Source organism: Sphingomonas sp. 2378, from assembly GCF_038084995.1.
Lineage (GTDB): Bacteria > Pseudomonadota > Alphaproteobacteria > Sphingomonadales > Sphingomonadaceae > Sphingomonas.
On record NZ_JAXCMJ010000016.1, the window covers coordinates 1 to 57,049 of the forward strand.

49 protein-coding genes and 1 tRNA gene (1 of these 50 cut by a window edge) are annotated in these 57,049 nt (G+C 66.0%); 28 read left to right on the top strand and 22 right to left on the bottom strand.

All coding sequences use genetic code 11. The annotated features are described in order from the left end of the window. A partial coding sequence (locus tag SM191_RS09875; protein ID WP_341506049.1) for a hypothetical protein occupies nt 1-545 on the top strand: 545 nt, incomplete at its 5' end. A gap of 127 nt (nt 546-672) precedes the next feature. Here the strand turns inward: SM191_RS09875 and SM191_RS09880 are convergent. The 4 genes from SM191_RS09880 to SM191_RS09895 all read right to left on the bottom strand — a co-directional run bounded on the left by SM191_RS09880 (nt 673) and on the right by SM191_RS09895 (nt 5,156). Then, nucleotides 673-1,428: a restriction endonuclease gene (locus SM191_RS09880; RefSeq protein ID WP_341506050.1), complete on the bottom strand. Its 756-nt coding sequence runs from the start codon at nt 1,426-1,428 to the stop codon at nt 673-675. 388 nt (nt 1,429-1,816) lie between these two features. After that, nucleotides 1,817-2,674 (bottom strand): plasmid partitioning protein RepB C-terminal domain-containing protein, encoded by an 858-nt coding sequence (locus tag SM191_RS09885; protein ID WP_341506051.1) that lies wholly within the window; start codon nt 2,672-2,674, stop codon nt 1,817-1,819. A 35-nt stretch (nt 2,675-2,709) separates the two neighbouring features. Next, complete coding sequence (locus SM191_RS09890) at nt 2,710-3,588, bottom strand: plasmid partitioning protein RepB C-terminal domain-containing protein (protein ID WP_341506052.1); 879 nt, start codon at nt 3,586-3,588, stop codon at nt 2,710-2,712. Further along, nucleotides 3,585-5,156 carry a recombinase family protein gene (locus SM191_RS09895; RefSeq protein WP_341506053.1) on the bottom strand — a complete coding sequence of 524 codons (1,572 nt, stop codon included), beginning with the start codon at nt 5,154-5,156 and terminating at the stop codon, nt 3,585-3,587. The genes SM191_RS09890 and SM191_RS09895 overlap by 4 nt, the downstream gene beginning before the upstream one ends. A 67-nt stretch (nt 5,157-5,223) precedes the next feature. Between SM191_RS09895 and SM191_RS09900 the strand changes: the two genes are divergently transcribed. Further along, complete coding sequence (locus tag SM191_RS09900) at nt 5,224-5,610, top strand: hypothetical protein (protein WP_341506054.1); 387 nt, start codon at nt 5,224-5,226, stop codon at nt 5,608-5,610. On the opposite strand, the gene SM191_RS09905 is transcribed toward SM191_RS09900, so the two are convergent. After that, nucleotides 5,597-5,944 (bottom strand): hypothetical protein, encoded by a 348-nt coding sequence (locus SM191_RS09905; RefSeq protein WP_341506055.1) that lies wholly within the window; start codon nt 5,942-5,944, stop codon nt 5,597-5,599. The two genes, SM191_RS09900 and SM191_RS09905, sit on opposite strands and share 14 nt — an antisense overlap. Before the next feature lie 459 nt (nt 5,945-6,403). On the opposite strand from SM191_RS09905, the gene SM191_RS09910 reads away from it, so the two are divergent. From SM191_RS09910 to SM191_RS09925, 4 genes are all read left to right on the top strand, one after another. Next, complete coding sequence (locus SM191_RS09910) at nt 6,404-7,210, top strand: glycoside hydrolase (RefSeq protein WP_307002786.1); 807 nt, start codon at nt 6,404-6,406, stop codon at nt 7,208-7,210. Next, nucleotides 7,210-8,787, top strand: a complete 1,578-nt coding sequence (locus SM191_RS09915; RefSeq protein ID WP_341506056.1) for a glycoside hydrolase family 27 protein — start codon at nt 7,210-7,212, stop codon at nt 8,785-8,787. Before SM191_RS09910 ends, SM191_RS09915 begins: the two co-directional genes overlap by 1 nt. A gap of 147 nt (nt 8,788-8,934) precedes the next feature. Then, nucleotides 8,935-10,770, top strand: a complete 1,836-nt coding sequence (locus SM191_RS09920; protein WP_341506057.1) for a cation:proton antiporter — start codon at nt 8,935-8,937, stop codon at nt 10,768-10,770. Next, entirely contained in the window at nt 10,767-11,414 is a 648-nt protein-coding gene (locus tag SM191_RS09925) for an OmpA family protein (protein WP_341506058.1), read from the top strand. Before SM191_RS09920 ends, SM191_RS09925 begins: the two co-directional genes overlap by 4 nt. Nucleotides 11,415-11,586: 172 nt before the next feature. On the opposite strand, the gene SM191_RS09930 is transcribed toward SM191_RS09925, so the two are convergent. Beyond that, nucleotides 11,587-11,967: a hypothetical protein gene (locus SM191_RS09930; protein WP_341506059.1), complete on the bottom strand. Its 381-nt coding sequence runs from the start codon at nt 11,965-11,967 to the stop codon at nt 11,587-11,589. 38 nt (nt 11,968-12,005) lie between these two features. Continuing rightward, nucleotides 12,006-12,644 (bottom strand): TetR/AcrR family transcriptional regulator, encoded by a 639-nt coding sequence (locus tag SM191_RS09935; protein ID WP_341506060.1) that lies wholly within the window; start codon nt 12,642-12,644, stop codon nt 12,006-12,008. Between the two features lie 102 nt (nt 12,645-12,746). Between SM191_RS09935 and SM191_RS09940 the strand changes: the two genes are divergently transcribed. From SM191_RS09940 to SM191_RS09955, 4 genes are read left to right on the top strand one after another with little or no spacing between them, the layout of a single operon-like run. Continuing rightward, the gene (locus SM191_RS09940; RefSeq protein WP_341506061.1) at nt 12,747-13,940 is read left to right on the top strand and encodes an efflux RND transporter periplasmic adaptor subunit; all 1,194 of its coding nucleotides are present in this window, start codon (nt 12,747-12,749) and stop codon (nt 13,938-13,940) included. A gap of 6 nt (nt 13,941-13,946) precedes the next feature. Further along, entirely contained in the window at nt 13,947-17,132 is a 3,186-nt protein-coding gene (locus tag SM191_RS09945) for an efflux RND transporter permease subunit (RefSeq protein ID WP_341506062.1), read from the top strand. 3 nt (nt 17,133-17,135) lie between these two features. Further along, the gene (locus SM191_RS09950; RefSeq protein WP_341506063.1) at nt 17,136-18,650 is read left to right on the top strand and encodes an efflux transporter outer membrane subunit; all 1,515 of its coding nucleotides are present in this window, start codon (nt 17,136-17,138) and stop codon (nt 18,648-18,650) included. A gap of 5 nt (nt 18,651-18,655) precedes the next feature. After that, nucleotides 18,656-19,291, top strand: coding sequence for a TetR/AcrR family transcriptional regulator (locus tag SM191_RS09955; protein WP_341506064.1), 636 nt, complete (start codon nt 18,656-18,658; stop codon nt 19,289-19,291). 107 nt (nt 19,292-19,398) lie between these two features. Here the strand turns inward: SM191_RS09955 and SM191_RS09960 are convergent, their stop codons facing one another. Next, nucleotides 19,399-19,611 (bottom strand): hypothetical protein, encoded by a 213-nt coding sequence (locus SM191_RS09960; protein WP_341506065.1) that lies wholly within the window; start codon nt 19,609-19,611, stop codon nt 19,399-19,401. A gap of 104 nt (nt 19,612-19,715) precedes the next feature. Then, nucleotides 19,716-22,547: a TonB-dependent receptor gene (locus SM191_RS09965; protein WP_341506066.1), complete on the bottom strand. Its 2,832-nt coding sequence runs from the start codon at nt 22,545-22,547 to the stop codon at nt 19,716-19,718. A 136-nt stretch (nt 22,548-22,683) separates the two neighbouring features. On the opposite strand from SM191_RS09965, the gene SM191_RS09970 reads away from it, so the two are divergent. The 3 genes from SM191_RS09970 to SM191_RS09980 all read left to right on the top strand — a co-directional run bounded on the left by SM191_RS09970 (nt 22,684) and on the right by SM191_RS09980 (nt 26,392). Further along, nucleotides 22,684-24,252, top strand: coding sequence for a tryptophan halogenase family protein (locus SM191_RS09970; RefSeq protein ID WP_341506067.1), 1,569 nt, complete (start codon nt 22,684-22,686; stop codon nt 24,250-24,252). After that, the gene (locus tag SM191_RS09975; protein ID WP_341506068.1) at nt 24,249-24,959 is read left to right on the top strand and encodes a SapC family protein; all 711 of its coding nucleotides are present in this window, start codon (nt 24,249-24,251) and stop codon (nt 24,957-24,959) included. The genes SM191_RS09970 and SM191_RS09975 overlap by 4 nt, the downstream gene beginning before the upstream one ends. A gap of 77 nt (nt 24,960-25,036) precedes the next feature. Beyond that, on the top strand, nt 25,037-26,392 hold the full coding sequence (locus SM191_RS09980) for a chloride channel protein (protein WP_341506069.1): 1,356 nt from the start codon (nt 25,037-25,039) through the stop codon (nt 26,390-26,392). A 41-nt stretch (nt 26,393-26,433) separates the two neighbouring features. On the opposite strand, the gene SM191_RS09985 is transcribed toward SM191_RS09980, so the two are convergent. The 3 genes from SM191_RS09985 to SM191_RS09995 all read right to left on the bottom strand — a co-directional run bounded on the left by SM191_RS09985 (nt 26,434) and on the right by SM191_RS09995 (nt 29,125). After that, nucleotides 26,434-26,832, bottom strand: a complete 399-nt coding sequence (locus tag SM191_RS09985; protein ID WP_341506070.1) for a reverse transcriptase-like protein — start codon at nt 26,830-26,832, stop codon at nt 26,434-26,436. Continuing rightward, on the bottom strand, nt 26,829-28,448 hold the full coding sequence (locus SM191_RS09990) for an NAD(P)/FAD-dependent oxidoreductase (RefSeq protein ID WP_341506071.1): 1,620 nt from the start codon (nt 28,446-28,448) through the stop codon (nt 26,829-26,831). Before SM191_RS09990 ends, SM191_RS09985 begins: the two co-directional genes overlap by 4 nt. 206 nt (nt 28,449-28,654) lie before the next feature. Continuing rightward, nucleotides 28,655-29,125: a GNAT family N-acetyltransferase gene (locus tag SM191_RS09995; RefSeq protein WP_341506072.1), complete on the bottom strand. Its 471-nt coding sequence runs from the start codon at nt 29,123-29,125 to the stop codon at nt 28,655-28,657. A 483-nt stretch (nt 29,126-29,608) separates the two neighbouring features. On the opposite strand from SM191_RS09995, the gene SM191_RS10000 reads away from it, so the two are divergent. The 9 genes from SM191_RS10000 to rarD all read left to right on the top strand — a co-directional run bounded on the left by SM191_RS10000 (nt 29,609) and on the right by rarD (nt 41,176). Then, complete coding sequence (locus SM191_RS10000) at nt 29,609-32,011, top strand: TonB-dependent receptor (protein ID WP_341506073.1); 2,403 nt, start codon at nt 29,609-29,611, stop codon at nt 32,009-32,011. Nucleotides 32,012-32,029: 18 nt separating this feature from the next. After that, the gene (locus tag SM191_RS10005; RefSeq protein ID WP_341506074.1) at nt 32,030-32,713 is read left to right on the top strand and encodes a Fe2+-dependent dioxygenase; all 684 of its coding nucleotides are present in this window, start codon (nt 32,030-32,032) and stop codon (nt 32,711-32,713) included. A gap of 113 nt (nt 32,714-32,826) precedes the next feature. Next, entirely contained in the window at nt 32,827-33,681 is an 855-nt protein-coding gene (locus SM191_RS10010; protein ID WP_341506075.1) for an endonuclease/exonuclease/phosphatase family protein, read from the top strand. Nucleotides 33,682-33,905: 224 nt separating this feature from the next. Beyond that, a complete protein-coding gene (locus SM191_RS10015) occupies nt 33,906-35,879 on the top strand; it encodes a sialate O-acetylesterase (protein ID WP_341506076.1) in 1,974 nt (657 codons plus the stop codon). 208 nt (nt 35,880-36,087) lie between these two features. Next, nucleotides 36,088-37,383: a 3-methyl-2-oxobutanoate dehydrogenase (2-methylpropanoyl-transferring) subunit alpha gene (locus tag SM191_RS10020; protein ID WP_341506077.1), complete on the top strand. Its 1,296-nt coding sequence runs from the start codon at nt 36,088-36,090 to the stop codon at nt 37,381-37,383. 178 nt (nt 37,384-37,561) lie between these two features. Beyond that, a complete protein-coding gene (locus SM191_RS10025) occupies nt 37,562-38,569 on the top strand; it encodes an alpha-ketoacid dehydrogenase subunit beta (protein ID WP_341506102.1) in 1,008 nt (335 codons plus the stop codon). 1 nt (nt 38,570) lies between these two features. Continuing rightward, complete coding sequence (locus SM191_RS10030) at nt 38,571-39,869, top strand: dihydrolipoamide acetyltransferase family protein (RefSeq protein ID WP_341506078.1); 1,299 nt, start codon at nt 38,571-38,573, stop codon at nt 39,867-39,869. Between the two features lie 137 nt (nt 39,870-40,006). Next, nucleotides 40,007-40,237 carry a hypothetical protein gene (locus tag SM191_RS10035; protein ID WP_341506079.1) on the top strand — a complete coding sequence of 77 codons (231 nt, stop codon included), beginning with the start codon at nt 40,007-40,009 and terminating at the stop codon, nt 40,235-40,237. Nucleotides 40,238-40,282: 45 nt separating this feature from the next. Further along, nucleotides 40,283-41,176: an EamA family transporter RarD gene (gene rarD / locus SM191_RS10040; RefSeq protein ID WP_341506080.1), complete on the top strand. Its 894-nt coding sequence runs from the start codon at nt 40,283-40,285 to the stop codon at nt 41,174-41,176. A gap of 148 nt (nt 41,177-41,324) precedes the next feature. Here the strand turns inward: rarD and SM191_RS10045 are convergent, their stop codons facing one another. From SM191_RS10045 to SM191_RS10055, 3 genes are all read right to left on the bottom strand, one after another. Next, nucleotides 41,325-42,104, bottom strand: a complete 780-nt coding sequence (locus SM191_RS10045) for an SDR family NAD(P)-dependent oxidoreductase (RefSeq protein ID WP_341506081.1) — start codon at nt 42,102-42,104, stop codon at nt 41,325-41,327. Nucleotides 42,105-42,130: 26 nt separating this feature from the next. Further along, nucleotides 42,131-43,558, bottom strand: a complete 1,428-nt coding sequence (locus SM191_RS10050; RefSeq protein ID WP_341506082.1) for a glucoamylase family protein — start codon at nt 43,556-43,558, stop codon at nt 42,131-42,133. Between the two features lie 68 nt (nt 43,559-43,626). Then, nucleotides 43,627-46,566 carry a TonB-dependent receptor gene (locus SM191_RS10055; RefSeq protein ID WP_341506083.1) on the bottom strand — a complete coding sequence of 980 codons (2,940 nt, stop codon included), beginning with the start codon at nt 46,564-46,566 and terminating at the stop codon, nt 43,627-43,629. Between the two features lie 362 nt (nt 46,567-46,928). Here SM191_RS10055 and SM191_RS10060 point away from each other — a divergent pair, with 362 nt between their 5' ends. Beyond that, nucleotides 46,929-47,696: an enoyl-CoA hydratase/isomerase family protein gene (locus tag SM191_RS10060; RefSeq protein WP_341506084.1), complete on the top strand. Its 768-nt coding sequence runs from the start codon at nt 46,929-46,931 to the stop codon at nt 47,694-47,696. 97 nt (nt 47,697-47,793) lie between these two features. Here the strand turns inward: SM191_RS10060 and SM191_RS10065 are convergent, their stop codons facing one another. The 3 genes from SM191_RS10065 to SM191_RS10075 all read right to left on the bottom strand — a co-directional run bounded on the left by SM191_RS10065 (nt 47,794) and on the right by SM191_RS10075 (nt 50,018). Continuing rightward, on the bottom strand, nt 47,794-48,015 hold the full coding sequence (locus tag SM191_RS10065; RefSeq protein WP_341506085.1) for a DUF1289 domain-containing protein: 222 nt from the start codon (nt 48,013-48,015) through the stop codon (nt 47,794-47,796). Nucleotides 48,016-48,022: 7 nt separating this feature from the next. Next, nucleotides 48,023-49,426, bottom strand: a complete 1,404-nt coding sequence (locus tag SM191_RS10070) for a DEAD/DEAH box helicase (RefSeq protein ID WP_341506086.1) — start codon at nt 49,424-49,426, stop codon at nt 48,023-48,025. A gap of 145 nt (nt 49,427-49,571) precedes the next feature. Continuing rightward, nucleotides 49,572-50,018: a hypothetical protein gene (locus tag SM191_RS10075; protein ID WP_267434376.1), complete on the bottom strand. Its 447-nt coding sequence runs from the start codon at nt 50,016-50,018 to the stop codon at nt 49,572-49,574. Between the two features lie 67 nt (nt 50,019-50,085). Between SM191_RS10075 and SM191_RS10080 the strand changes: the two genes are divergently transcribed. The 3 genes from SM191_RS10080 to SM191_RS10090 all read left to right on the top strand — a co-directional run bounded on the left by SM191_RS10080 (nt 50,086) and on the right by SM191_RS10090 (nt 52,903). Further along, the gene (locus SM191_RS10080; RefSeq protein ID WP_341506087.1) at nt 50,086-51,510 is read left to right on the top strand and encodes an FAD-binding oxidoreductase; all 1,425 of its coding nucleotides are present in this window, start codon (nt 50,086-50,088) and stop codon (nt 51,508-51,510) included. A 75-nt stretch (nt 51,511-51,585) separates the two neighbouring features. Beyond that, the gene (locus SM191_RS10085; RefSeq protein WP_267434378.1) at nt 51,586-52,359 is read left to right on the top strand and encodes a SapC family protein; all 774 of its coding nucleotides are present in this window, start codon (nt 51,586-51,588) and stop codon (nt 52,357-52,359) included. Nucleotides 52,360-52,363: 4 nt separating this feature from the next. Beyond that, nucleotides 52,364-52,903 carry a cytochrome b gene (locus SM191_RS10090; protein WP_341506088.1) on the top strand — a complete coding sequence of 180 codons (540 nt, stop codon included), beginning with the start codon at nt 52,364-52,366 and terminating at the stop codon, nt 52,901-52,903. Nucleotides 52,904-52,972: 69 nt separating this feature from the next. On the opposite strand, the gene SM191_RS10095 is transcribed toward SM191_RS10090, so the two are convergent. Continuing rightward, complete coding sequence (locus SM191_RS10095) at nt 52,973-53,452, bottom strand: GFA family protein (RefSeq protein WP_341506089.1); 480 nt, start codon at nt 53,450-53,452, stop codon at nt 52,973-52,975. Nucleotides 53,453-53,692: 240 nt separating this feature from the next. Continuing rightward, complete coding sequence (locus SM191_RS10100; RefSeq protein WP_341506090.1) at nt 53,693-54,547, bottom strand: N-formylglutamate amidohydrolase; 855 nt, start codon at nt 54,545-54,547, stop codon at nt 53,693-53,695. A gap of 100 nt (nt 54,548-54,647) precedes the next feature. Here SM191_RS10100 and cpdR point away from each other — a divergent pair, with 100 nt between their 5' ends. Then, nucleotides 54,648-55,025, top strand: a complete 378-nt coding sequence (cpdR, locus tag SM191_RS10105) for a cell cycle two-component system response regulator CpdR (RefSeq protein ID WP_341506091.1) — start codon at nt 54,648-54,650, stop codon at nt 55,023-55,025. 44 nt (nt 55,026-55,069) lie between these two features. Then, a tRNA-Val gene (locus SM191_RS10110) sits at nt 55,070-55,144 on the top strand. 193 nt (nt 55,145-55,337) lie between these two features. On the opposite strand, the gene SM191_RS10115 is transcribed toward SM191_RS10110, so the two are convergent. After that, nucleotides 55,338-56,648 (bottom strand): hypothetical protein, encoded by a 1,311-nt coding sequence (locus SM191_RS10115; protein WP_341506092.1) that lies wholly within the window; start codon nt 56,646-56,648, stop codon nt 55,338-55,340. A 298-nt stretch (nt 56,649-56,946) separates the two neighbouring features. Beyond that, nucleotides 56,947-57,049: the 3' end of a type II toxin-antitoxin system HipA family toxin gene (locus tag SM191_RS10120; RefSeq protein ID WP_341506093.1), read on the bottom strand. 1,142 nt of this gene lie beyond the right edge of the window; 103 of the gene's 1,245 nt are visible here — the last part of the coding sequence; its start codon lies off the right edge, out of view; the stop codon is at nt 56,947-56,949.

Sequence of the window (57,049 nt, forward strand, 5' to 3'; positions counted from 1 at the left end):
CGGGCGGGGTTAACCCCGCCCGTTGCTTCACCTGCGCTTATGCGCGAAAACCACGGTCGGTCTCTGGTTGCCGCTGGATGAAAGACCGGGGTCACGTCAGGAGCAACCGGGACGTGGTCCGATCTCTCAAGAGAGGGCCGGACGGGCAGCTTCTCCTTTTCGATAGCCTGCAACCGTTCACGCTCTTCCCGGACTCGGCGAAAGTCCGGCGTGTGATCGTCAAGAACGCACGCGGTCACGCCTATCACGAAATCGGCGAGCCGCTGCTTGCCGATCCGGATCATGTCGCTTTCGTTCCACTGGAGCGACTGGACGCCGCGCAGCGAGATGCCTTCGAAACGGCCGGCACCGGCGGCGACTTCGCGGTCTGGCCGGAGGTTGGCAGCCGTATGACCGTCCAGTTGCTCGACGAAGAGGCGATGGTTGGCGGATGGGTCACGGTGGAGCCTGGCCGCTACCGCTACTCCATCGATTGGTCCGACGCCGTGACGGTGAAGACGGTTATATGGGAATATCTCGCGACCGAGACACGCTGGGAGCGATAGTCCCATCGCGTGCGTTCCAGTTCGTTACCGTGCTTCAAGTTCAGAAACTTCGATTTGTCAAGCTCGGGAGATCAGTTCGCCGCCCTACCTAAATCCTATCGCGACAGTTAGTCACCTGCCTATCGATTTAAGCGGTGGAAAGGGATCTCCGGTTTACGGTCCGAACTTCGCCATGTCCCATCACGAGATGAAGTTCGGCGGATTGCGCACCTTTGTCGTCCATCTCGACTGAGGCCAGCCAAAACCACGGCAGTCGACAAGCGCACTGATGACCTACGTCTGCATCGTCGTCGTCAGGGATCCTCAATATTTCTCGGCATTCTCTGCATTCGACGTGGAAGACCCCGCAAAAATCGCATTTCCCAACACTGTGAATGAAGGCGCGCCTAATCTCCTTTCCGCTGGAATCCATAAGCCTCAGTGAGATCTCTGGATAGCCATCCCAGAAAATACGTCCTTTGCTGCATTTGGGACGTAAGCAACTAGGCCAAGTTCTGGGATCGAAGTTTTCGAGGTGATCGAGCGGCAACAAGCGTATGCTCACCGATGTTTGCGCTCGCTTTTCAGCCGCTGCTGTATGCCCACGAGGACAAACGAGATACCCGTGGGTAGCTCCTACGTCTTCCATCATGCCGCGAAAGGCTTCCACATCCTTCACGTCGATCTTGCGCTTACGCCGCTTCGCATCGACGATAACGCGTCTTGTATTATCCGTATCGTGTCTGGTTTCGATAAGCACGTCGATCTGCCGCTTTATCCCGGTGATTGATCCCCGGATTGAGGCATTGGGGGTGACGCAAAGATCGGTCGAAAGCTCGTCGGCCATCAAACGTGCCACCATGCGCTCATATAGCTTCCAGTCTTCCCACCCATTGCTCGACATGACAGCTCCCGATGCATTTTTTCACCGTAGTCAAAGATGACGAATCGGACGATGCCTCAATAGGTCTGAACATGGCGTGTGGAGCCTCGGTCCGGAAATTCGGTCCTCGCCACGAGAAGCTTTCGCACGGTCGAGGCCGATGACGCCCGGAAATTGGGTGACGAAGCGGGAGGAAGGCGTAGCTGCCGATCGACTGCCGCCATTCTTTCCCAGCGTAGCCACCAGATCGACAACCGACATGGAGCTAGCGGTATGGAAGAGAGGTTTAGAGGGCTATGGCGTAGACATAGTGCTCATCCGGGTCTGGCGGGGCCCGCCGCCGTTTTCCCGATATTGCCCGCTATGGCTACGCGAAGGCGGCCGATTACCGCCATTTCACGTACCTGTCCTAAACCGCCGTCCCTTGCTCCAGCGATGTGGCAGCCACGATGCTCCGAAGCTCGACCAGCATGTCGCCGTGCCGCTTTTCGAGGTACGCAACCACGCTGTCGTTTGCCATCAAACGGCCGACATATCGCGACGCAAGAACGAGATGGAGCACGTCGTCGCCGAACGTCCGCTCCACCGCCTTGAAATCCCGGCTAACCACTTCAAGCTCGCGCTCCATCCGCGCCATCTGCTCGGGCGATAGCCCGTTCAGCCGCTTCGGCTTCTCCGGGGCGACGAGATCGCTCTGCTTGGTGCCAGCGAGCAACGCCTTGGCATAACCGGCGGTGAGATTGCCGGCCTGGACCATGAGGTCAGCGGCTTCATACTGGCGCAGAGGCTTCATCTTGCGCAATGCGTCGAAGATTGCCTTGCTGACGGTCCGATCCTTGAGCAGGTCGATCACGTCCGGAGCGATCCCGTCGAGCATCGTGCGCCGCTTGGTCAGCGATTTTACGTCCATCCCGAGTGCGCGCGCGATCTTCTCGGCGGAAGCACCGCGTTCGAGCGCACGCTCGATCATGTAATGCTCCTGCACCGTCGCGAGGCGGTTCACCCGCTTGTTGTAGGTGAAGCTCTCGTCATCGTCCTCGATGACGCAGCGGACGCTTTCCTCGCCGCGATCACACAGAGCATGATAGCGGAGATGGCCATCCAGCAGCAGATGCTTCCCGTCAGCATTCGCCTTCGAAACCGGGAGCGGTTCGATGACACCGACTTCCGCGATCGACGTCGCTATGCGTGCATAGCGTTTGGAACGGGCGACATTCGGCGCCAGCCGGCGGAGAGGCAGGATGTCGGCCAGCCGGATGACGAGCACCTGCCGTTCGAACCCGATATGAACCTGTTCGGCCATCACGCCTCCTGTACGCCGATGCGCTCCGCGAGGGGCTGCGGGAGCGTGCCGATCGACTCCGCACGCAGCAGGGTCACGAAATGCTCCTCTTCCAAAAGCCGGCGCAGCGCGTTGACGATGAAGATCAGGCGTCCTTGCGCCAGTGCCGCCTTCTTCACGATCAGTTTCTGCCGGTCGATTTCTCGCCGATAGCTGCGCACGAGCGCGGCAGCGGTGGTCTTCGTGGACTTCTGAGGCCGGCTGATCGACTTCACGCCCTTGCCGATCTGATTGCGTTCATCGACGATTCGCCGGATCGCGAGCACCTGATCGCCCGGAAGCGCCTTCGTTTCATAGGCTTCCGTCAATGCGCGCTGCACCTCGGTGTCGTTCGCCCGGGCGATCTCCACGGCAATAGTATGCGGTACGACGCCGCGCTCGACCGCGTCGAGCAGCCGTTCCTCGCCACGTTCGAGCAGGAAGCAGATCGACCAGGCATATTCGGGACTGAAGCCGATCTTGGCCGCGATCTGCGCGTAATCGTAGCCACGTTCACGCATGGCGCCGACCTCGCGGATCAATTCGAGGGGCGAATGGTTGCGACGAGCGAGGTTCTCGATCAGGCTCATGACGTAGCAGTCTTCCCGCGACGCTTCGATGACGACCGCCGGTATCTCCATCTGCCCGAGGGCGATGAAAGCCTCCATGCGACCCTGACCACAAACCAACTCGTAGCGATTCCCGTTTGCCTTTCGCGTAACGGTGATCGGCTTCTTCAGCCCGACCGCCCGGATGCTCTCGACGAGTTCTTCGAAGATGCGACGGTTGCGGATACGGGGATTGAGTACCTCGATCGCGGCGAGCGGGATCGATACGATGTCGGTTGCGACTTCGGTCATGCGGCCCTCGGCATCGGGCTGCGGCGCAGCAGGTGGTAAAGCGGGGCGAGGTCGTCGACCCGATAAGCATCGAGGTGGAGGCCGTTCAATTCGGCCATCTTCAAGGTCTCGCGCGATCCGACATCAATCCAGGGCAGGATGTAGAAGTCCTTTGGGCGCCTGTTATCGGCGTCCAGCCGCGCGACGATCGTAAGGTCCGGCCGCAGACCCGTATCTAGGCGAAGCTTCCAACGAAGCGTGCCAGCCGGCGTTGCGTGGCATCGGACGACCACGATCGACACCGTCAGCTCGCTATGCACGGTCAGCAGGTCGGTCGCGGCGTCGATACCGACCGCGCCGCCCGTAGCCTCGATCCCTTGCGTGACCTCGCTGACGATCTCGGGATGCAGCAGGCGAAGATGACGATTGGTTTCGATGTAACGATAGTCGCGATCCGGCGCGTAGCCGACGAGTTGGTACGCGCGGAGCAGGCTGCCGAAGCGATGGCGATAGCTGGCGGCCGAAGGCATCTCCTCGATCTCGTCGATGACCAACCCTGATAGAAGACCGCGCGACGCCAGCAGATCGGACAGCATCCGCAGCATATCGTCGTCCGAGAATCGCCGCGCTCGCTCCTCCAGAATCCTCGCGGCAGCCTGGAACCAAGACGGATCGACGATGGCTTCGAACGCCCCATCGCCCCTGATCCACATGTCCGGCGGGTTCACCACCCGCTTCTTCTTCAGCTTGAAGGAGACGCGATTGTAGACGTTGTTGCCGACATACTTTTCGTTGCTCAGAATCTGGTGAACGGCGCTTCGCGTCCATGGTCTGCCAAGATCCGTTCTCCGCCCTTCCTCGTTGAGGATCACAGCGATCTCGCGCTCGGAACGACGTTCCTCGACGAATAGGCGGTAGATTCGGCGGACCGTCTCCACTTCATCCGGTGGACCCGGCACCAGCACGACGCGATCGGTCTGGAGGCTCTTCTGCTCGCCGGCTTGAAGCTCGGTCTTTGGCTGCCCCTTCTCGTCGACGAGTTGCCGCCGCAATCCATACCCGGCAGGTCCGCCCTGACGATAGCCCAGCGTGACGAGCCGGCATTGGCCGGCAAAGACCTTCGTCGAGAGGTCGCGGCTGAACTCCCCCGCCATGACGCGGCGCACGCTCTTCATAATTGTCGAGCTGGGACTGCCGTCGTTCTCGAACGGTTCGGCGCAGTAGTGGACGGTGATGCCGGCCTCGCGGCACACGAACTCATAATAGCCGCTCTCGTCGGCGTCCTGAAAACGACCCCAGCGACTGATGTCGTAGACGAGGATCGCCGTGAAATCGGTGCGGCCGTTGCGAACATCGTCGATCAGCGACTTCAGTGACTCGCGACCAGCGATGTTGAGGCCGCTCCGTCCTTCATCGGCATAGGTACGCACGATGTCGAAGCCACGCCGCGCCGCATACTCGTTGATCGCGTCCGCCTGATTTTCAGTCGAATAGCGTTGATGATCGGTGGACATGCGGACGTAGCGCGCGGCCCGCGTCCTGGCCGGGGGCGCACTATCGAGACTTTCAGACCGCTCCGCTGCTGCCACGAGAATGTAGCTCTTCTGTGTTGAATTGGGTCAGCCGTATCCCGTGCAAGAGGGGATGTCTTGGTCCATGAAGGCGCGAACTTTTCAGTCCCACCGTGATGGGGCGCTACATTCGACGCTTGATGCCGCGATGTTCGCCCGCGAGATCGCTGCCGCGCTCGCCGTCGAATTTGGCGACCGGCCGCATAAGGTGAAGGAGGTCGCTCGGATCACAGGCTGCAACGAGCGCACCGTCAAGAACTGGTTTCAGGCGTGCAACGGCCCCAGCGGCGAGTGCCTCATCACATTGATGCGCCATTCCGACCAGGTGCTTCGGCTTGTCCTCCGCCACGCCGACCGCGACGATCTTCTCCGAGAGATCGACGTTTCCGAGGCGAAGGCACGGCTTGCCGAGGCCGTCACCACGTTGGACGGCCTATTAGGCGGTCGCGAAGAGGGACTTAGAGGGGTATAGCGTAGACATAGTGCTCATCCGGGTCTGGCGCAGCCCGCCAAAAACCATTGTTTTGCAGTGGTTTAGTGGCCATTATGGCACCCTGTCCGCCATAATGCCCGCCCTTGATCTCACGTAACGTTGGTTGCAACCGCAAGCCGATCAAGTTCGGATGTAGTGCAGCAGCGTAGTCGCCGAAATGATTGCATCCCGCTACCGTTGCCTGAAGGTCCAGCTTCGGAATAGCTGGCGAGACGACGATGCCAGTGGATAACTCAAATTCTTCCGTAATCGCCAATCCATGTCCAAGGATGACGATCGATTTGCTATCTGCACTCGCTGCTACGCCCACCATTCGGGCTTTGTATCGCAATCATCGCAGAACGGCTAAGCAAGAATGAACTAGCCCCGGCGCGGATGAAGGAAACGCCGGGGCTAGCATTCGCTCACGCTGGCACAGCGCGCGGCGAACCTTCGGTGGTGGCAGTCACTGGGATGCGCCGGTGCGGAAATTGGCCTGGGCGCTGTCGACGGCTGGCATCCCGCCGGAGGATTTCGTGGCAGCGGAGCCTTGGCGGGCTTACTCCTTCGCCTGATCGCGGGCGGGATGATGAGGGCACAGGTTTCAGACTGGACAAGCCGTTCGGCATAGCCCAATCTTCGTATACGAAATACAAAGGTTGGACTTATGGCTGCTGGATGTGGGCGGACCCGAAGAGAACGTGATGAAGGTCTGCGAACCAGGGGGCACGTCCGCATCCCATCGCTCACCTTCGGCCTGCTGGCCGCTTTGGGAGCCAGCGCCTGCGCGCCCATGAGGCCGCCGCCCGCCGCGCTGAAACTCGCTCCATTCTATACCCGGTATCTCGACGCCGGGGGGATTCCAGTCACTGCGTCCAGCCAGGTCTCTCCGGCGGCCATGCGGCGGGCGCGCAAGATCGCCGTCCAGATGCTGGCGCATCGCCCGGACATCCTGCTCGCGCTGAGAAAGAGCGGTGCGCGGATCGCGATCATGGCGGAGACGGAGGGGACGACCGATCTTCCCGAACAGGCCGACTGGAAGAAGCCGGAACGCGACGACCCGGTCCTGACCTTTTGTGAACGCAAACATTATGACGAACGAATCGGGCGGCTGAGCGACCGCGACTATTGGAATGGTCGTGCACGCGGCATGGGCGGGTTGCTGACCAGCGGCGCGGAGGAGAATCTGCTCGGGCGGCCGGGGACCCGATATTTCGGCGAGAACATCTTCGTCCATGAATTTTCGCACGAGATCATGACCGGGATCGAGGTCGCGGACCCCGACCTCTTCGCGCGGATCAAGGCGCGCTATGCCGAGGCGAAGGCCAGGGGCCTTTGGAAGGGCGAATATGGCGAAACCACCGCCGAGGAATATTGGGCGGAGGGCACGCAATTCTGGTTCAACTCCAACAAGCTGGCGGTGGTCGACGGACAGCGCATCCTGTCGGATCAGGATCTGCGTGCCTATGATCCGGCGCTCTATGCGCTGCTGGCCGAGGTCTATGGCGATCGGCATCATCTCGATGCCGATGTCTTCTACGATCACCCGGCGCGCGTGCCGTCCGGGCCTCTGCCCCGCTCCACTGCGGAGGTCTGCTGATGCGCGCCGGACGGACGCCGGGCCGGGCGGTCACTCCCGCGCGTCTGCGCCGCTGGATGGCCCTATGGCTGGTCACGATGCTGGCGCCGCTCGCCTGGCCGGGGCTTGTCGCGGCGGAGGTTCGGCCGGCGGGGACCTGGGTCTTCGACGATGTGGCCGACTATCCGGGCATCACGATGATGCGGGTCGAGCCGAAGGGGCGCGGCATGGTCGGGCGGCTGACCAGCCGCTGGTATGGCGACGTGGAGATGCGTGGCATCGTGCTGCGCGGGGCCACGCTGCACTTCGATACCCGTAACATCAACGATCGCGATCGTCCGACGCGCCACTGGACCGCGACCTTCGACGGCAGGCGGAGTGTCCTGCTGAAGGGCGGTATCTGGCATGGCGATATCGCCCAGCACGGTCGGCGCGGCACCCCGCAGGAGGTGCGTCGCCTGGCCTTTCGGCCCGCCGCCCCGCTGCCGCCGCTGGGGACGCTCGCCCCCGATGGCCTGGCCGCGACGCCGCCCATGGGTTGGTCGAGCTGGAACAGGTTCGCCGACAGGATCGATGACGCCACCATCCGGGCGATGGCCGACGCGCTGGTGACCAGCGGTCTGCGCGATGCGGGCTATGTCTATGTCAATATCGACGATGGCTGGCAGGGGACACGCGGCCCGGACGGGGCGCTGCGGGCCAATGATCGCTTTCCGGACATGAAGGCGCTGGCCGATTATGTTCACGCCAGGGGGCTGAAACTCGGCATCTACAGCGCGCCGGGGCCGCGCACCTGTGCAGGCTATGAGGGCAGTTACGGCCATGTCGCGCAGGACGCCCGGACCTTCGCGGCCTGGGGCGTGGATTATCTGAAATACGACCTGTGTTCGGGCGAATGGTTCTACGACACGGCCGAGCGCGTGAAGCAGGCCTATCACGCAATGGGCCAGGCATTGCGTGCGACCGGGCGGCCCATCCTGTTCTCGCTGTGCGAATATGGACGGTTCGACGTCGCCGACTGGGGCCGGTCGGTCGGCGGGCATGTGTGGCGCACGACCGGTGACATCACCGACGATTACAAGACGATGGCGGATATCGGCTTCGAGCGGAATCCGCGCTTCCCCCATCACGGCCCCGGCGGCTGGAACGATCCCGACATGCTGGAGGTCGGCAATGGCGGGATGACGCGCGACGAATATCGCACCCATATGGCGTTATGGGCGATGCAGGCGGCGCCGCTGATCATGGGCCACGACCTGCGCCGGATGACCGACGATACCCGTCGCCTATTGGCCATGCGCGCGGTGATCGCCATCGACCAGGACCGGCTGGGCGAGCAGGGCCACCGCATCCGCCGCGCCGAGGGGGTCGAGCTATGGCGCAAGCGGCTGTCCGACGGGTCGGTGGCCGTCGCGATCTTCAACCGCACCACCCTGGCGCAACGCGCGCGGCTGCTCCCCGAGGATAGCGGACTGGCCGGTGCGGTCCGGGTGCGCGACCTGTTCGAGGATCGCGAACTGGCAGGGGACGAAGTGGTGCCGACCGTCGCGCCGCACGGCGTCGTCCTGCTGCGGATCGAGCCGGTCGAGGGGCGATGAGTCCCGTTACCTCATCCCGATAAGCCATTGTTCCGTCGGACCGGGAAGTCCATGCCGGGCGGTTTTCACCTCCCCCCGGCCAGCGGCTTTATGCGGCAAAAGCAGCCGTGCGGTTACCTTTGGGGACGCCAGAGGTTAAGCGGCGATATGGAACAAAAAGCTCTCGTCATGGCGCTGATCGGTGTTCTGGGGATCGGCGCGCAGTGGATCGCGTGGCGGACGGGGTGGCCGGCCATCGCGCTGATGCTGGCCGCCGGCGTCATCGCCGGGCCGATCACCGGCGTGATCATTCCCGAACATACGTTCGGCGATCTGCTCGAACCCATGATATCCGTCGCCGTCGCGCTGATCCTGTTCGAGGGCGGGCTCAGCCTCAACTTCCGCGAGTTGCGCAAGACCGAAGGCGCGGTGACGCGGCTGATGATGATCGGCATCCCGCTGGGCTGGGTGCTGGGCTCGCTCGCCTGCTATTATGTCGCCGGGCTGGTCTGGCCGGTGGCGATCCTGTTCGCCGGTATCCTGGTGGTGACCGGCCCGACCGTGGTCATACCCCTGTTGCGCCAGAGCAATATCGCCGCGCGGCCCCGCGCGATCCTGAAATGGGAGGCGATCGTCAACGATCCCTTCGGGGCGCTGTGCGCGGTCATCACCTATGAATATCTGCGCCGCGTCGACCAGGGAGGGACGCTGCTGTCCGTCGTCGTCGCGCTGCTCGGGGCGGCGGTGGTGTCGGGGCTGATCGGCTATGGCATGGCGCGCGCGATCGCCTGGGCCTTTCCGCGCGGCCATGTGCCGGAATATCTGAAGGCGCCGGTGCTGCTCGTCGCGGTCATCGGTACCTTCGTCCTGTCGAACCTGATCCAGCAGGAAACGGGGCTGCTCGCGGTCACCGTGATGGGCGTGGCGGTCGCCAATATGCGGCTGGATTCGTTGCGCGACATCCATCCCTTCAAGGAGAATGTGACGGTCCTGCTGATCTCGGGCGTGTTCGTCCTGCTCTCGGCGTCGCTGGACCTGAACGTGCTGCGCCTGTTCGAATGGCGCTTTGCCGCGTTCCTCTTCGCGCTGCTGTTCCTGGTCCGCCCGGCGACCGTGCTGATCGCCCTGGCCTTCAGCAAGATTCCCTGGAACGAGCGGCTGCTGGTCGCCTGGATCGCGCCGCGCGGCGTCGTCGCGGTCGCGGTGTCGGGGCTGTTCGCATTGCGCCTCGACCAGCTGGGCTATGGCAACGGCAATATCCTGGTCACCCTGTCCTTCGCCGTGGTGGTCGCGACGATCATCGCCCATGGTTTCAGCATCCGCTATGTCGCGCGCTGGCTGAAGGTCACCGGGGCGACCCAGAAGGGCCTGTTGATCGTCGGCAGCACGCCGTGGAGCATCTCGCTGGCCCAGCAGATCCAGTCGCTGGGGCTGCCGGTGACGATCGCCGATACCAGCTGGCAGAGGCTGTCCGGCCCGCGCCAGGCGGGGATCGGGACCTATCATGGCGAAATCCTGGCCGAGACGACCGAGGAGCGGCTGGACCTGACCCAGTTCCAGGTGCTGGTCGCGACGACCGACAACGAGGCGTATAATGCGCTGGTCTGCAACGAGTTCGCGCATGATATCGGCCGCGACTCCGTCTATCAGCTCGGCGGTAGCGGCGACGACGAGGATCATCGCAGCCTGCCCGAAGCCTTGCGCGGCCGGGCCATGTTCACCACCGGCCACGGGGTGGAGGATATCCTGCAACGCGAGGCGGCGGGATGGACGTTCCGCAAGACGCGGATCAGCGAGCAGTTCAACTTCGACCATGCCCGCTCGGCACTGCCCGACGAGGCCGACATGCTGTTCGTGCTGCGCAAGGACGGTCGCATCCGCTTCTTCACCCATGCGGCACGACCGACTCCGCAGACCGGCGATATCGTCGTGTCCTACGGGCCCTCGCGCCACGGCGATCCCGACGCTAAACAGTCCAGTCACATCGGAGGGGATGTCGCATGACGATATCGACATGGAGCAACCGGACCGCGCGCGCGATCGCGGCGGGCATGATCGGCCTGGGCATCACCGCCTGCCAGCCGGGCGGCGGCGCGCCCGCCGGTAACGAGGCGGCGGCGGTCGAAGCCGATGAGGCGGTCGAGAATAATGCGGCGATGCCCGGCAACGACCTGGCGGCGGCCGAACCGGAAGAGGCCAAGAAGTCGATCATCCGCCCGGATATCGCACCCTCGCCGACCCCGACGCCGCCCGCCGAACCCGTCGAGATGACCATCCCCTTCCCCGCCAAGGGGGCGCAGATGGACCAGGCGGGCATGGCGCAGCTCGACACGCTGCTGGCCGATCCGGTCCTGGCCCTGGGCGGGCCGATCACGATCTGGGGGCATAGCGACTCGACCGGCTCGGATGCGGCCAACCTGCTCGCTTCCCGCCACCGCGCAGAGGCGGCGCGGGATTATCTGGTCAAAAAGGGCGTCGCCGCCGACCGGATCACCGTCGTGGCGCTGGGCGAATCCCGCCCCGTGGCGCCCAACCGCAAGCTCGACGGCTCGGACGATCCGGAAGGCCGCGACAAGAACCGGCGCGTGGAGATCAAGGTGGACCTGCCCAAGACAGCGCCAGTCGGGGAGGCGAACGAGGTGCCCTGATGCCACCCAAATCGGACATCGGCCGCCGAAATTCGGTGTCCCATTTCTCCGAAGCGTGAAAAGGCGTGAACAGCGACGGCGTCGGCTGGCCCCGCTTCCGGTCACGTGAGCCATCAACCCCGACCGCATGGTCGTCGGGGCGGCAGCAAGACCGCCGCCGCCCCGACATCCCTCACTTCTTGCTGCGCGCGCGCTTGGGCGTGGCGGCGGCTTCGAGGTCTTCTTCCTCATCGGCCTGTTCTTCGCCCGCTTCGGTCAGCGCCTGGCCGAGGGCCTTGAGCTTGTCCTGCGACTTGTCCGCCCGGTCGGCGATCTTCGTCGTCGCGGTGCCCAGGCGGTGGAGAAGGTCGTGGATGCGGTCGGCGTCGGGCTCGTCCTTTTCCAGCTGCTTGCGGAGCGAGGCGAGGTCGCGAAGAATGCCCTTCGCACCCGGCGTGTCGACTTCCGCCAGCGCGGCTTCCCAGTCCTCTACCATATCGGCGCCCTTGGCGGCCTTGGTATTCTCGATGCCGCGGTTGATCGCGTTCATCGTTCCGGCGAATTTGACAGCCATCGCATGATCCTTTCCAGACCGGCTCGTGCCGGCGTCCATCAACGAGGCATGTCGCGAAAAGAACCCCGTCGATCCAAGGATATTCCGCTATTTGTCCCTTCGATCAGGCAGTCGATCAAAAGGTCGCTGGCCGGCTTCACCGCCTCTTGATGGAGCGTCCGCGCACAGACCGAGCCGAGGGAGATGACCATGAAGGCCTGGGCGAGGGTGCGGTGTTCGCTCTCCACCGTATCGCTGCCCATCAGTCCGGCAAAGGCGCGGCTGATATTCTCGAACGCCTGGGCCCGAACGTCCTGGAAGATCGCATTGATCCGCTCGTTACGCGCCGCCTCCGCCGCGATCTCCAGGAACAGCCGGTCGCCGCATTCGTCCTTGCGGCAAGGCGTCGACACGAGCCAGGCGATGATCCCCGCACGATCCCTGTCGGCCAGCGCCGTGTTGAGCGTGTCCTGGTCCGCGATGCGTTCGCAATCCGCCGCGACGATCGCGGCGATGATGTCCTCCTTCGACGGGAAGTCGCGGTATAGCTGCTGAACGGCGACGCCCGATTCCTTGGCGATCGCGGCAATTCCCGTCGCGTGGAAGCCATTCTCGACGAACAGGCGCCGGGCCACCTCCTTGATATTGTGTCGGCGCATTTCGGCGCGCGACCGGGGCTGGCAGTCGGTATTCAACACGTTACGGCCTCTCTCATTCCATGTTGACGCGCTCGAACGGCGGGTCTAACGGCGCTATTTGTGAGTGATCGCTCTCAAACAATTTTTCAAGCGGGAAATGATATGTCCTCCAATCGGCTTCTCGGTCGTGTGTTGGCATCCGGCGCCTTGCTCGCACTGGCCGCCTGCGGCAGCGGTGGCAAGCAGCAGCAGCAGGCGCCCCAGGGGCCGTCCCCTGTCGGTTATGTGGTGGCGAGCGAACAGCCTGTCACCCTCACGACCGAGTTGCCGGGCAGGACCACCGCCTTCGAAACCTCCGATGTGCGCCCGCAGGTCAACGGCCTGATCACCCAGAGGCTGTTCGTCGAGGGTGACGTGGTCCGTCAGGGGCAGCCGCTATACCGTATCGACCCCGCGCCCTACCAGGCCCAGGTCGCCAGTGCCCGCGCCGCGCTGACCCGTGCGCAGGCGAGCATCGCGTCGAGCGCCGCGCTGGCACGCCGCTATGGCGAGCTGGTCAAGATCAACGCGATCGCCCGCCAGGAATATGAGAACGCGCAGACCAGCGCGGCGCAGGCCCGTGCCGATGTGGCGGCCCAGCAGGCCGCCTTGCGCACCGCGCAGATCGATCTGGGGCGCACCACCATCCGCGCCCCGATCACCGGGCGGATCGGCCGGTCGGTGTTCACGACCGGCGCGCTGGTGTCCGCCTCGCAGACCCAGGCGCTGGCCACCATCCAGCGGCTCGACCCCATCTATGTCGACATCCAAGAGCCGAGCGCCGAGCTGCTGAAGCTTCGGCGGCAGATCATGAGCGGTCAGTTGACCCGCGACGGCAATGCCCGCGTCAAGCTGACGCTGGAGGATGGCAGCGACTATGGTGCCCAGGGCACGCTGCGCTTCGCCGACGTCACCGTCGACCCGACGACCGGATCGCAGGTGATCCGCGCGCTGTTCCCAAATCCCAACGGCCTGTTGCTGCCCGGCATGTTCGTGCGCGCCTCGCTGGTCGAGGGGACTCAGTCCAAGGCGTTCCTGGTGCCGCAGCGCGCGGTCAGCCGCGATGAAAAGGGGCAGGCGACGGTCATGGTGATCGGCACGGGCAACAAGGTCGAGCCGCGCACGCTCCAGACCGGCCGGTCGGTCGGCGACAACTGGATCGTCACCAGCGGCCTGAAGCCCGGGGACAAGATCATCGTCGAGGGCGGCATGATGCTGCGTCCGGGCATGCCGGTGCAGGGCAAGCCGTGGGATCCCAACGCCAAGCCCGCCGGCGCATCGCCGCAAGCGGGCCAGGCACAGGCACAGGCGAAGTAACCAGCCATGTCACGCTATTTCATCGATCGCCCGATCTTCGCCTATGTGCTGGCGGTGCTGGTCGTCATCGCCGGCCTGCTCTCGCTGCGCACGCTGCCAATCGCGCAGTTCCCGGCGATCGCGCCGCCCGCGGTGTCGATCACGGCCACCTATCCGGGCGCCGACGCCCAGACGCTGGAGAACACGACCACCCAGATCATCGAGCAGCAGATGAAGGGGATCGACCACCTTCGCTACTTCTCGTCCTCCTCCTCCTCGGCGGGCAGCGTGACGATCACGCTGACCTTCGAGCAGGGGACCGATCCCGACATCGCGCAGGTGCAGGTCCAGAACAAGCTGCAGGCGGCGACCCCGCTGCTGCCGCAGGAGGTCCAGCGCCAGGGCATCATCGTCGCCAAGGCGACGCAGAATTTCCTGTTGTTCGTCGGTCTCTATTCCGAAAACGGCAAGCATGACGCGGACGATCTGGCCGATATCGTCGCCTCGCGGATTTCCGATCCGCTGTCGCGCGTCACCGGTGTCGGCGATACCCAGATCTTCGGGTCGCAATATGCGATGCGCATCTGGGTCGATCCGATCAAGCTCAACAATTATGCGCTGACCATGGCGGACGTGACCAACGCGGTCACGGCGCAGAACGCGCAGGTTTCGGCGGGCCAGATCGGCGCGCAGCCCGCGCCCAAGGAACAGATGCTCAACGCGACCGTCTCGGTCTCGTCACGCCTGACCTCGCCTGAGCAGTTCGCCCAAATCCGCCTGAAGAGCAACACCGACGGGTCGATCGTCCGGCTGGGCGACGTCGCGCGCGTCGCGATCGGCGCGGAGAACTACGCCTTCTCGGCGCAGTGGAACGGCAAGCCCGCCTCGGGCATCGGCATCAAGCTGGCACCGGGCGCCAACGCGCTCGACACCGTCGTCGCGGTCAAGGAGCGGGTGAACGCGCTGGCGAAGGAGTTCCCCTCCGACGTCAAGGTCATCTTCCCCTACGACACCTCGCCCTTCGTGCGCCTGTCGATCGAGCAGGTGATCGAGACGCTGGTCGAGGCGGTCGTGCTCGTCTTCCTCGTCATGTTCCTCTTCCTCCAGAATTTCCGCGCCACGCTGATCCCGACGATCGCGGTGCCGGTGGTGCTGACGGGGACGTTCGCGGTGCTGGCGGCGTTCGGCTATTCGATCAACACGCTGACCCTGTTCGGCATGGTGCTGGCCATCGGCCTGCTGGTCGACGACGCGATCGTCGTCGTCGAGAATGTCGAGCGGCTGATCACCACCGAGCATCTGTCGCCCAAGGAGGCGGCCCGCAAGTCGATGGACGAGATCACCGGCGCGCTGATCGGCATCGCGGCGGTGCTGTCGGCGGTGTTCCTGCCGATGGCGTTCTTCGGCGGATCGACCGGCGTGATCTATCGCCAGTTCTCGATCACGATCGTCTCGGCGATGGTGTTGTCGGTCGCCGTCGCGCTGATCCTGACGCCCGCGCTCTGTGCCACCATCCTGAAGCCGCACGATCCCAACAAGGGGGAGGGCCATGGTCCGCTGGCGCGCTTCTTCCGCTGGTTCAACGACAAGTTCGACCGTGGTCGTGACCGGTATGAGAAGGGCGCGCGCTCGACGGCCCGGCGCTGGGGGCGTTCGCTGATCGCCTATGCGCTGATCGTCGCAGGCATGGCCTTCCTGTTCATGCGGTTGCCGAGCGGCTTCCTGCCCGACGAGGATCAGGGCGTGATGATCGCGCTGGTCCAGGGCCCGCCGGGGGCGACCACGGCGCGGACCCAGAAGGGCCTCGACCTCGTCCGCGACCATTTCCTGAGCGATGCGGGCAGCGCCATTCGCGGCGTCTACACGATCAACGGGTTCAGCTTTGCGGGGCAGGGCCAGAACAGCGGCATCGCGTTCATTCCGATGAAGGAGTGGAAGGACCGCCCCGGCGCGCAGAACAAGGCGCAGGCGATCATCGGCCGCGCGATGGGCGCGTTCGCCCGCTATAATGACGGCCTGATCTTCGCGGTCATCCCGCCCGCTGTCCAGGAGCTGGGCAATGCCACCGGCTTCGACATGCAGCTCGTCGACGAAAGCGGCATCGGCCATGACAAGCTGCTGGCGGCGCGCAACATGTTGCTCGGCATGGCGTCGCAGAACAAGTCGCTGGTCGGCGTGCGCCCCAACGCGCTCGACGACGCGCCGCAACTCAAGGTCAATGTCGACCAGGACAAGGCGCGTGCGCTGGGCCTGGACCTGTCGACCGTCAACAGCACGATCGCGACGGCCTGGGGCGGATCCTATGTGAACGACTTCATCGACCGGGGCCGCGTGAAGCGCGTCTATATCCAGGCCGATGCCGCCTATCGCATGGCGCCCGAGGATATTGGCGACCTCTATGTGCGCGGCTCCACGGGCACGATGGCGCCGTTCACCGCCTTCTCCAACGTCTCGTGGAAGCAGGGGCCGATGCAGCTCACCCGCTATAACGGCCAGCCTTCGATGGAAATCCTGGGCCAGGCCGCGCCGGGCGTGGCGTCGGGGGCCGCGATGAAGGCGATGGAGGAGATGCAGGCGAAGCTGCCGCCCGGCACCCGGCTCGACTGGACCGGCCTCAGCTATGAGGAGCAATTGTCCGGGGGACAGGCGCCCGCGCTTTATGGCCTGTCGCTGCTGATCGTCTTCCTGTGCCTCGCCGCGCTGTACGAAAGCTGGTCGGTGCCGATCTCGGTCATGCTGGTGGTGCCGCTGGGCGTCGTCGGCGCGCTGCTCGCCGCCCTGCTGACCGGGTTGAACAACGACATCTATCTCCAAGTGGGCCTGATCACCACGATCGGCGTGTCGGCGAAGAACGCGATCCTCATCGTCGAATTCGCCGAAGAAAGGATGCGTGAGGGCTATAATGCCTTCGACGCGGCGATCGAGGCCGCCAAGCTGCGCCTACGGCCCATTCTGATGACCAGCCTGGCCTTTATCTTCGGCGTGTTCCCGCTGGCCATCGCCAATGGCGCGGGCGCGGGTGGTCAGAACGCCATCGGTCGCGCGGTGGTGGGCGGCATGTTCTCGGCGACGATCCTGGCGATCTTCTTCGTGCCGATGTTCTTCGTCGTCGTGATGCGGCTGTTCGACCGCAGCAAGAACCGCAAGGCCGAAGGCGATACGCAGCCGCGCGACGATGGCCACTCCGATACGCCGTCCGTGCAGGGAGTTTGATCCATGATCCGTTCCAAATCTGCCTTGGCCCTGCTGGCGGCGACGACGCTGGCCGGGTGCAATCTCGCCCCCAAATATGTCCGCCCCGTGGGCGCCGTCCCCGCGACTTTGCCCCAGGACGGCATCTATCCGGCGGCGGCGTCCGACGCGCCCGATGTGACCAGGATCGGGTGGCAGCAATTCTTTACCGACGACCGCCTGCGCCGCACCATCGCGCTGGGGCTTGAGAACAACCGCGACCTGCGCATCGCGGCGGCCAATGTGTTGCAGGCACGGGCGCAGTACCGGGTCCAGCGTGCGGATCTGGTTCCTTCGACCACCCTGTCGGGTTCGGGTACCTATACGAACAACATCCAGGGTGCGGCGGGCGCGCTCGGCGGAGCGGCAGGCGGCGGCGCCGGGGCGGGGACGGGTACCGGCACGGGAACCGGTGCTGGCGCCGGAGCCGGTGGCACGGGCCTGGGTGTCGGTGTGGGCTCGTCCGCGTCCAATCTGGAATTCTATTCGGTCAATGCCGGTTTCTCGGCCTTCGAACTGGATCTGTTCGGGCGCGTCCGCAATCTCAACCGCGCCGCGCTGGAACAGTATTTCGCGACCGAGGAAGCCCAGCGTTCGACGCGGATCAGCCTGATCGCCGAGATCGCGACGGCCTGGTTGACCTATGCGTCGGATCAGGACCAGTTGCGCATCTCGCAGGAGTCGCTGAAATCCTTCGCGCAATCGCTGGAGCTGACGCGCGCGCAGTTTCGGATCGGCGTCGCCTCCGAACTCGAGGCGCGGCAGGCCGAGACGACCTATCAGGGCGCGCGCAACGACATCGCGGTGCTGAAGACGCGAGTGGCGCAGGACAGGAACGCGCTCGACCTGCTGGTCGGCGCGCCGGTGCAGGTCGATCTGCTGCCGCAAGGATTGGGCGAAAGCGGTGCGGCCTTGCCGGTGCTGCCCACCGGCCTGTCGTCCGAGATATTGCTGCGCCGCCCCGACGTGTTGCAGGCCGAGCATCAACTGATCGCGCAGAACGCCAATATCGGCGCGGCGCGCGCGGCGATGTTCCCGCGCATCTCGTTGACCGCGACGCTAGGCACGATCAGCACCGCGCTCAGCGGCCTCTTCGCGGGTGGCAGCTTCACCTATACCGGCGCGCCGTCGGTCTCGCTGCCGCTGTTCGACGGGGGACGGCTTCGCGGCAATCTGGACGTCGCGCGCGCGCAGCAACAGGCTGCCGTCTCGACCTATGAAAGGACCGTCCAGACGGCGTTCCGCGAAGTTGCCGACGCGCTGGCGCAACGCGGCACCATCGACGAGCAGATCGCGGCGCAGACGGCCCGGGTGGAGGCGGCCAATGTCGCGCTGAAAATCTCGGATGCGCGGTATCGGACGGGCGTCGAGTCCTTCCTGACGACGCTCGATTCCCAACGCACCGCCTATTCGGCGCAGCAGTTGCTGGTGACCACCCGTCTCAATCGCGAGAGCAATATGGTGGAACTGTACCGTTCGCTGGGCGGCGGGCTGAACTAGCCGATATGGGTGATGTTTTGGTTTCGCCTCCGGGCGGTCGCGATCCCGTCCCACGGTCGCGCGGCCGCCCCAGCGTCGAGCGCGCGGCGGAGATCGGTCATCTGGTCGTCGAAGCCGCGATCATCGCCTTTGTCGAGCAGGGCCTGGACATTTCCATCGACCAGATCGCCCAGTCGGTCGGGGTGAGCAAGCAGGCGGTCTATCGGCGCTGGTCCAGCAAGATATCGTTGCTGATGGACGTGATGGACCGGGTCATGGAGACGGTCCATTTCCGTCTTGCCGACGGCCTGCCCCCACATCCCGTGCTCGCCCTGAAGGAATTGTCCTGGCGTATGTGCAGGCCGGATGGGGGCGTGCGCGAGCGGAGCGTCACCATCCTGATGTCCGAGGCGCTGAGCGACAAGTCGATGCACCAGTGGTTCGCCCTGTGGCGCAGGGCGCATTTCGATTTCTATCGGGCATTCGTCCTGACGGCGGCAAGGTCGGTGGGCCGAGAGGAACAGGCGATGGTCATCGCCCGGATCTTGCTGGATATGGTCGAGGGGGTCAGCCGGGCGACCTATTGGGAAAATCTGTCCGACGCGGAGTGTGCGGCGCTGTTCTCGCAAAAATGGGATCGGATGGCGCCGATGCTGCGCTGACCGGCCATCGCGCCGCGTCAGGCTCGATCGAGGAAAGGCCGCCCCGTCAAGGAAGCGGCCTTTCGCTTTTCGATGTGCATGTCATGGCCCGCGAGATGGCGCGACGATCAGCTCGGATGGGCGGCGCTGACCATGGCGGCTTCATCCTCCTCGGTCGGGATCGACGCATCGAGTCCGTCCGCCGACGATGCGGGATCGCCCTGGGCCAATGCCATCTGCTCATAGGCGATCTCCAGGTCCTGCACCCCCGAGCCGGTCGGCTGGATGGGGAGATCGGCAAAGCTGGCGGGCTCTTCTGTCGCAATGATTTTTTCAGGCACGTCGTTCTCCTTCCTACTGAGGATGAACGCGCGGCCCGCGATTTCGACCCAGGCCGATCGTGCCGCTGGGCGGGGTGGCCGGTCCACCCCGCCCCGGTCACGCATCAGAAGGAGAAACGGACGCCCGCATCATAGCGCGGCCCGAAATTCTGATAGCGCAGCAACTGGTTGTCGAACCGCCCGGTCGCGAAATATTTCGCGTTGAACAGGTTCGTTCCCTCGACGAAGACCTGGGCGAAGGGGGTGAGGTTCACCGCCACGCTGCCGTCGAACTGGCCGTAATCGCGCACGAACACCGGCTCGTTGCCCGGACCGCCCGCCAGCTGCTGAAGGAAGCGTTCGCGCCGGTTATAGGCGATGCGCGCCGACACGCCGAACTTCTCGTAGAACAGGGTGGCGTTCTGCGAATTGCCGATGCCTTCCGCCGCGAAGGACTGGCCGATCTGGCTGACGTCGAATTCGCGGTTGGTCGAGACGAAGGTCGCGTTGGCCTGCACGCCGAAGCCGCTCAGCACGCCGGGCAGCCAGTCGAGGGTATGGACCAGGTTCAGCTCCAACCCCTTGATCTTCAGCGACTGGGCGTTGCGCGGACGGCGCACGCTGAACTTGGCGGTGTTGGGCCCGACGATCAGCCCGCCGACCGGCAGATTGCCCGCATTGGCGATCGTGAACAATTCCTCGCCGAAGGTCTGGACGATGAAGTCGTCCACCGTCTTGTGGAACACCGCCGCCGAGAGGGTGGTGGTGGGCGTGGGATACCATTCCAGCGACAGGTCGAAATTGGTCGCGCGATACGGCTTCAGGTCCGGATTGCCGCCGGTCGCGGTCAGCGTCGCGGGGCGGAGCGTCCCGATATCCAGGCTGGGCGCCAGATCGCCGATCGCGGGGCGGGTCAGCGTCTTGTAGGCGGCGAAACGCGCCTGGAGCTTGGGCGTCAGGTTCAGCTTCGCGTTCAGATTGGGCAGGAAGTTGCTGTAGGACGAACGCTTGTTGACCGACACCGCCGCGCGGTTGTTCGCGAAGACGCCGGTATAGGTGGTCGGATCGCCCGCCACGGGAAGCAGGTCGGTCAGTTGCAACTGCTGCCCGGACGACACCAGCTCGGTATATTCATAGCGCCCGCCGATATTGATGAACCAGGGAAGCCCCGCGACCGTGCCCTCCAGGTCCATATCGGCATAGCTGGCGAAGACCTTTTCCCGAACCCGTGCCGAGGGCTGCTCGGTCACCGCATAGCCGTTGGTCCGCGCGAAGATCGCAGCGGTCGTCCCCACCGGCTGGCCGCGCGCCAGGTCGAGCGCGGTGGTCGCCGCCGGGCTGGTCAGATAGTTGAAATAGGCCTGCGGATCATAGGTCAGGAAGGTGGTCGGCACGCTGCCGCCCTTCTGCCCCAGCGAACCGAGGGTGAAGGGCGAGAGCAGCGACGGATCGGCCAGCGTCGGGTAACCGCAATAGAGGCAGCCGATATTCGGGTCCGACGAGAAGGGCACGTTGCTCTTGTCGCGCGAGGTGCCGGTCAGGCCGAAGCGGAGCGCCGAGACGATGTTCCAGCCCGGTTTCCATTCGGTGTTCCAGCGATATTCCTGGACCTTCTCGGTCACGTCGTTGCCGCTGCGCCCGGCGATATGGGTGCGGCCCAGCGCCGGGTTGGTCAGCACGCCATTGTCATAGCCGGAGGTGGAGGGGATGCCGTTCCCTTCCGCCGCGTTGAACGAATATCGGGTCGGCACGCCAATGACGGTGAAATAGGATTTGCCGCCGCCCGCATTCTTGGCCTGCGAATAGGTGGCGTCGAAGACCATGCGCACCGTATCGGCGGGCCGCCATTCGGCGTTGAACCCGGCCTCATAGGTCGTCGTTTCGCGCACCCCGCCAGATGCGATGAAGTCGGCATTGCCGTTGGTGGTCAGCGAGGTGACGCTGCGGTTCGAATCGATCTGCGCGGCGGTATAGCTGGTCGGCTCGAACCAGCTGCCCAGGCCGCGCGTGGTCGTGTCGCTCTTGAACCGGTTGTAGAGGCCGTCGACGGTGAAGGTCAGCTCGTCGGTCGGCGCATATTGCGCGACCAGCGTCGCGCCCAGGCGGGTGCGATCGTCGCGCGTCTCGTTCACGTCCTGGTTACGCGGCGCATAGACATTGGTGTAGAGCGGCGCGCTGTTCGGCCCGACCGAGGTGCCGGGGATATAGCCGTCGGTGCTGATCGCCCGGATCGAGGCGATACGCTTCTGATAGGAGAGCGAGGCGAGCAGGCCCAGCTTGCCGTCGGCGAAGGTGTCGCTGAGCAGGCCGAACAGCTGCGGCGTAAATTTCTTGCTATTGCCTTCGTACAGGGCCTTGCCGGTGAAGACGCCCTTGAACTCCTTGAGCGCGAGCGGGCGCGGCGTCTGGACGTTGATCGTCGCGCCGATGCCGCCGCCCTGGAGCGGGGCCTGCGAGCTCTTATAGACCTGTGCGCCGCTGATCAACTCGGCGGGGATCAGGTCGAAGGAGAAGGCGCGGTTGTAATTGTCCGACGCGAAGCTGCGACCGTTGAACAACACCGTGTTGAAGGCGGGGCCGAGGCCGCGCACGCTGACCGAGGCGCCTTCGCCATTGCTGCGGTCGATGGCGACGCCGGGGATGCGCTGGAGCGATTCGGCGACGTTGGCGTCGGGGAACTTGCCCAGGTCTTCGGACGAGATCGCATCGAGGATACCGGCGGCGTCGCGCTTGATCGCGGCGGCGGATTCGATGCTACGACGGATGCCGGTGACGACGATGTCGCCCGACGTGCCGTCCGCCTCGCTCTGGCTGGGCAGGGTGGCGGTCTGGTCGGCCGGCGGAGTCTGCGTCTGGGCCAGCGCGGGCGTGGCGGTGATAAGTGCGACAAGTGCGGTGGACAATCCGGCACGGCCGAGCAAACGGCCACCATTGGTTGTTGCGGCGACTTGAGTCATATCTCTCCCCTATGTCAGTCTCGATTTCAGCCTCGGCCGGGCTGCTTGATTGGCGTCTGTTATGCGCTATGTCTGACAAATTCAAATGAAAACAATGTCGATGTAGATCAATGTGCGGCGGGGGGAGAGGAAAGCGATGACGGATCGAGCGGGGGTGGGGGATCGGCCCGTGTGGCGGGTGGTCGTGGTGGGCGGCGGTTCGGCGGGATGGATCGCGGCCTGTCGCCTGGCCGCCAGCGCGCGGCGGACGGGTGGCGAGGTTGCGGTCACCCTAGTCGAATCGCGCACCGTGCCGACGATCGGCGTGGGGGAGGGGACCTGGCCGACGATGCGCAACACGCTGGCCAAGATCGGCATCACCGAAACCGACTTCATCCGCTCCTGCGACGCGGCGTTCAAACAGGGCGCGCGCTTCGTCGGCTGGGCCGACGGGACGCCCGGCGACGCCTATTATCACCCGCTCAATCCGCCCGCGGGGGCGACCGAGATCGACATGGCGCCGCATTGGCTGCACGGGCGCGAGGGAGGGGCGGGCGATTTCGCCGACTGGGTCGATTACCAGGCGATGCTGTGCGATGCGGGGCTGGCACCCAAGAGCATCGTGATGCCCGAATATGCGGGCCACGCCAATTACGCCTATCATCTGGACGCGGGCAAATTCGCGACCCTGCTGCGCGATCACGGTGTCGGCGTGCTGGGGGTGGAGCATGTGCTGGGCGACGTTGCGACGCCCCGGATGACCGACCATGGCGATATCGCCGCGCTGGAACTGGCGGATGGTCGCGTGGTGGAGGGGGATTTGTTCGTCGATTGCACGGGCTTCGCCGCGCTGCTGATCGGGGGCGTTTACGAGGTGCCGTTCCGGCGCTGTGGCGATGTGCTGTTCGCCGACCGGGCGATGGCGTTGCAGCTTCCCTGCGAATCCGAAGACGACCCCATCACCTGCCACACCGTGGCGACGGCGCAGGATGCGGGCTGGATCTGGGACATCGGGCTGTGGACGCGGCGCGGGATCGGCCATGTCTATAGCAGCGCGCATATCAGCGACGACGCGGCGGAGGCCGCGCTGCGCCGCTATGCCGGGCCGCGGGCCGACGCGCTGAACGTTCGCCGGATCACCATCGATGCCGGGCACCGGACCCGCTTCTGGCAGAACAACTGCGTCGCGGTGGGGCTGTCCGCCGGGTTCATCGAGCCGCTGGAGGCGTCCGCCCTGATGCTGATCGAGACGTCGATGGACGCGATCGCCGACCGCCTGCCGCGCACCCGCGCCGCGATGGACGTGATGGCGCGGCAGTTCAACGCGACCTTCACCCATCACTGGATGCGGATCATCGAGTTCCTGAAGCTGCATTATGTCCTGACCCGGCGGACCGACACGGATTTCTGGCGCGACAATATCGCCGCCGCCTCCATCCCGGACGGCCTGCGCGAGCGTCTGGAGCTGTGGCGGCACCATTCGCCCGGCCCGCAGGATTTCGACCATGCGCGCGAGGTGTTCTCCTGGCCCAGCTATCAGTACATCCTGCACGGCATGGGCTTTGCCAGCGCCTATCCCCGGGTCGATCCGGCCTCGCCCGATGCGGCGACGGCGCAGCGTTTCGCGGTACGCAACGCGCGGGCGAAGGACGAATTGCGCGCACGGGCCCCGCGTCACCGCGACCTGTTGCGCGCGATCCGCGAACATGGTCTGCAACGGGTATGACCGGCCCCGTCCCGCTTTCCCCGACCGCGCACGCCGCGCTGCGTTATGACCGTCATGCGGCGGGGACGACGCGACGCTTCGTGCGCATCGGCCTGTCCGAACTCGCCTTCACCGCCGCCGACATGCCGCTCTGCCTGGCCAAGGACGGGCAGACCGGGCGGTTCAACCTGATCGCGCTGATGGCGCTGGTCGAGCCCGCCAATCTGTTCGTCTTCGGCGGCGGGTTCCAGGCGACCTATGTCCCGCGCGCGGCGCTGCTCGGCGGGTTTCGGCTGCATGATGGCGGGGTGGAGGGGCTGGCGATCGATCCCGCCGATCCGACCATCGGCGAGACGGGCGAGCCGCTGTTCGAGCGGGGCGCGCCCACGCCGTTGCCGGGCCGTGTCCGCACCGCGCTGACCGAGGTGATCGCCGACATGCAGGCGGCGCAGGCGCTGGTCGACCGCTATGCCGCGCTGCGGCTGATCCGGCCATTGCCGCTGTCGCTGGGGCTGGCGGGCGGTGGGCAGCATGATCTGGCCGGGCTGTACACCATCGACGAGGCGGCGATGCGGGCCTTGCCCGAGGCCGCGCTGGTCGCGCTTCACCGCGCCGACGCGCTGGCCCCGGCGGCGGTGATGGCCGCGTCGCTGGCGCAGACCGAGCGATTGCGCCAGTTGCACAATGCGCGCTTCACCCCCGCCGTCGACCGGGTGACGTTGGGCTGACGCGCAGCCGGGATCGGGGAGGCGGACGGCGGCCTCCGGCTGGTTTTCGATCGCGATCCGGGTGTAGAGGACGGCATATGGCAGACCCCCGATCGGACAATCCCGGCATACGGAAATGGACGCCCGCCCGCTACCGGGCGCTGTTGCGGGCGCAGGGGCCCAAATCCGTCCATTTCCGGACGCGGCTCGCCATCCTGATCGGTGCGGTCGCCGTGGGGCTGGCCGCGACCGCCTTTGCCCAGGCCGCGGATCTGGCGGGCGAGATGTTCGGCCATTTCGCCGCGCGCTGGCATTGGGCGCCGCTGGTGGTGACGCCGCTGCTGTTCGCTGCCCTGGTCTGGATCACGCGGCGTTTCGTACCGCTGGCGCGCGGATCGGGCATCCCCCAGGTGATGGCGGCGCAGGCCGATCCCGATCAGGCGACGCAAGGGCTGGTGTCGATCCGCACCGTGGTCGGCAAGGCGGGGCTGACCCTGGCGGCGGTACTGGGCGGCGCGTCGGTCGGGCGAGAGGGCCCCACGGTGCAGATCGCGGCCGCCATCATGGGGCTGACGCACCGGATCCTCGGCGTGCCGTTGCGCGGCGCGGTGCTGATCGCCGGGGGCGCGGCGGGTGTGGCGGCGGCGTTCAACACGCCGCTCGCCGGGCTGCTCTTCGCGATCGAGGAACTGGCCTCCGCCTATGAGCAGAAGGTGACGCTGCTGGTCATCGCCGCCATCGCCATCGCGGGGATGGTCGCCCAGTCGGTGCAGGGCGATTATGTCTATTTCGGGCTGATCGGCGCGCATATGCCCATCGTCACCGCGCTGATCGCCGCGCCGGTGGCGGGGATCGTCGGCGGACTGGCGGGGGGCGGCTTCGCCCGGCTGATGCTGATGATGGCGACCGGGACCAACCAGGTGACGCGGTGGAGCAAGCAGCGGCCGATCCTGTTCGCGGCGCTGTGCGGTTGCGTCGTCGCGGGGCTGGGCGTCGGGACCGGCCTGACCTGGGGCACCGGTTACGGCGCGGCGCGGGCGATGATCGTCGGGGTCGACGCGCCCCTGTGGTTCGGCCCGGCCAAGTTCCTGGCGACGCTGGCCACGGCGGTCGCGGGGTTGCCGGGCGGCATCTTCGCGCCGTCGCTGGCGGTCGGGGCGGGTGTGGGCAATCTGCTCCGCTCGATCTTCCCGGACTCGCCCGCCTCCGCCATCGTGATCCTGGGCATGGTCGGCTATTTCGCGGGCGTGGTCCGCGCGCCGCTGACCGCCGTCATCATCCTGTCGGAGACGACCGCCAGCCGTGGCCTGATGCTGCCCATGTTCGCGACCGCCTTCATCGCCGACGGGGTCAGCCAGCTGGTGTGCCGCGAGAAGCTCTATCATGGCCTGTCGCGCACCTTCGCGATGGCTCATTCCTCCCCTGCAAGGGGAGGTGGCAGTCCTCAGGACTGACGGAGGGGTGTCACGGCCAGTGAGGATACCCCTCCACCATGCTAGGCATGGTCCCCCTCTCCTTGCAGGGGAGGAATTTGGTGGCGGAGCGGCTGTCTTGCCAAGGCGATCCCGGCGAGATTCTGGGTGCGCTTGATATGACGCAGCCGGAAGCGCGGCGGGCGGGGAAGCGTGGACCAGAGCGCGAAATGCTCCCGATGAGCGGGCGGCACCCGCACCTTGCCCATGGCCTGCGCGATCACCGCCGCCGCGTCGCCGAGCAGAAGGACATCGTCCACCCCCGCCTCCTGGGCCGCCCGCATGGCCGCGATCAGCGCCAGCCACTCGGCGGTCATGCTGCTGCCCGGTCCCAGGTCACGGGTGATATGGGTACGCCCTCCCAGCACCACCGCCCATTCCATGCCGGAGGGGCGGTGGCCGCCGTCGAAGAAGATCTTCACGGACGCGCGACGATGCTCTGTGCGACCGCTTCGGCGGTCTTGATACCGTCGACCGCCGCCGACAGGATGCCGCCCGCATAGCCCGCGCCCTCGCCCGCCGGGAACAGCCCGCGCGTGTTCAGGCTTTGCCCGTCCTCGCCGCGCGTGAAGCGGACCGGCGAAGAGGTGCGCGTCTCGACGCCGGTCATCACCACGTCCGGATGGTCGTACCCCGCGATCTGGCGGCCGAACACCGGGATCGCCTCGCGCATCGCCTCGATCACGAAGTCGGGCAGGCATTCGGACAGGTCGGTCGGCGTCACGCCGGGGCGATAGGAGGGGGTGACCGAACCCAGGCTGGTCGAGGGACGCTTCGCCAGGAAGTCGCCGACCCGTTGCGCCGGGGCCTTGTAGTTGGAGCCGCCCGCGACATAGGCGCGCTCCTCCCAATGGCGTTGCAGCGCCAGCCCCGCCAGCGGGTCGCCCGGATAGTCGCGCTCCGGGTCGATGGCGACGACGAAGCCCGAATTGGCGTTGCGCTCGTTGCGCGAATATTGGCTCATGCCGTTGGTGGCGACGCGGCCCTCTTCGGAGGTGGCGGCGACCACCGTGCCGCCGGGGCACATGCAGAAGCTGTAGACGGTGCGCCCGTTCTGGCAGTGGTGCGAGATGTGATACTCCGCCGCGCCCAGGATCGGGTTGCCCGCCTGATGCCCGAAGCGTGCGCGGTCGATCCAGCCTTGCGGATGTTCGATCCGGACGCCGATCGAAAAGGGCTTGGCCTCGACATACACACCCGCGCCTTGCAGCATCGCGAAGCTGTCGCGCGCGCTGTGGCCGATGGCGAGCACGACTTGATCGGCCTCCAGATAGCCGCCGCCGTTCAGGTGAAGCCCGCGTACCCGCCGCTCGCCCGATCCGTCGGTTTCCACGTCCAGCCCGTCGACGCGCGTGGAGAAACGATATTCGCCGCCCAGTTCCTCGATGGTCGCGCGCATGCTCTCGACCATGGTGACCAGGCGGAAGGTGCCGATATGCGGATGCGCTTCGGTCAGGATCTCGGGCGGGGCCCCGGCCTTGACGAACTCGGTCAGCACCTTGCGGTTCAGGTGGCGGGGGTCCTTGATCCGGCTATAGAGCTTGCCGTCGGAGAAAGTGCCCGCCCCACCTTCGCCATATTGGACGTTGGATTCGGGGTTGAGCACGCTGCGCCGCCACAGGCCCCAGGTGTCCTGCGTCCGCTCGCGCACCACCTTGCCGCGCTCCAGGATGATCGGGCGGTATCCGGCCTGCGCTAGCACCAGCGCGGCGAACAGGCCGCACGGCCCCGCGCCGATCACGACCGGGCGCTTCGTGCCGAGCGGCGGCGCGCTGGGCAGGTGATAGCGGGTGTCGGGCGTGCGCTGCACATCGCGGTCGCGGCGGAACCGCTCCAGCACGGCGGCTTCGTTTTTCAGGTTGATGTCGACCGAATAGACCAACTGGATATTGTTCTTGTCGCGCGCATCATGCCCGCGCCGCGCCACGACGAAACGGACCAGCTCGCGCGGCGTCACCCGCAACCGGCGACAGATGGCGGCGGGCAGGGCCTCGTCCGGATGGTGGAGAGGCAGTTTCAATTCACTGAGGCGGATCATCCCGCGCGCCATACAGAATTGCGCGAGGTCCCGCCATCGCCCGCGTGTCAGAGTCCGTTTGGAAACTCGCTTGCAGCGAGTTTCGAGCGGCACCGGCCCGCTCCCCCACCCGACCTCCCATCAAGGATACTCTGTGGGAGGTCGGGTGGGGGAGCGGGCCGGTGCCGCCGGAAATTGGCTCTTTCGCCAATTTCCCAGACAGACTCTCAGCGGTCGGGCGTGATGACCAGCATCTTCTGCACGATGCCGTCGCTTTCGCGCCAGGTGCGAAAACCCATGGCTTCGTAATAGCGCAAGCCCATCGCATTGTCGGCACCGATATAGGCGTCGATCCGGGGCAGACCCGCCGCGACCGCCGCGGGCCGCGTCGCCGCGAACAGCGCGGTGCCCACGCCCCTGCGATGCGCGCGCGGGCTGATATGGGTGCCGATGATCCCCCAACCCTCGGGCACGTCATAGCGATTGCCGGGCACCGCCCGGACCAGCGACTGAAAGCCCATGACCATACCTTCGGCGTCGAGGGCGACGCTGCACCGGATGCTGTCGCGGTTCGCGATATAGTGCGACAGGGTGAAGTCCGGATCGTGCGGACGCATCCGACCGGTAAGCGCGATGATGTCGAGCAGGACGCGGCTCAACGCCGGTGCATCCCGTTCGACGGCCGGGCGGATCAGCATGACGGCACGCGGTCGGTCGGGCGGTATGCCGTGTTCAGGTCGATAGCGACATGGGACAGCGTTTCGCCTTGCTCATCCATCGGCCGGAAGGACTTTCGCCAAAATGGGTTGTCCGGCCACGAGCGGCGGACAGCGAGGCCTCGTTCCACCTGTCGCCCCTCGACGGGAAGGTGCAGGCCCGCCTTTGACGGCTTTTTCATAAGGGGCTCGATAACAAAGGCATGTGAAAACTTGGTTTCCCGCTGACAAGCACAGGCAGCGTGATTTCCGCTTGATGCCTTGAATCTCTGCCTGGCTGCCCATTTCGGTCAGCATCGGGCTCGTAAGGCAATGTGGTTCGCCCTGCAAGAAATGGCTGACGTCCGCGTCTCACGGCACCGGGGGGCGAAACCGCCACATTGCATGACATTCGTGATAATCACTATCAATCTCATTGACGATGAGAGTGTCTCGCATTAGCGGCGGGTGCGAAGGGGAATCATCATGTCACAAACGTTCATCGCCCTGTCGTGCGTGGGCTTCCTGGCGACCGCACCGCATGTCGCCGCCGCCGAGACGGAGGGACGCGCCGATCCGTCGGGCGTCCATGCACCCGCGACGCGCGCCCAGGATTCGACCGGCCAGCGCGACACCGTCATCGTCACCGGCCAGCGTGCCGCCACCGAGACGCTGGAGAGCCCGAAGGCGACCGCGCCGCTGCTCGACACGCCGCAGACGATCACCGTGGTCAGCGAGCAGACCATCCGCAAACAGAATCTCCAGACGCTGCGCGACGTGCTTCAGACGATTCCGGGCATCACCTTCGGCGCGGGCGAAGGCGGCGGCGGTTATGGCGACTCGATCAACCTGCGCGGCTATTCGGCGAACAACGACATCACCATCGACGGGGTTCGCGACAGCGCGCAATATAGCCGCACCGACCCGTTCAACCTGCAACAGGTCGAGGTCTATAACGGCGCGAACAGCGTCTTCAACGGATCGGGCTCCGTCGGCGGCACGATCAACCTCGTCTCCAAGGTGCCGACGCCCGAGACGCTGACGATCGCGCAGGGCTCGGTCGGCACCGACAATTATTATCGCGGCGCGATCGACAGCAATGTCCGCGTGTCGGATCTGGTCGCGGTGCGGCTGAACGGCGCCTATCACCATAACGACGTGCCCGGTCGCGACGTCGAGAAGATGGAGCGTTGGGGCATCGCCCCCTCCGTCACGATCGGCATCACCGGTCCTACCAGCCTGACGCTCGCCTATGTGCATCAGGAAGATCGCAACACGCCGATCTATGGCATTCCCTATTTCGACAACGGGGTGGTCGATGGCTTCGTGCCCGGGGCCAGGCGCAGCAGCTATTACGGCATCGCCAATCTCGACCGGCAGGATACGACGGTCGATCGCTTCACCGCGACCTTCCGCCACCAGATCGACGAGCATTGGAGCGTCCGCAACCTGACCCGCTGGCAGCAGGTGACCCAGTATAGCGTCACCTCCGCGCCGCAGGGCACCTTCTGCCTCGCCTCGACCGGCTTGCAGCCGATCACCGCGACGCCGGGGGCGACGGTGGGCGCGGCCTGTCCGGCGAACGTGCCGGCGGGCTCCTACCTGCCCTCGGGCCCGCGCGGGCTGGTGCGCGACCAGCAGAACCAGATGCTCTACGATCAGCTCGACCTGCGGCACGAAGCGGGGAGCAAGGGCGGGTTCCACAATGTGCTGAATGTCGGCGTGTCGGGGATGCTGGAAAATTACCGGATCACCACCGCCTCGCTGCTGCGCAATGCGAATGGCAGCGCGGTGTCGCCCCTGCCGCTGATCGACATCGCCAATCCCAACACCAACTATACCGGGCCGATCAACTATACGATCACCGCCCAGTCGCGCAGCGAGACGCGCAACCTGGCCGTCTATGCCTTCGACACCGTGGAGTTGAACCGCTATTTCGAGTTGAACGGCGGCGTCCGCTATGAAACCCAGGACGCCGATTTCCGCGCATTGCCGCTGGTGGTGGTGCCGCCGGGGGCGACCCCGCTGACCGCGCTTCAGGCACGTCCGCAGGTCAGCAGCGAGCGCCTGTTCTCCTGGCGGGTCGGCGGCGTGTTCCACCCGGTCGAGAATGTCAGCCTCTATGCGGGCTATGGCAATGCCAAGACGCCGTCCTCCTCGACCGTGCGGCTGGGCTGCGGCGTGCCCGCCAGCGCCACGGCGGCGGACCCCTGCGCTGTCGCGCCTGAAACCGCCAGGAATTACGAGGCGGGGGTGAAGGCCGGACTGTTCGACCGCAAGCTGGAGCTGACGGCGGCGGTGTTCCGCAACGAGCGGACCAATTACCGTGTGCCCTCCAACGATCCCGCGCTGCCAGCGGGCCTCCAGGTGCTTGACGGTCGCAGCCGCGTCGACGGCATCGCGCTGGGCGCGTCGGGGACGATCACCAGGGCCTGGACGATCTTCGCCAACTACACCTATCTCGACGGCAAGGTGCTCCAGAGCATCTCCAACCGCGACAAGGCGGCGGGCGTTGCCGATCCGCAGGCGGGCAGCCAGTTGATCCAGACGCCCAAACATTCGGGCAGCCTGTTCACCACCTACAAACTGCCCTTCGGCCTGGAGGTCGGGTACGGCCTGACCTATCAGGGGTCGTTCGCGACCAATGCGCCGGTCGCGGCCAATCCGGTGCAGTTCAAGGTGGACGATTACCTCATCCACCGCGCCTATCTGGCCTATACCATCGCGCAGCGATGGACGATGCAGCTCAACGTCCAGAACTTCACTGACGAAAAGTACGTGACGGGCGTACGCAACAACATCAACGCGACGACCGGCGTCGTCACCGGCGGCTGGGCGATCCCCGGCGACCGGCGGCAGGCGACGCTGAGCCTATTCTACAATTTCTGAACGGGCTAGGCTTCGCCGATGTTGATCGTCCTCCCCGATATCCTCGATCCCGCCGGGGTCGCCCGGGTCCGCAGCCTCATCGATACGGGTGGCTGGGCGGACGGCAACGCCACCTCCGGGCCACAGGCGGCGCTGGCCAAGCGCAACGACCAGTTGCCCGAGGATTCGGCGGCGGCGATCGAGGCGGGGCGGATGGTCCTCGACGCGCTGGGCCGCTCGCCGCTGTTCGTGGCGGCGGCCCTGCCGCTCAAAGTCTATCCGCCGCTGTTCAACCGCTATGCCGGGGGGCAGGCGTTCGACGTGCATGTCGACAATGCCGTCCGGTTGAAGCGCGGCAGCGATTTCCGGATGCGGTCCGACCTGTCGCTGACGCTCTTCCTGGAGGACGCGGCGGCCTATGATGGCGGCGAACTGGTGGTCGAGGATCTGTACGGCGAACAGCGGGTCAAGCTGTCGGCGGGCAGCGCGGTCCTCTATCCGGCCTCCAGCCTCCACCGGGTCGAGCCGGTGACACGCGGCACGCGGGTCGCCTCGTTCCTGTGGATCCAGTCGATGGTCCGCGACGATGGCGAGCGGCGCATCCTGTTCGACCTCGACCGCGCCATCCAGCGGGTCGGGGCGGACAAGGGGCAGGGCGACCGGTCGGTGGTCGAACTGACCGGGGTCTATCATAATTTGCTAAGGCGCTGGGCCGACGCCTGATCGCTTGGGCCAGCATCCGAACCGTCAAACCGTCACGCCAATGCCATGCAGGCTTGCCAAGAGCGGCCATGGCCTGCTCCGATCGGGGCGGGCGGGTGTTTGAGGATGGCGAGATGATGAAAGCGTGGCGGAACGGGCGGATCGTGATGGCGCTGGCGGCGGCGCTGCTGGTCCCGGTGGCGGCCATCGCCCAGCCGCTGAAGGTCATGACGTTCAACGTCCGCTATGCCTCCGACGAGGGGCCGCAGCGCTGGGCGGTGCGGCGGCCCGTGCTGGTCGAACTGCTCCGCCGCGCCGCGCCCGATCTGATCGGCACACAGGAACTGCTCCAGCGGCAGGGTGACGACATCGTGCGCGCGCTTCCCGGCTATCGCTGGTTCGGGCGCGACCGGCGTGGCGGGCATGGCGACGAGCATATGGGCATATTCTATCGTCCGGATCGCCTGACCCTGATCGGGCATGGCGACTTCTGGTTGTCCGATACACCCGAAACCGTCGGCAGCCGGAACTGGGGCACCGACCTGCCGCGCATGGCGAATTGGGCGGTGTTCGAGACCAAGGGGCAAAAGCCCCAGCGCTTCCTGTTCATCGACACCCATCTGGCGCACCGGGAGGAGGATGCCGAGGCGCGGGACCGCTCGGCGAAGCTGATCCTGTCGCGCCTGCCCAAGCTGGCGAAGGACTTGCCGGTGGTGCTGGCCGGGGACATGAACGCGCGGCCCGACACCGCCGCCTATCGCACCCTGGCGACCGCGCTGAGCGATGCATGGACCGCCGCCAAGCGGCGCGAGGGGCCGGAGATGACCTTTCACGACTTCACCGGCACGCCCGACCGGCGGATCGACTATCTGTTCCTGCGCGGGTTCAGGGCGGACACGGTCGCCACCGATACCTACCATCAGGGCAAGACCTATCCATCGGATCATTTCCCGATCCAGGCGATAGTGTCGTTCGAGGACGATCGCTGAAATCCTCCCCGGCACGGGGAGGTGGCAGCGCGAAGCCCTGACGGAGGGGGGCTTCCGCAAGCCATGTCCTGTGTGGGACGCCCCTCCGCCAGCTTCGCTGGTCCCCCTCCCCGTGCCGGGGAGGATCGTTTCCCGATAGCGTTATCATTCCGGCGAACCTATGATCGGCGGGACAGCCGATGGCCGCGAACGGGCGGTATCGTCGGTACAGGAGAGGGTTGACGATGCGGAAGGGGCAATGGCGTTCGGGTGCTCGGGGCGGCGTGGGTCTGGCGCTCGCATTTGGCGCGGTGGCGGCATGGCCGGTCATGGCGGAGGCGCGGCCCCGCATCGTGACCCCGATGAGCGCCCATGCTGTCCTGCAACGCGACCGCCCGATCATCGTCGAGGGGCTGGGCGATCCGGGCGAGCGCGTGACCGTCAAGCTGGGCGACCAAAGCACCGATGCCACGGCCGACCGCCAGGGCCGCTGGCGCGCGACGCTGCCCGCCATGGCGGCGACGGCGACCCCGCTGACCCTGACCGCGACCGGCAGGGACGGCGCGGCGGACAGCATGGACGATCTGCTGATCGGCGATGTCTGGCTGTGTTCGGGCCAGTCTAACATGGAATATCCGACCAAGCAGGCGCTGAACGGCGAGGGGCTGGTCGGCGGTTCGGCCAATGACCGCATCCGGCTGCTCGATATCGCGCATCATGTCGGACTGTCCGCCGACGAACCATTGCAAAAGCGCCCCGTATGGGCGGCGTCGGCCCCCGAGAGCGTCCGCGATTTCTCGGCGGCCTGCTATCTGATGGTCAAGGACCTGGCCGCCAAGGCGAACGTGCCGATGGGCGCGATCGATTCGAGTTGGGGCGGGACCAAGATCCTGCCCTGGATCGCCGGGACCGACGCGCGCAAGTTGCCGGGGCTGGGCGCCGATGCCGATCTGCTGGCGCTCTATGCCCGCGACCATGCGGCGGGGCTCCGCGTGTTCGGCGATCGCTGGGGCGACTGGTGGCGCAAGGCGAGCGGGACGAAGCGCGGGCAGGAACCGTGGAACGCGCCCGACCGCCTGACCTGGCAACCGGTGCCCAAATTCAGCCCCTGGGAGGAATGGGGCGTGCCCGCGCTGGCCGACTATAACGGGCTGGTCTGGTTCCGGCAGGGTTTCGACCTGCCCAGCGCGCCGACCGGCGACGGGGTAATCGAACTGGCGGGGATCGACGAACTCGACACCGTGTGGATCAACGGCGTGGTGGTCGGGGCGACCTTCGGCTGGGGCGACTGGCGGCGCTACACCGTGCCGCGTGCGGCGTTGAAGAAGGGGCGCAACGAGATCGTCATCGCGCTGGGCGATACCTATGGTCCGGGCGGCATGTTCGGGCCCGGCGACAGGATCCGGTTCACGCCCGCCGGCGGCCAGCCGATCCCGCTCGGCACCGGCTGGCGCTATTCCATCTACAAGGCGAACGACCAGAGCTATCCGCGCAGCCCTTGGGAAAGCCATGCGGGGCTGGGCACCCTCTATAACGGCATGATCGCACCGCTGGGGCCGATCGGGTTGAAGGGCGTCGCCTGGTATCAGGGCGAATCCGATGTGGGCCGTGCCGATTATGGCGACCGTCTGGCCGCGCTGATGACCGGGTGGCGGCGGCAGTTCGGGGATGCGAACCTGCCCTTCCTGATCGTGCAACTCGCCAATTTCGGCGCGCCGCCGGTCAAGATCGAGGATAGCGGCTGGGCCGCGCTCCGCGAGACGCAGCGGCTGGCGGTGCTGCGCGATGCGCATAGCGCGCTGGCGACGACGATCGATATCGGGGTGCGCAACGACATCCACCCGGCGGACAAGAACGAACTCGCCAAGCGGCTGGTCTTCGCGCAACAGTATCTGGAGGCGGGGGACCGCGCCAATGCCTCGGGCCCGATGATTGCCTCTGCGACGCGGGGCCAGGACGAGGTGGTGCTGCGCTTTGCGGGCGTGCAGGGGGCGCTCCATGCGTGGAGCGGGGCGGCACCGATCGGGTTCCAGCTATGCGATGCGTCGGCCTGTCGCTACGCGAGTGCGACGGTGAACGGCGCGGAGGTGCGGTTGGCCGGTGCGACGCCGGGCGATGTCCGCGTCCGCTATGCCTGGGCCGATGCGCCGGTCGTCAATGTCTATGACGAGGCCCCGCATCCGGTGGTGCCGTTCGAGATGGCGATCAGCGGCCAGTAAAGCACCCGTCGTGGCCCCTTGGAGAGAGCAGCCTTCCCTCTCCAAAAGGCCCCAGCCTGCGCTGGGGCGACGGGAATGATGGGAGAAATCCCGCCACTCGACGCGTTCGACCGGATGAAGCGCTCCAAAAGGTGCTTGAAATAAAATGTCATCCGGTTGAAAGATAGCAACGACCCGACGGAATCGGGCGAAGCGTTGAGGAGAGAGCATGGCCGTGCCGCCAGAAGGCATTTCGCGCGCCAACCTGGCCCCGTTGCAACTGCACGTGCCCGAGCCGAAATTCCGGCCGGGCGATGCGGTCGACTTCGCCGGGGTGGAGGTTCCGCCCGCCGGTGCCCAGCGCCGCCCGGACACCGCCGCGCCTGCCGACAGCTTCCACGAACTCGCCTACACGCTGATCCGCGTGCTCGATGACGAGGGCCGCGCGGTCGGCCCTTGGGATCCCAAGCTCTCGCCCGATCGGCTCCGCCGGATGCTGCGCCACATGGTGCTGCTCCGCGCCTTCGACGAGCGGATGTTCCGCGCCCAGCGCCAGGGCAAGACCAGCTTCTACATGAAGGCGCTGGGCGAGGAGGCGGTCGCCGTCGCCGCCGCCCATGCGCTGGATTATGAGGATATGTGCTTCCCCTCCTATCGTCAGCAGGGGCTGTTGATCGCGCGCGACTGGCCGCTGGTCGACATGATGAACCAGATCTATTCCAACAGCGCGGACCGGCTGGGCGGCAAGCAATTGCCCATCATGTATTCCGCGAAAGAGGCCGGGTTCTTCTCGATCTCGGGCAATCTGACGACGCAGTATCCGCAGGCGGTGGGCTGGGCGATGGCCTCGGCCGCCAAGGGCGATACGCGGATCGCGGCGGTGTGGTGCGGCGAGGGCTCGACGGCGGAGGGCGACTTCCACTCGGCCTGCACCTTCGCCGCCGTCTATCGCGCGCCGGTCGTGATGAACGTCGTCAACAACCAGTGGGCGATCTCCAGCTTTTCCGGTTTCGCGGGCGCGGAGGCGACGACCTTTGCCGCGCGGGCGATCGGCTATGGCCTTGCAGGCCTTCGGGTGGACGGCAATGACGCGCTGGCGGTCTATGCGGCCACGCAATGGGCGGCCGAGCGGGCGCGGACCAATCAGGGCGCGACGCTGATCGAGCATTTCACCTATCGCACCGAGGGGCACTCGACCTCCGACGATCCTTCCCAATATCGCTCGGCGGGCGAGCCGACCGCCTGGCCGCTGGGCGATCCGATCCGGCGGTTGAAGGATCATCTGATCGGCTTGGGCGAATGGGACGAAGACGCCCACGCGGCTCAGGACCGCGAAGTCGCCGAGCAAGTCCGCGCCGCGCAAAAGGCGGCCGAGGCCAACGGCATCCTGGGCCATGGCCTGCACCAGCCGCTCGACAGCATGTTCGACGGCGTGTTCGAGGAGATGCCCTGGCACCTTCACGAGCAGCGCCAGCAGATGCTGGACGAGGAACGGGCGAGCGGACGGCCATGGGCGCGCCAGTGAACACCCGTCCGCACCACCCCGGCGAAGGCCAGGGCCCATTCGCCACGGCCCGGCGTCCGCAGGGCATTGCGCGCCTCCTATCGTCTCGCAACTGGACCCCGGCCTTCGCCGGGGTGGAAGAGTATCGATGAGCGATCCCAGCACCGAAACCGCCCCCGAAACGGGCGAAACCACCCGCATGAACATGATCCAGGCGATCAACTCCGCCATGGACGTGGTCATGGCGCGCGACCCGGATGTGGTCGTGATGGGCGAGGATGTCGGCTATTTCGGCGGCGTCTTCCGCGCGACTGCGGGCCTCCAGAAGAAATATGGCAAGACCCGCGTATTCGACACGCCGATCACCGAATGCGGCATCATCGGCGTCGCGGTCGGCATGGGCGCCTATGGCCTAAGGCCCGTGCCCGAGATTCAGTTCGCCGACTATATCTACCCCGCGCTCGACCAGCTGGTCAGCGAGGCGGCACGGCTGCGCTATCGCTCGGCGGGGGAGTTCACCGCGCCGATCACCGTACGCTCGCCCTTCGGTGGCGGCATCTTCGGCGGCCAGACGCATAGCCAGTCGCCCGAGGGTATCTTCACCCATGTCTCCGGGATAAAGACGGTGATCCCGGCCACGCCCTATGACGCCAAGGGCCTGTTGATCGCCGCGATCGAGGACAATGACCCCGTCCTCTTCTTCGAGCCCAAGCGCATCTATAACGGCCCGTTCAACGGCCATTGGGATCGCCCGGCGGAGAACTGGTCCAAGCACCCCGGTGGCGCGGTGCCGACCGGCTATTACAAAGTCCCGCTCGGCAAGGCGGCGACGGTGCGTGAGGGCGAGGCGGTGACGATCCTGTGCTATGGCACGATGGTCCATGTCTGCGCCGCCGTGGTGGCCGAGATGGGCGTCGATGCCGAAATCCTCGACCTGCGCACGCTGATCCCGCTCGACATCGAGGCGATCGAGGCGTCGGTAAAGAAGACCGGCCGCTGCATGATCGTGCACGAGGCGACGCGGACGGGAGGCTTCGGCGCGGAGCTGTCCGCGCTGGTCCAGGAGCGCTGCTTCTATCATCTCGAAGCGCCGATCGCGCGCGTGACCGGCTTCGACACGCCCTATCCGCACAGCCTGGAATGGGCCTATTTCCCCGGCCCGGTCCGTATCGGCCAGGCGCTCAAGACCTTGTTGAAGGACGCCTGACATGGCCCGTTTCACCTTCCGCCTGCCCGATATCGGCGAAGGCATCTCCGAGGCCGAGATCGTCGCGTGGCACGTACAGATCGGCGACCGGGTCGAGGAGGACCAGTCGGTCGCCGACATGATGACCGACAAGGCGACGGTCGAGATGGAATCGCCGGTGTCGGGCATCGTCGTCGAACTGGCGGGCGAGGTCGGCGACCAGGTGCCGATCGGATCGGCGCTGATGGTGATCGAGACGGATGCGGTGGAGGCGGCGGTATCGCCCGCGACGGAAGGACCCGTGCTCGAAGCCGAAAATCCCGGCGTCGAAGAAGCGCAAACTCCCTCTCCCCTTGTGGGAGAGGGGCGGGGTGAGGGGGAGCCGCAAGCGACGTCCCCCGTGGCCACCCCTCACCCCGACCCTCTCCCACAAGGGGAGAGGGAGCAGAAGAAGGTGCTGGCCTCGCCCGCGGTTCGTGCCCGTGCGCTGGATCTGGGCGTGGACTTGGCCAACGTGAAGCCCGCCGAGGGCGAGCGGGTGCGCCATTCGGACCTCGACGCCTTCCTTCGTTATGGTTCGGCACAGGGCTACACCCCCATCCGGGGCCCCCGCGCCGACGAGCAGGTCCGCGTCATCGGGATGCGCCGCCGCATCGCCGAAAACATGGCCGCGTCCAAGCGCGCCATCCCGCATTTCACCTATGTCGAGGAAATCGACGTCACCGCGCTGGAGGAGACGCGTGCGCAGCTGAACGCGGGGCGCGGCAACCGCCCCAAGCTGACGATGCTGCCGCTGCTGATCGTTGCGATCTGCAAGACGCTGCCCGACTTTCCGATGCTCAATGCGCGCTACGATGACGAGGCGGGCGTGGTGAACCGTTCGGGTGCGGTGCATATGGGCATGGCGACGCAGACGCCCGCCGGGCTGATGGTCCCGGTCATCCGCAACGCCGAGAGCCGCAATGTCTGGCAACTCGCGACCGAGATCGCCCGCCTCGCCGATGCGGCGCGTGGGGGACACATCGCCAGCGCCGACATGGGCGGCGGCACGATCACGCTCACCTCGCTGGGGCCGCTCGGGGGCATCGCGACGACGCCGGTCATCAACCGCCCCGAAGTCGCGATCATCGGGCCGAACCGCATCGTCGAGCGGCCGGTCTTTCGCTCCGACGGGCGCGGGGGAGAGACGATCGCGCGGGCCAAGCTGATGAACCTGTCGATCAGTTGCGATCACCGGGTGGTCGATGGCTATGATGCGGCAAGCTATGTCCAGGCGTTGAAGCAGTTGCTGGAGACGCCGGTGATGCTGTTTGCGGATTGAGCGATTCCCTTGGCCTTCGACTTCGCTCAGGCTGAACGGGGTTGGGACCAAAGCTCCGTTCACGCTGAGCGAAGTCAAAGCGCGCGCATGAACCTATCCACCGGGCGGGCGTCCTACATCGAAAGCAGGAGGGCGGAATGCGCGGCATGATGGCAGGATCGGTCGACGTCTCTTCGGACGGCGTGGTCAACGGAATGATCGGCGGAGACGTGATCGTGGCGCCCGGTGTCCGCGCCGTCATCAAGGGAATGGTCGCGGGTGACGTCGTCGTCGAGCGCGGGGCCGAGGTCCGGATCAGCGGCATGGTCGCAGGGCGCGTGATCAATCGCGGCGGCCTGGTCGAGGTGAGCGGGATGGTCACCGGGTAACGCCCCGGCTTGCCTTCCCGCGTCCAAGCGTGGACATGGGCGGGCATGACGACCGATCGCACCGCACGCACCGGCCTGTTGCTCGGCATCGGGGCCTATATCAGCTGGGGCATATTGCCGCTGTATCTGAAGCTGTTGAAGGGCGTGCCCGCGCTTCAGGTGCTGGCGCATCGTATCCTGTGGTCGTTGCTGTTACTCGCTGTGGTGGTGCTGATCGCCAGGCGTGGAGCCGCGATTCGCGCGGCGGCGCGGGGGCGGACCCTGTTGCTGCTCTGCGCCAGCGCGGCGCTGATCGCGATCAACTGGCTGGTCTATATCTGGTCGGTCCAGCACAATCATGTGCTGGAGGCGAGTCTCGGCTATTTCATCAATCCGCTGGTCAATGTCGCGCTCGGCGTCGCGCTATTGGGTGAGCGGATCCGGCGGGGACAGGCGGTGGCGGTGGGGATCGCCGCGCTCGGCGTCGCGGTGCTGGCGTTCAGCGGCGGTGGGGCGATCGGCATCTCGCTGGCGCTGGCCCTGTCGTTCGGCTTTTACGGTTTCGTCCGCAAGATCGCCGCGATCGACGCGCTGGGTGGTCTGACGGTGGAGACATTGCTGCTGGCCGCGCCTGCGCTGGCGGTGCTGTTCCATGCCAGCGCGAATGGCACGGCGGCGTTCGGGGCGGACCGGCATCTCGACATGCTGCTGATCCTGGCGGGGGCGGTGACGGCGGCCCCCCTGCTGATGTTCGCGGCGGCGGCGCGGCGGATGCGCTACACGACGCTGGGGCTGTTGCAATATATCGCCCCGACCCTGCAATTCGCACAGGCCGTGTTGTTGTTCGGCGAGCCGCTCAAGCTCGTCCATATCGTCACCTTCGCGCTGATCTGGACGGGGTGCGCGCTCTATGCCTTCGACAGTGTGCGGGGTAGCCGGACACCGGTAACGGCGGAATAGGTTCGCGCGGAGGCGTGGAGGTGTCTGGACGCGCCGCGCTGGCGACTTTTGTCTCGATCGGCAGACGAAGCCGCTTGGTTGTTGAAACAGGCAGCCTTCGGCTGGGCAAGACACCTCCGCGTCTCCGCGCCTCCGCGCGAACAAAAACCTATCGCCGCCCGCTCTGCAATTTCGCCACCGCCCGCCGGAGAACGCCGCGTGGCGTCACCCTGGTGCTGGCGGCGGTCAGGCGGTTGAGCAGTCCCGACACCATCACCGCCTGTCCCCGCTCCAGCGCCGCCAGCCCGTCGCGCACCACCTGTTCGGAATCCGAGGCGAAGCGGGTGAACAACGGCATCTCGGCCATCCCTGCGATATCGGCGAACTCGGTCCTGGTCGGCCCCGGACAAAGGGCGGTGACGGTCACGCCCCGACCCTTCACCTCCTCGTGCAAAGCCTCGGAGAAATGCAGCACGAACGCCTTGCTGGCATAATAGACGGCCATATAGGGCCCCGGCTGAAAGGCGGCGGTGGAGGCGATGTTCAGCACCCTCCCATGCCCGCGCGCCAGCATGGGCGGGATCAGCGCATGGGTCAGCGTCACCAGCGCGCGGATGTTCAGGTCGATCATCCCCGTCTGTGTCGCCAGATCGCTGTCGGCGAAGTCGCCCAGCGCGCCGTAACCGGCATTGTTGATCAGCGTGTCGACCGACAGCCCCCGGTCGGCGATCCCGTCGAGCAGCGTCTTCACCCCCTCCGGCCGTCCCAGATCGGCGGAGATGACATGCATCTCCACGCCCGGCCGCTGCGCCAGTTCGGTCGCCAGCGCCGCGAGCCGGTCGGTCCGCCGGGCGGTCAGGACCAGCGTGACGGGCTTCTTCGCCAGCGCCCGCGCAAAATCCGCGCCCAGTCCGGCGGAGGCGCCGGTGATCAGGATGGTGTCGGTCATCGCCGCGCTCCCAACAGGGGCGGCGGCTATTCGTTCAGCCAGCCGCCGGTAAATCCTGCCCGTTGCAATCCCCGCCGCAGATGCGGGTTCCGTCGCATCGTCTTCCAGATCAGGCCGGTCCGCTGATTCTCGATCATCGCGACGATCGGGCCCTGGTCGATTCCCAGATAATCCTTGTCGACCCAGCCGACGCCGGGGACGATATGCCCGTGCTTCAACGGTTCGGGCGGATCGGTCAGCGTCGGGTTGAACGCGTCGAGAAAGCCGTATTTGCCGTAAATGGCCTGGCCATAGCGGTCATGCATTGCGCGCACCGCCGGAATGGCGATGTCGGGGGCGAAGGCGATGGAGGCCGCCGCCGCCGTCGGGGCCAGCGTTCCATCGTCGCGCTCGCCCGGCCCGCGCGCCGAATAGCTGTAGAATTCGCGGGGGACGCCGTCGATCGTCTGGACGAAATCGCCCGGCCCGTCGCATGCGGTCAGCCCCCAGACATCCGCGCCATAGCCGCGCCAGCGCCCGGCATTCTCGATGGCATATTGCCGCTGGGCATGAACCGCGCGACGGCTGTTCTCGAAATAGTCGATGCCCTTGGCGGCCATATAGCCGTCGCGGATGCCTTTGAAATCGATCCAGACATGGCTGTACTGATGGCCGAACAGCGGCGCGAAATGCAGGTGCGGCTCGCCCCAGCGATCGCTCCAGCTCGGCTCGAACCGGCTCGACCAGGCCTGCCACGTGCCCTCGGGTAGCGGATGGGTGGGGGAGCCCAGCGCCAGCAGATAGAGCAGCATCCCCTCGTTATAGATGTTCCAGTCGGACTTGATGAACCCCGTCTCCGGGTGCCAGCCCATCGACAGCAGCGGCGCGCGCGGGGTGATCCAGGTCCAGTCGACCGCGCCGTAGATCCGGTCCGCCAGCGTGCGGATGCGCGCTTCGTCGGGATGATCGCCGTCGAACCAGCTTTGCGCGAACAGCACGCCGCCCAGCAGCAGCGCGGTGTCGACCGTCGACAACTCGCATCGGGCAAAGCGCTGGCCCTTGGTCACGCCCAGGAAATGGTAGAAGAAGCCCTTGTAACCGCTGAACCCCGTCTCGCCCGGCCCCTGCGGCGCGTCGGCGAAGAATTGCAGTGTGGTCAGCGTCCGGGCCCGCGCCTCTTCCCGCGTGATCCAGCCATTGACCACGCCCACCGGATAGGCGGTCAGCGCGAAGCCCACCGCCGCGATCGAGGCGAAGGACGGCGTCGGCCAGCGATCGGGGGCGAGGCCGGTCTCCGCATCGGTGGTTTCCCAAAAGAAGCGGAAGGTGCGCTCTTGAAGATCGCGGATCAGGTCGGGCTGGGGCAGGGGAATGATGCGCGGGGGGCGAACCCGCTCCCCCATTCCGGTGCAGCCTGTCGCCAGGGCGGCCAGGCTCAGCCCGCCCAGGGTCAGGACGCGGCGACGATCGTACATGGTCTCTCCTCGCTTCGATCCGGGATGGGCCGGGCCGGGGCCTGTGCGGCGCCCGGCCCGGTCGATCGTCAGAAGCGATAGCCGACCCGGAACTGCACCCGGCGGGGCAGGGTGATCAGCTCACGCGGCAATTGCGTCAGCGGGTCGGTGGCGTTGGTGAAGTCGTCGAAGCCGCCGAAGTTCTTGCTGTTGAACGCATTGAGCAGGTCGACCGCGAGATTGAGCTTGTGGCCAGCGAAAATCTCGATGTCGTTCTGCAACGTCATGTTGACCTCGCAGAAGGCGGCGATGCCCTTGATGCAGTTCTTGGGCGGATAGACGGTATAGACCTGCACCTGGCTGGGCGTGCTGCCCCGCGTCTCGTCGGTGACCTGGTACGCGCTGCCGCTGCCCAGCGTGGTGATGGTCGAGAATTTGAAGCCCAGCGGCAGGTCGACGATCCCCGACAGGACCAGCCGGTGCCGCTCGTCGCCGGGGCGCGGGCGATAGCCATAGGCCTCGGGCGTGGCATATTGCAGGCTGAACAGGTCGTTGCCGTTCTGCTCGCCCTTCGACAGCGTATAGGCCAGGTTGAAGCCCCAGCCCGAGCTTTGCGTATAGTTCTTGTCGAGGGTGAAGAAGAGCGCCTTGTAACGCGTCTTCAGCCCGTCATAGCCGATCAGCACGTTGGAGAAGCCCGCATTGCGCGTCGGGCTGCCGTCTCCGACATTGCAGCAGGTGCCATCGGCGTTCCGGGTGGCGAACAGATGCGTATAGCCGTTGCGCCCCGCGACATAGCTGCCGCTCAGGCTCGCCTGGAAAATCCCGATCCGCTGGCGCACGCCCAGGGTGAACTGGTCGGTAACGGGCGGGCGGGCGTTGTTCTTCACCGCGAACAGCTCGGGCTGGCCGGTCTGCGCATTGGCGATCAGCGAGAGCAGGCCGTCGCGCGTCAGGTAGCGGTCGTTCCACACCACGGTCGGCGTGCCGTCCGCGCGCGGGCGACCGTCGCGCGAGAAGAAGAGCTGGCCATAGGCATATTGCAGGCGGAATTGCTCATCCAGCGTGTTGTTGAACACGTTGCGGTCGTAATAGCGGCCATAGCCGCCGAACAGCACCGTGCTCTGATCCCCCTTGAAGTCATAGGAGAAGCCGGCACGCGGCTGGAACGCGCCCAGGAAGGGCGGGCGGTTGGTCCCGTCGGTGATATAGTCGGTGGGATTGAAATAGGAGGTCTGCGGCAACTGGCGCAGCAGCGCGGCGGCGGCGTCCGGCGTGCGATAGTTGTTGTTGAACAGATTGCTCTCATAATCCCAGCGCAGGCCGACATTGACCTGCAACTTGTCGGTCACGTCCCAGTCGTCCTGGAGATACAGGCCGACCTGCGAGTTGGATGCGGCGATGCGCGGGTTGCCGATGCCGATCTGCGCGGTCGCCGGAAACGAGAAGTCCAGCCCGTTCGTCGGATCGTTGCGGAAATCGTAGAAGGGCTGGACGAAGAAGTTCTTCAGGAACGTATAGTCCTGGAAGGCGAAGCGGATGCCGCCCTTGATGACGTGGTTGTCGATCCCGGTCCAGGTCAGGTCGTTGCGCAGCGTGTAGCTCGCCTGGCTGATCCGCTGCGTGCTTTCCTTGCCGCCGAAGCGGATCACGCCCTGATAGTTGAACGTGCTGCTGTTCGGATCGAGCGAGGTCGGGTTGTAGGTATAGTTCAGATAGCTGGCGTTGAATTCGTTGATGAAGCTGTCGCCGCGATAGGTCCAGCGATAGATATAGGTGTCGACGTTGTTCTTCTTGTTCAGCGCGTTGGAATAGGCGTTGGTCGACGCCCCGCCAAAGCCGGTGATGTCGGTTTCCACGCGCTTGCTGACGATCAGGTCGAAGGTCTGGCGATCGTCGGGGACGAAGGTCAGCTTGCCGAAATAGAAATCGCCGCGGAACGGGCTGACGAACGCGCCCTCATACTGGCCGAAGCGCGCGACGTTTTCGGGCGTGCGATTCTGGAGGCGGACGTTGAACGCGCGATTCTGGTCGTTGCCCTCATAGGCGGCGAAGAAGAACAGCTTGTCCTTGATGATCGGGCCGCCCAGCGAGATGCCATATTGCTTGCGCTCGAAGGCGGGCTTGGGCAGCCCGGCCTGCTTCACGAAATAATCGGTCGAGGACAGGTTGCGGTCGGTATATTGGGCGAAGGCCTCACCATGGAATTCATTGGTGCCCGACTTGGTCGTCGCGGTGATGATCGCGGCGCCGGCCTGTTCATATTCGGCCTTGTAATTCTGGGTCAGGACACGGAATTCGCCGACCGCCAACTGGCCGAAGGGATTGCCACGGCTGTCTTCCTGGCCCGCGACGCCGCTGTCGAGCACGTTGTTCTTGTAGCTGACGCCGTCGATGAAGACGTTGACCTGCCCGGCGGGCGAGGCCCCCGAGGAGAAGCTCTTGTCGGTCTCGCTGTCATTATAGCGGACGCCGGGGGCAAGCGCTGCGAAGCTCAGGAAGTTGCGGTCGGTCTGCGGCAGGGTGCGGATCTGCTCCTGCGAAATGTTGGTGGCGATTTCGCTGGTCTTGGTTTCGACCAGTCGGCCACCGGTCACGACGATTTCACCGCCCTCGACATTGCTGCTGCCGCCGCCGGCGATGTCCGCCGTGTCCGCGCCGCCGGGCTGGGCGGCGGTGCCGATCGTCAGGTCGAGCGTCGCCGACTGGCCGATCGCGACGACCACGACCTGCGTAACGGTCTCACCCGAGGTTGCCGTCGCGGTGATGCGATACTGGCCGGGACGCAAGCCGCCGAGCACATAGTTGCCCTGTGCGTCCGCGATCTGGCGGAAGGTCTGGTTGGTGCCGGTATTGACGGCGGCAATCTGTGCGCCTCCGGCAGGGGTGCCATCCGCGCTACGCACTTGTCCACGCACCTGCGCGGTCGTGGTCTGCGCGGCGGCGGGCGCGACCAGCATCGTCGCGCTGCCCAGGATCGTGGAGGTCGCCAGCACCGCGCGCAATGCAGCCGTCATCATCGTCTTCATGTCTGTTCCCCATATGCCGACGGCTGAGATGCTGCGTCCCGCGCCGGTCCATGTTTTTTGGTACCGGACCCTGAACGGGTTCCCGCGACGCGAAGGGCGCGCGGGGCGGGTCGGCTGGGGAGGAAAGGGCGACCCGCCATCGGGCCGCCCGGCATCCTCTCCTGGCACGGAGCCCGCCGGCTCCTGATGCCCGATCCCGGCCTGTGCCGACCGATCATCGTGACATGCCCGTCATCTAGTCCCAACGCCACGAAGGCCTCAAGCGCCCCTTCATGGTACCGGTTACAAAGCCCGGCGGGTGTGACTTTCGAGCAACGGGTATGTTGGTGGCAATGGGTTCCAAAACCGCGCTAAAGGGGGGCATGACTGTGGAAATTCGCCGCGACGGACCTGTCGCGATCCTAACGCTAAGAAATAGCCCAAATAATCATTTGGGGCTGGGAACCATTTCCGAACTGGCGGGTGCGTTCGATACCACCGATGCCGATCCCGATATCCGTGCGATCCTGCTGCGATCCGAGGGTCGGGTATTTTGCGCCGGAGCCGATCTGGTCAGCGCCAATCCGGTGGCCGATCCCCTGCCGCAGGGGGAGCGCAGCCCCTTCTACATGGCGGCGGCCCGGCTGTTCGGGGTGGCGACACCCGTTGTCGCGGCGGTGCAGGGGGCGGCGGTCGGGGCCGGGCTGGGATTGGCGCTGGTCGCGGATTTCCGCATCGCCGCGCCCGAGGCGCGGTTCGTGGCGAACTTCGTCGCGCTGGGGCTGCATCCGGGCTTCGGCATTTCGGCGGTGCTGGAACGGGTGATCGGGCGACAGCGGGCGGCGATGATGTTGCTGACCGGACGGCGAATTCGGGGCGAAGAGGCGGAGCGCTGGGGGCTGGTGGACCAGCTCGTACCCGCCGATGCACTGTACGACACCGCGCTGGCCCTGGCGCATGAGATCGCGGCGGCGGCTCCGCTGGCGATGGCGGCGACCCGGCGGACGTTACGCGGCGATCTGCGTGCGCTGGTCGAGAAGGCGACGGATCACGAACTGGCCGAACAGGCGAAGCTGATGCGGACCGAGGATTTCGCCGAGGGCGTGCGGGCGGTGACCGAGCGACGGCCGGGGCGTTTCGTGGGACGGTAAGGGGCGGTCACGGTTTTCGCCTCCGTTCCGGCAAGGCCCTCACCTCCGTTCAGCCTGAACGGAGGTGGGAAAGGGGGGAGCGTCGGAACGCGCGACCCTACCCCTTGCGCTTGGCCAATTCCGTCTTGCGGGTGGGCAGGGCCGCCAGGATCGCCTGGCGTTCCTCGGCGGGCTTGGCGCTCCAGTTGGAGATTTCGCGGATCGTCCGCGCGCAGCCCAAGCACCAGCCCGTCGCCTTGTCCATCGTGCAGACATTGACGCAGGGGCTGGCCAGGCTTGGCGGCTGGGGTTCGACGAAGCTGATGATGTCGAGCGACATGATCGGGTTACAGGCCGAACGAGACTTTCAGGAAGTCCGGGATCGGGCCGTTCCAGCCATTGTCGTCCGCCACCTCCTCGCCGCCCGACCGGCGACGGTCGCGGCGCGGAGCCTCGGCACGGGGCGCGCGTGGTTCCTCGAACCGGGGCTCTTCGCGACGCGGACGCGGCGGGCGGGCGCGGGGTTCCTCCGCCACGACTTCGGCCTGGGGCGCGGGAGCCTCCGTCTCGGTCGGGCGCGCACTCCGGTCGCGACGCGAACGACGGGCCGGACGCTCCTCCTCGGCGGGGGCGGGGAGTTCGAGCCGGTCGATCTTCTGGCCGGTCAGCTTCTCGATATTGTCGAGATTCTCGGCATCGTCTGGCGCGACGAAGGTATAGGCAATGCCCGTCGCACCGCCACGCCCGGTCCGGCCGATGCGGTGGACATAATCATCGGGGTGCCAGGGCGCGTCGAAGTTGAACACATGGCTGACGCCCTTGATGTCCAGCCCGCGCGCCGCGACGTCCGAGGCGACCAGGATGTTGACCTCGCCGCGCTTGAACAGTTCCAGCTCGGCCAGCCGCTGCGGCTGTTCCATGTCGCCATGGATTTCGCCCGAGCGGAAGCCATGCTGCTTGAGCGACTTGTTCAGCTCGCGCACGGTCGTCTTGCGGTTGCAGAAGATGATCGCGGTGCGCACCTCTTCCTGCTGGAGCAGCTGGCGCAGGCGCTTGCGCTTCTCGAACGACTGGGCCGCGACGGGCACGACCCATTGCTTGATATTGATATTGGTCGAGGCGGGACGCGCCACCTCGATCGTCTTGGGATTGTCGAGGAACTTGTCCGCCAGCTTCTTGATCGGCGGCGGCATCGTCGCGGAGAAGAGCAGGGTCTGCCGCTGCGACGGCAACTTGGTGCAGATTTCCTCGATATCGGGGATGAACCCCATGTCGAGCATCCGGTCCGCCTCGTCGATGACCAGCATCGAACAGCCGGTCAGCAGGATGTTGCCCCGCTGGAACAGGTCCATCAACCGGCCCGGTGTCGCGATCAGCACGTCGACGCCCTTTTCCAGCGCCTTGACCTGGTCGCCCATCGACACGCCGCCGATGAGGAGGGCCATCGAAAGCTTGTGGTTGGCGCCGTATTTCTCGAAATTCTCCGCGACCTGCGCGGCGAGTTCGCGCGTCGGTTCCAGGATCAGGCTGCGCGGCATCCGCGCGCGGCTGCGCCCATGCGCCAGGATGTCGATCATCGGCAGCACGAAGGACGCGGTCTTGCCCGTGCCCGTCTGCGCGATGCCGATGATGTCGCGCATCATCAGCACGGACGGGATGGCGGAGGCCTGAATCGGCGTCGGCTCGGTATAGCCGGCGTCGTTGACCGTCTTCAGGAGTTCGTCGGAGAGGCCGAGATCGGCAAAGCTCATGCAGTTTTCCGAGATATGGCGGGATGGGAATCGCCCCGCGCTCGCCCAGCAGCGATCCGGCGCTTGCGGATTCCGCGATAAAAGTCAAGGTTTCTCCCGAATCGGGAGCATCCGGGCGACGCGATTTGGCGTGCGGGCCGCCCGGTCAGGGGATCGGCGTAAGCGCGCGGAATTTCTGGATATCGCAGGTCCGACCGGCGCGGGTGCGGATGGGATCGCGGTCGGCGCAAATCTGTCCGTCGGGGCCGGGGCGGATATAGAAGCTGGAATAATAATCGATCTGGCGACAGGCGCGGGCCAGCTTGGCGCGCACCCGCTTGCCGCCGGTCAGGACGATATCGACCGTCCCGTCCTCGCCCGGCAGGGCCCCGGCCAGTTGCTGAGCGGGAATGCAGCGGGGGCCTTTGCGCTCCTTCCAGCGGGTCGGCGCGATCGGGCGGATCGCCGTGCGCGGCACGCGGATCACGACCCGTTCGCGCAGGATCACCTGGGCATATTGCACTTGCGCAGGCGCGTCGGCCGCCCCCAGCAAGGCGGGCGTCGTCAGCGTCATCGACGCGATGGCGGCGAGGTTTCGATAGCGGCGCAACATGTCAGCAGGAGCCCTTCATAAGCCCCATCGTTGAACGCTTTATGAACCTGTCCTAGTCGCATTCGCCATGACGCCCGCCCAGACCGCCTTGCTCGATGCCCTGTCGCCCATCTTGGGGGAGAAGGGGATCGTCACCGACCCCGCGCTGATCGCGCCATGGGAAGTGGATTGGCGGCGGCGCTTTTCGGGGCATGCCCCTGCCATCCTCGCGCCCGCCGACACGGGACAGGTGCAGGCGGTGCTGCGCGCGGCGGCCGAGCACCGCGTGCCTCTGGTTCCGCAGGGGGGGAACAGCTCGATGGTCGGCGGCGCGACGCCGCCAGCGGACGGGTCGGCGCTGATCCTGTCCACCCGACGGATGAACCGGGTTCGGCGGATCGACACGGGGTCGGCGATGATCGTGGCCGAGGCGGGCGTGATCCTGGCCGATCTGCACGCCGCCGCCGAAGGGGAGGGGGCACGCTTTCCGCTGACCCTGGGGGCCAAGGGCAATGCGACCGTGGGCGGGCTGGTCTCGACCAATGCGGGCGGGACCCAGGTGCTGCGCTTCGGGACGATGCGCGGGCTGACCCTGGGTGTGGAGGCGGTGCTGCCCGACGGGACGCTTTACGACGGGCTGTCCGCGCTCAAGAAGGACAATCGCGGATATGATCTCGGCCAGTTGCTGATCGGCGCGGAGGGGACGCTGGGCATCGTCACGGCGGCGGCGCTGCGGCTCGCCCCGGCGATCGCGGCCAGCGCCACCGCCTGGGTCGGCCTGTCCGACCCCGCCGCCGGGCTGGCGCTGCTCCGCCGGTTGCAGGCGGCGAGCGACATGATCGAGAGTTTCGAGATCATGCCCGTCGAAAGCCTGGCCGCCGCCGTCGCGCATCTGCCCGGGGCGCGCAGCCCGTTGCAGACCAGCCACCCCTGGCATGTCCTGATCGAGGCGGTGACCGGCGACCCCGCCGCCGATCCGGCCGCGATGCTGGAGGCGCAACTGGCCAGGGCGCTGGCCGAGGGTGTCGTCGCCGATGCGGTGATCGCCGCGTCGCAAACGCAAAGCGAGGCCTTCTGGCTGCTCCGCCATTCGCTGTCCGATGCCGAGCGGGCGCTGGGCCCGGCGGTGCAGCACGATATCGCTGTGCCGGTCGACGCGATGCCGCGCTTCATGGTCGAGGCGGCGGCGGCGTGCGACGCGCGCTTTCCCGGCACCCATGCCTCGGGCTTCGGCCATCTGGGCGACGGCAACATCCATTTCCATGTCCGCGCCGCCCCCGGCACCGATCGCGACCGATTCTATGCCGAGCAGGCGGCGACCATCACCCGCTTCGTCCATGACCTGGTCATGGCGGCGGGGGGGACCATTTCGGCGGAGCATGGCATCGGCCAGATGAAGCGCGACGAACTGCTACGCCTTTCCCCTGAAAGGGTTAGCGCGATCCGCGCGATCAAGACGGCGCTCGATCCGCACGGTCTGTTCAATCCCGGCAAGCTCGTCGCTTGCGCATGAGGCTTCGGGCCCATAGACACGGGGGCACGACGCGCGGCCGGGGGGCTCGCGTGGACGAGTTTTTTGGAGATTATCATGGCCAGCGCGCCGTCCCTTCCCCTTTTCTATAACGGCCTGGAGCCGCTTTCGAGCGAGGCTCACGCCAACTTCAAGGTTCGTCCGCAAGAGACCGCGCCTTTCTTGGTCGGCCAGCACGCGATCCCCGTGACCGTCGATGAATTTCCGCTGGTGCAGCGTTTCATGCCGATCGTCTTCTCGGTCGGCGACCAGCCGATCCCGCTGGCGCTGATGGGCCTGAACGAGGGCGTGAACGTCTTCGTCGACGACGAAGGCCGCCTGACCGAGACGAACTTCTACGTCCCGGCCTATATCCGCCGCTATCCGTACATGCTGGCCAAGCTGCGTCCCGAGTCGGAAGAGCTGTCGCTCTGCTTCGACCCGACCTCGCCGACGATCGGCGCGTTCGACGAGGGCGATGCGCTGTTCGACGGCAACCAGCCCAGCGAGCTGACCAAGAACATCCTGTCGTTCAACGAATCGTTCGAACAGGCCGGGGCCCGCACCCAGAACTTCATGACCGAGCTGACCGAAATGGGTCTGCTGATGGACGGCGAAGTCTCGATCCAGCCGGAAGGCGCCGACCAGCCCTTCGTCTATCGCGGTTTCCAGATGATCAACGAGGAAAAGCTGGTCGACCTGCGCGGTGACCAGCTGCGCAAGATGAGCCAGTCGGGCATGCTGCCGCTGCTCTATGCGCATCTCTTCTCGCTGTCGCTGATGCGCGACATCTTCGCCCGTCAGGCGCAGCTCGGCAAGATGCCGCAGCCGCAGCTCCAGCCGCTGGGTTGATGGGATGCGCGGGCCGGTCGTTGCCAGTCCGCGCTACAGCCAGGTCGCGATCGTCTTTCACTGGACGATCGCGGCGCTGGTCATGGCCAATCTGGCCATCGGATTGCTCCACGAAAGCCTGTTGCCGGGGACCATCCCGCTGCACAAGGCGATCGGCCTAACCGTATTGGCGCTGACCGCCGCGCGGATCGTCTGGCGACTGGGCCATCGCCCGCCGCCCCTGCCCGCTGAAATTCCGGTCTGGGCCCGTGGCGGCGCCCATGCGCTGCACGCCACCCTCTATTTTCTGATGATCGCCATGCCGATGACCGGCTGGGCGATGGGATCGGGCCGCGACGTGCCGCGCCCGGTCAGCTGGTTCGGCCTGTTCGACGTGCCGCTTTTGCCGATCGGCAAGGCCGCCGCCGGGTTCGGGCATGAGGCGCATGAGATTCTCGGCTGGCTGATGCTGGCCTTGGTGGCGATCCATGTCGCGGCGGGGCTGCGCCATCATTTCCTGCTGCGCGACGGCCTGCTCGCCCGGATGAGTTTTCGCGCGCGCTGATGGTCCCCCGGATAGGGGCTTCGACAAACCAGACCCGGCCCAAGAGCGCCGAGGGGCGAATAGCCCCGCCTATGCCCTTGGCGACCAGTCGTGCGTATCGAAATCGGGATGCTGGAACGAGACGATTTGGGCGAGATAGGCCGCTGCCTCGGGCTCATCCACCGGATGTTCCGGTAGCTTCGCCCATGCGTCAAAGTCCGCGATCCGTTCCGGCGAAGCCAGTTGCTCTTTCAGTTCGATCGATCGCGGTTCGTCCATCGTGCCGATCGCAAAACTGATGCTTTCCCCATATTCAAAGGTGAGGGGCGTCCCGCAATCCCGGCAGAATCCGCGGCGCACCTTGTTGGAACTCTGAAAATGAGCAGGCTGGCCCCTGGTCCAGGTCACCGCATCGCGCGGAGCGTTGACATAAGGGCCGAACAATCCGCCCGTGGCCTTCTGGCACATTCGGCAATGGCAGATGGAGGCGTCGCCCAGAGGCCCCGCGATACGAAAGCGCACCGCTCCGCACTGGCATCCTCCGGTGCTGGCTTGCCTATTGGTGGTCATGGCGGGAGCGTTTCACATACGCCCGGCGGCCGCAATGGGCGGTCTTCCACCAGCCGTGACGAAAAAATGACGAATTGTGCTGGGCAGGGTTGAACCAAATAGGCCCCTTCTTATTTATATCCTGTACGGCGTCGTGTCCCCCCTTTCGCGATGTCGTATGACACGCTTTCAGCGTGTCTCCTCCCTGAACCTTGGCCACCTCGCGCTCTCCCCCTTGTGCGAGGTGGTTTTTTGTTCGGGCTATTCCGCCGCGAGCGAAACCGGCTGGCCCAGCGCCTCGGCGGCCAGGGCGGCCAGCATCGCGCGGACCAGCGTCACCGTCGCGTCGAAGCCCGCACCGGGGGCCTCCAGCGCGCTGTCGAGATAGAGCGAGCGGTCGAGTTCCAACTGGATCGCATGGATGCCGCGTCGGGGGGCGCCATGGCGCTGCACGATATGGCCCCCGGCATAGGGCGCGTTGCGGGTCACGGCGATGCCGCAAGCCCGCGCCTCCGCCTCGATCCGGCGAACGAAGCGGGTGTCCGCCGTCACCCCGTGGCGATCCCCGATCACGATCCGGGGCACCAGGTCGGCGGCCCCCAGCGGCGGCATCGAATGAAGGTCGAGCATGACGGCGACGCCGAACCGCGCCCGTGCCTCCGCCAGAGCCTGTTCCAGCGCCTCATGATAGGGGCGGTGATCGGTCGCGATCCGCTCGGTCATCTCGGCATCGCTGAAGCGGCGCGACCAGATGTCGCCATGCCCGGCGACGCGGCGCGGGACGAGCCCCAGCCCGCTGCGCAACTTGGCCGAGGCGCGCCCCTGTGGCCGCGCGCCCAGATCGATGACCGGATCCCGCTCGCTCTCGTCGCGATTGAGGTCGATCCAGGCGCGGGGCAGGGTCTGGACCAGCATCGGCTCGTCGGTGAAGGCCCCCTGCGCGACCAGATCGATCAGCCGGTCCTCCAGCCCCATCACGGCGGAAAGCGGCACGCGCAACGCCTCGATCAGGGCAGGCGGATAATCACGCCCGCCATGGGGCACCGAGATCACGACCGGGCCAGTGACCGGCCCGCCAAGGCTTTGGAAAGATGCGCCGGGGGTCGGGCTTGCCATTGCCCATGAGCCTAGGTCGAGGCACGGATCGACGCAATGGTCTGGAAATATTAACCACCTTTTCGCTAAGCTGATGGCCAAGATGGATCGGAATCACGACATGTTTCACATTCTGCTGGCCGAAGATGACGAGGTCATGCGCGAATATCTGACGCGCGCGCTGACCCGGTCGGGATACCGGGTTTCGGCGGTCGATCGCGGCACGGCGGCCCTCCCGTTGTTGGAGAGCGAGCGGTTCGACCTGTTGCTGACCGACATCGTCATGCCCGAGATGGACGGCATCGAACTCGCCCAGCGCGCCGCCGCGATCGTCCCCGATCTGCGCGTGATGTTCATCACCGGCTTCGCGGCGGTCACGCTGAAGGCCGGGCAGGCGATGCCCAACGCCCGCGTCCTGTCCAAACCCTTCCACCTGCGTGACCTGGTGATGGAGGTGGACCGACTTTTTCACGCGGATTCGGTCGACGGCGCAATTTAGGGGTTGCCAGCCCGATCGAACCTGCTAATTGGCCCACCTCCGGCGGGCGTGTAGCTCAGTGGTAGAGCACTGTGTTGACATCGCAGGGGTCGCAAGTTCAATCCTTGCCACGCCCACCATCGAAAACCCCGCTAGGCCAACGGCTTAGCGGGGTTTTTGGTTTTCAGGCCCCCGAGTTGCGTGGCACGGTTTTGCGTGCCTTTTGCGTGTCATGCCGAGTGGAACATCCGTGCTCACGAGGGCTTCGAGGGCGCTAAGGCGGCTGCGCCAGCGGATTGGGAGCGGCAGCGATGGCGTGAAAACGACTGGCCATCATACCCGTCGCCGCCGTCCATCGGGACCGACTTGCGTGGTTTTTGCGTGAAGCGGCGTCGCCATCTTCCGCGCCAGCTCGGACGCAATGTCCTCCAGCCCCTGTCGGGTCTCGGAGAGATAAGCCGGGCTGAAGATCACGTAGCGCCGCGTCGACGGGGGCAGCACCACATGGCCGAGCGCCAGCGGGATCTCCTGCTGCGACACGCCGCGCTGTGCGATCAGGGTCGCCATGCTATGACGCATCAGCTTGGGGCCAAAGCCGATCGGCACTCCGAACCGCCTTGCCATGACGCTCCACGCCTTTTTGACGTCCGCCACGGGCCGCTGAACCACCCAACGGTCCTCATCCTCCTCGACCACGCTCTCGTGACAGACCAGCCGGTCGTCCGTCGCCTCCAGCCAGTTCGCCAGAAGCGATGTCACGGGGAGAGCCGGTCGGTTCTTGCGCGTCTGGATCCGCCCCGCCGGGTTGAGGTCGAGCACGCCGGCGTCGCGATGCCATTGCTGTCGGTCGGGCCGCACCGAAATATCGTAGAGCGCGTCCGGCCTCGCTAGCGTACAGATCGCACCGATCAGGTAGCGGCGCAGTGGCATCAGTCGTGCCGGATGCGCCGGGCTGAGCTCCGGGTCTCCTTCCGCCGTATAGTCGAGCATCTCGGCGATCTGGTCGAGCGAGAGGCGGAAGTTGCGCTCTGGCGTCACGGCGGCGCGGGGCAGGTGCTTCAGTTCAGGCACCGCCTCCATACGCTTCACGTTGAACCGCAAGGCTGCCTTCAGCTGGATGATGCTCTCCTCGACCGTCGACTTCGCCCGTTTGCGGGTCGACACGGTCCATTCCCGGGTTTCCGGGTCACGCCGCCGCTGGGTCACGGGATCGATCTCGGTCCCCCATTTTCGAAAACGCATCAGCCATTCAGCGTCCAGCACCGTCGGCAGCACGGGTTCACGCAGTACACCGATCGCGATCTCATGGTCGATGAACCGGTTCACCAGTTTCAGCCGGGCACGGATCGCGTCGGCGCTGGCCTGCTCGGCGCCGTGCAGCGTCCAATAGTCGGTCATCGCCTGATGGACCGTGTAGGCCACCTTGTCGTCAGCAGCAGGCTGGTGGAACGCCAGATAGTGCCGGTCGAGCACCTCGACCGCTAGGCGAAGATCAGCCGTGCGCGTGCTGCGCCGCTGCATCCGGCCGGTGACCGGGTCGTACCAGCAGATGTAGAGGTTCGGGCTGACGACCTCGCCGTCCTTGCCACGGACGCGATCGAGGTAGAATTCGCCGCGGCGATAGAGGTCTTCCGGTGACGGCACTGCGCTTTTTCCTTCAGGATTTCGCTTCGCGCCTCTCCGATCAGTTTTACTGCGCCTACCAGGGTGAGGAGGTCGAGATCCTCCGACTTCAGGTTGATGCCCCGGTTCGTCTGGATCGCGCGGGCGATCTTGCGGTCGAGCTGCAGGATGGCGTCGGCGGTTGCCGGGTCGATCATATCCTGGGGGAGGACCGGGCCGGTCCCCGGGGTCATCGCGAGGGTGCCGCCGGCGTCCGCGTCGATGCTCGTCATGTCTTTTCCTTCCTGACGTGGGTTACCCCACGTGCAGGGCCTTCTTCTCACCCGAAGCGGTCGTCGGTGATCTTCAGACGATCCGCGATCTCGCGTCGCGAGACGGTGACGCCGACATCGGCGGCAATGGTCGGCCATTCGGCCAGCGCG

What these genes read in the sequence shown, in the direction of transcription:
- SM191_RS09880 (WP_341506050.1), bottom strand. Translation starts at nt 1,428, where the DNA reads ATGTCGAGCAATGGGTGGGAAGACTGGAAGCTATATGAGCGCATGGTG.
- SM191_RS09890 (WP_341506052.1), bottom strand. Translation starts at nt 3,588, where the DNA reads ATGACCGAAGTCGCAACCGACATCGTATCGATCCCGCTCGCCGCGATC.
- SM191_RS09900 (WP_341506054.1), top strand. Translation starts at nt 5,224, where the DNA reads ATGAAGGCGCGAACTTTTCAGTCCCACCGTGATGGGGCGCTACATTCG.
- SM191_RS09905 (WP_341506055.1), bottom strand. Translation starts at nt 5,944, where the DNA reads ATGGTGGGCGTAGCAGCGAGTGCAGATAGCAAATCGATCGTCATCCTT.
- SM191_RS09910 (WP_307002786.1), top strand. Translation starts at nt 6,404, where the DNA reads ATGAGGCCGCCGCCCGCCGCGCTGAAACTCGCTCCATTCTATACCCGG.
- SM191_RS09915 (WP_341506056.1), top strand. Translation starts at nt 7,210, where the DNA reads ATGCGCGCCGGACGGACGCCGGGCCGGGCGGTCACTCCCGCGCGTCTG.
- SM191_RS09920 (WP_341506057.1), top strand. Translation starts at nt 8,935, where the DNA reads ATGGAACAAAAAGCTCTCGTCATGGCGCTGATCGGTGTTCTGGGGATC.
- SM191_RS09925 (WP_341506058.1), top strand. Translation starts at nt 10,767, where the DNA reads ATGACGATATCGACATGGAGCAACCGGACCGCGCGCGCGATCGCGGCG.
- SM191_RS09930 (WP_341506059.1), bottom strand. Translation starts at nt 11,967, where the DNA reads ATGGCTGTCAAATTCGCCGGAACGATGAACGCGATCAACCGCGGCATC.
- SM191_RS09940 (WP_341506061.1), top strand. Translation starts at nt 12,747, where the DNA reads ATGTCCTCCAATCGGCTTCTCGGTCGTGTGTTGGCATCCGGCGCCTTG.
- SM191_RS09945 (WP_341506062.1), top strand. Translation starts at nt 13,947, where the DNA reads ATGTCACGCTATTTCATCGATCGCCCGATCTTCGCCTATGTGCTGGCG.
- SM191_RS09950 (WP_341506063.1), top strand. Translation starts at nt 17,136, where the DNA reads ATGATCCGTTCCAAATCTGCCTTGGCCCTGCTGGCGGCGACGACGCTG.
- SM191_RS09955 (WP_341506064.1), top strand. Translation starts at nt 18,656, where the DNA reads ATGGGTGATGTTTTGGTTTCGCCTCCGGGCGGTCGCGATCCCGTCCCA.
- SM191_RS09965 (WP_341506066.1), bottom strand. Translation starts at nt 22,547, where the DNA reads ATGACTCAAGTCGCCGCAACAACCAATGGTGGCCGTTTGCTCGGCCGT.
- SM191_RS09970 (WP_341506067.1), top strand. Translation starts at nt 22,684, where the DNA reads ATGACGGATCGAGCGGGGGTGGGGGATCGGCCCGTGTGGCGGGTGGTC.
- SM191_RS09975 (WP_341506068.1), top strand. Translation starts at nt 24,249, where the DNA reads ATGACCGGCCCCGTCCCGCTTTCCCCGACCGCGCACGCCGCGCTGCGT.
- SM191_RS09980 (WP_341506069.1), top strand. Translation starts at nt 25,037, where the DNA reads ATGGCAGACCCCCGATCGGACAATCCCGGCATACGGAAATGGACGCCC.
- SM191_RS09990 (WP_341506071.1), bottom strand. Translation starts at nt 28,448, where the DNA reads ATGATCCGCCTCAGTGAATTGAAACTGCCTCTCCACCATCCGGACGAG.
- SM191_RS09995 (WP_341506072.1), bottom strand. Translation starts at nt 29,125, where the DNA reads ATGCTGATCCGCCCGGCCGTCGAACGGGATGCACCGGCGTTGAGCCGC.
- SM191_RS10000 (WP_341506073.1), top strand. Translation starts at nt 29,609, where the DNA reads ATGTCACAAACGTTCATCGCCCTGTCGTGCGTGGGCTTCCTGGCGACC.
- SM191_RS10005 (WP_341506074.1), top strand. Translation starts at nt 32,030, where the DNA reads ATGTTGATCGTCCTCCCCGATATCCTCGATCCCGCCGGGGTCGCCCGG.
- SM191_RS10010 (WP_341506075.1), top strand. Translation starts at nt 32,827, where the DNA reads ATGATGAAAGCGTGGCGGAACGGGCGGATCGTGATGGCGCTGGCGGCG.
- SM191_RS10015 (WP_341506076.1), top strand. Translation starts at nt 33,906, where the DNA reads ATGCGGAAGGGGCAATGGCGTTCGGGTGCTCGGGGCGGCGTGGGTCTG.
- SM191_RS10020 (WP_341506077.1), top strand. Translation starts at nt 36,088, where the DNA reads ATGGCCGTGCCGCCAGAAGGCATTTCGCGCGCCAACCTGGCCCCGTTG.
- SM191_RS10025 (WP_341506102.1), top strand. Translation starts at nt 37,562, where the DNA reads ATGAACATGATCCAGGCGATCAACTCCGCCATGGACGTGGTCATGGCG.
- SM191_RS10030 (WP_341506078.1), top strand. Translation starts at nt 38,571, where the DNA reads ATGGCCCGTTTCACCTTCCGCCTGCCCGATATCGGCGAAGGCATCTCC.
- SM191_RS10035 (WP_341506079.1), top strand. Translation starts at nt 40,007, where the DNA reads ATGCGCGGCATGATGGCAGGATCGGTCGACGTCTCTTCGGACGGCGTG.
- rarD (WP_341506080.1), top strand. Translation starts at nt 40,283, where the DNA reads ATGACGACCGATCGCACCGCACGCACCGGCCTGTTGCTCGGCATCGGG.
- SM191_RS10045 (WP_341506081.1), bottom strand. Translation starts at nt 42,104, where the DNA reads ATGACCGACACCATCCTGATCACCGGCGCCTCCGCCGGACTGGGCGCG.
- SM191_RS10050 (WP_341506082.1), bottom strand. Translation starts at nt 43,558, where the DNA reads ATGTACGATCGTCGCCGCGTCCTGACCCTGGGCGGGCTGAGCCTGGCC.
- SM191_RS10055 (WP_341506083.1), bottom strand. Translation starts at nt 46,566, where the DNA reads ATGAAGACGATGATGACGGCTGCATTGCGCGCGGTGCTGGCGACCTCC.
- SM191_RS10060 (WP_341506084.1), top strand. Translation starts at nt 46,929, where the DNA reads ATGACTGTGGAAATTCGCCGCGACGGACCTGTCGCGATCCTAACGCTA.
- SM191_RS10065 (WP_341506085.1), bottom strand. Translation starts at nt 48,015, where the DNA reads ATGTCGCTCGACATCATCAGCTTCGTCGAACCCCAGCCGCCAAGCCTG.
- SM191_RS10070 (WP_341506086.1), bottom strand. Translation starts at nt 49,426, where the DNA reads ATGAGCTTTGCCGATCTCGGCCTCTCCGACGAACTCCTGAAGACGGTC.
- SM191_RS10075 (WP_267434376.1), bottom strand. Translation starts at nt 50,018, where the DNA reads ATGTTGCGCCGCTATCGAAACCTCGCCGCCATCGCGTCGATGACGCTG.
- SM191_RS10080 (WP_341506087.1), top strand. Translation starts at nt 50,086, where the DNA reads ATGACGCCCGCCCAGACCGCCTTGCTCGATGCCCTGTCGCCCATCTTG.
- SM191_RS10085 (WP_267434378.1), top strand. Translation starts at nt 51,586, where the DNA reads ATGGCCAGCGCGCCGTCCCTTCCCCTTTTCTATAACGGCCTGGAGCCG.
- SM191_RS10090 (WP_341506088.1), top strand. Translation starts at nt 52,364, where the DNA reads ATGCGCGGGCCGGTCGTTGCCAGTCCGCGCTACAGCCAGGTCGCGATC.
- SM191_RS10095 (WP_341506089.1), bottom strand. Translation starts at nt 53,452, where the DNA reads ATGACCACCAATAGGCAAGCCAGCACCGGAGGATGCCAGTGCGGAGCG.
- SM191_RS10100 (WP_341506090.1), bottom strand. Translation starts at nt 54,547, where the DNA reads ATGGCAAGCCCGACCCCCGGCGCATCTTTCCAAAGCCTTGGCGGGCCG.
- cpdR (WP_341506091.1), top strand. Translation starts at nt 54,648, where the DNA reads ATGTTTCACATTCTGCTGGCCGAAGATGACGAGGTCATGCGCGAATAT.